The organism is Prevotella sp. P6B4 (assembly GCF_000619985.1).
In the GTDB taxonomy this organism is placed as follows: domain Bacteria; phylum Bacteroidota; class Bacteroidia; order Bacteroidales; family Bacteroidaceae; genus Prevotella.
On sequence record NZ_JHVE01000005.1, the window covers coordinates 115344 to 173014 of the forward strand.

At 46.8% G+C, this 57671-nt stretch carries 35 protein-coding genes and 1 pseudogene (2 of these 36 cut by a window edge); 21 read left to right on the forward strand and 15 right to left on the reverse strand.

Annotation, left to right across the window (positions count from 1 at the left end):
- On the forward strand, nt 1–458 hold the 3' portion of the coding sequence (locus T491_RS0104945) for a chromate transporter (RefSeq protein ID WP_028902904.1). The gene continues 118 nt to the left of window position 1, outside the view; only the last 458 of its 576 coding nucleotides appear in the window; its start codon lies beyond the left edge, outside the window; it ends in the stop codon at nt 456–458.
- Here the strand turns inward: T491_RS0104945 and T491_RS0104950 are convergent.
- On the reverse strand, nt 455–1243 hold the full coding sequence (locus T491_RS0104950) for a hypothetical protein (protein WP_028902905.1): 789 nt from the start codon (nt 1241–1243) through the stop codon (nt 455–457). The genes T491_RS0104945 and T491_RS0104950 overlap by 4 nt on opposite strands.
- Nucleotides 1244–1492: 249 nt before the next feature.
- On the opposite strand from T491_RS0104950, the gene T491_RS0104955 reads away from it, so the two are divergent.
- Nucleotides 1493–2518: a glycosyl hydrolase 53 family protein gene (locus T491_RS0104955; protein ID WP_231480180.1), complete on the forward strand. Its 1026-nt coding sequence runs from the start codon at nt 1493–1495 to the stop codon at nt 2516–2518.
- A gap of 9 nt (nt 2519–2527) precedes the next feature.
- Here the strand turns inward: T491_RS0104955 and T491_RS0104960 are convergent, their stop codons facing one another.
- From T491_RS0104960 to T491_RS0104980, 5 genes are read right to left on the reverse strand one after another with little or no spacing between them, the layout of a single operon-like run.
- Nucleotides 2528–4048, reverse strand: a complete 1521-nt coding sequence (locus T491_RS0104960) for a glycoside hydrolase family 30 protein (protein ID WP_028902907.1) — start codon at nt 4046–4048, stop codon at nt 2528–2530.
- The gene (locus T491_RS15715) at nt 4045–6249 is read right to left on the reverse strand and encodes a glycoside hydrolase (protein ID WP_081773244.1); all 2205 of its coding nucleotides are present in this window, start codon (nt 6247–6249) and stop codon (nt 4045–4047) included. The genes T491_RS0104960 and T491_RS15715 overlap by 4 nt, the downstream gene beginning before the upstream one ends.
- A gap of 29 nt (nt 6250–6278) precedes the next feature.
- Complete coding sequence (locus T491_RS0104970; RefSeq protein ID WP_028902908.1) at nt 6279–7868, reverse strand: RagB/SusD family nutrient uptake outer membrane protein; 1590 nt, start codon at nt 7866–7868, stop codon at nt 6279–6281.
- 21 nt (nt 7869–7889) lie between these two features.
- On the reverse strand, nt 7890–10892 hold the full coding sequence (locus tag T491_RS0104975; RefSeq protein WP_028902909.1) for a TonB-dependent receptor: 3003 nt from the start codon (nt 10890–10892) through the stop codon (nt 7890–7892).
- 31 nt (nt 10893–10923) lie between these two features.
- Nucleotides 10924–12396, reverse strand: coding sequence for a hypothetical protein (locus T491_RS0104980; RefSeq protein ID WP_231480181.1), 1473 nt, complete (start codon nt 12394–12396; stop codon nt 10924–10926).
- 202 nt (nt 12397–12598) lie between these two features.
- On the opposite strand from T491_RS0104980, the gene T491_RS0104985 reads away from it, so the two are divergent.
- A complete protein-coding gene (locus T491_RS0104985; RefSeq protein WP_028902911.1) occupies nt 12599–16603 on the forward strand; it encodes a hybrid sensor histidine kinase/response regulator transcription factor in 4005 nt (1334 codons plus the stop codon).
- On the opposite strand, the gene T491_RS18015 is transcribed toward T491_RS0104985, so the two are convergent.
- From T491_RS18015 to T491_RS0105015, 7 genes are all read right to left on the reverse strand, one after another.
- Entirely contained in the window at nt 16600–17226 is a 627-nt protein-coding gene (locus tag T491_RS18015) for a hypothetical protein (protein ID WP_231480182.1), read from the reverse strand. The genes T491_RS0104985 and T491_RS18015 overlap by 4 nt on opposite strands.
- Entirely contained in the window at nt 17157–19244 is a 2088-nt protein-coding gene (locus T491_RS15720; protein WP_231480183.1) for a glycoside hydrolase family 2 TIM barrel-domain containing protein, read from the reverse strand. The genes T491_RS18015 and T491_RS15720 overlap by 70 nt, the downstream gene beginning before the upstream one ends.
- Nucleotides 19241–22543 carry a DUF5107 domain-containing protein gene (locus T491_RS0104995; protein WP_028902912.1) on the reverse strand — a complete coding sequence of 1101 codons (3303 nt, stop codon included), beginning with the start codon at nt 22541–22543 and terminating at the stop codon, nt 19241–19243. The genes T491_RS15720 and T491_RS0104995 overlap by 4 nt, the downstream gene beginning before the upstream one ends.
- A gap of 62 nt (nt 22544–22605) precedes the next feature.
- Nucleotides 22606–23943 (reverse strand): sugar porter family MFS transporter, encoded by a 1338-nt coding sequence (locus T491_RS0105000; RefSeq protein ID WP_028902913.1) that lies wholly within the window; start codon nt 23941–23943, stop codon nt 22606–22608.
- A gap of 92 nt (nt 23944–24035) precedes the next feature.
- Nucleotides 24036–24908: an AraC family transcriptional regulator gene (locus tag T491_RS0105005; RefSeq protein WP_028902914.1), complete on the reverse strand. Its 873-nt coding sequence runs from the start codon at nt 24906–24908 to the stop codon at nt 24036–24038.
- A gap of 46 nt (nt 24909–24954) precedes the next feature.
- Entirely contained in the window at nt 24955–26256 is a 1302-nt protein-coding gene (locus T491_RS0105010) for an MFS transporter (protein ID WP_028902915.1), read from the reverse strand.
- A 25-nt stretch (nt 26257–26281) separates the two neighbouring features.
- The gene (locus tag T491_RS0105015) at nt 26282–27307 is read right to left on the reverse strand and encodes a LacI family DNA-binding transcriptional regulator (protein ID WP_028902916.1); all 1026 of its coding nucleotides are present in this window, start codon (nt 27305–27307) and stop codon (nt 26282–26284) included.
- A gap of 303 nt (nt 27308–27610) precedes the next feature.
- Between T491_RS0105015 and T491_RS0105020 the strand changes: the two genes are divergently transcribed.
- From T491_RS0105020 to T491_RS0105110, 18 genes and pseudogenes are all read left to right on the forward strand, one after another.
- The gene (locus T491_RS0105020; protein ID WP_028902917.1) at nt 27611–29005 is read left to right on the forward strand and encodes an ammonium transporter; all 1395 of its coding nucleotides are present in this window, start codon (nt 27611–27613) and stop codon (nt 29003–29005) included.
- 18 nt (nt 29006–29023) lie between these two features.
- Nucleotides 29024–30352: a circularly permuted type 2 ATP-grasp protein gene (locus tag T491_RS0105025; RefSeq protein WP_036915307.1), complete on the forward strand. Its 1329-nt coding sequence runs from the start codon at nt 29024–29026 to the stop codon at nt 30350–30352.
- A gap of 19 nt (nt 30353–30371) precedes the next feature.
- Complete coding sequence (locus T491_RS0105030; RefSeq protein ID WP_028902919.1) at nt 30372–31070, forward strand: alpha-E domain-containing protein; 699 nt, start codon at nt 30372–30374, stop codon at nt 31068–31070.
- A 9-nt stretch (nt 31071–31079) separates the two neighbouring features.
- Nucleotides 31080–31853 carry a transglutaminase family protein gene (locus T491_RS15725; protein WP_051522975.1) on the forward strand — a complete coding sequence of 258 codons (774 nt, stop codon included), beginning with the start codon at nt 31080–31082 and terminating at the stop codon, nt 31851–31853.
- Nucleotides 31850–32785, forward strand: a complete 936-nt coding sequence (locus T491_RS0105040; RefSeq protein ID WP_028902920.1) for a M14 family metallopeptidase — start codon at nt 31850–31852, stop codon at nt 32783–32785. The genes T491_RS15725 and T491_RS0105040 overlap by 4 nt, the downstream gene beginning before the upstream one ends.
- The gene (locus T491_RS0105045; RefSeq protein WP_028902921.1) at nt 32782–33714 is read left to right on the forward strand and encodes a M14 family metallopeptidase; all 933 of its coding nucleotides are present in this window, start codon (nt 32782–32784) and stop codon (nt 33712–33714) included. The genes T491_RS0105040 and T491_RS0105045 overlap by 4 nt, the downstream gene beginning before the upstream one ends.
- An 88-nt stretch (nt 33715–33802) precedes the next feature.
- Nucleotides 33803–34960: a sialidase family protein gene (locus T491_RS0105050; protein WP_036915309.1), complete on the forward strand. Its 1158-nt coding sequence runs from the start codon at nt 33803–33805 to the stop codon at nt 34958–34960.
- 49 nt (nt 34961–35009) lie between these two features.
- On the forward strand, nt 35010–37547 hold the full coding sequence (locus T491_RS0105055) for a helix-turn-helix domain-containing protein (RefSeq protein ID WP_028902923.1): 2538 nt from the start codon (nt 35010–35012) through the stop codon (nt 37545–37547).
- 153 nt (nt 37548–37700) lie between these two features.
- The gene (locus T491_RS0105060; protein ID WP_036915312.1) at nt 37701–40997 is read left to right on the forward strand and encodes a TonB-dependent receptor; all 3297 of its coding nucleotides are present in this window, start codon (nt 37701–37703) and stop codon (nt 40995–40997) included.
- A gap of 35 nt (nt 40998–41032) precedes the next feature.
- Nucleotides 41033–43165 carry a RagB/SusD family nutrient uptake outer membrane protein gene (locus T491_RS0105065; RefSeq protein ID WP_028902925.1) on the forward strand — a complete coding sequence of 711 codons (2133 nt, stop codon included), beginning with the start codon at nt 41033–41035 and terminating at the stop codon, nt 43163–43165.
- A gap of 162 nt (nt 43166–43327) precedes the next feature.
- Nucleotides 43328–44236 (forward strand): annotated as a pseudogene (locus tag T491_RS15730) (pectinesterase family protein); the annotation flags it as partial.
- Nucleotides 44237–44297: 61 nt separating this feature from the next.
- Nucleotides 44298–45446: a S9 family peptidase gene (locus T491_RS0105075; RefSeq protein ID WP_028902926.1), complete on the forward strand. Its 1149-nt coding sequence runs from the start codon at nt 44298–44300 to the stop codon at nt 45444–45446.
- A gap of 18 nt (nt 45447–45464) precedes the next feature.
- Nucleotides 45465–47108, forward strand: coding sequence for a glycoside hydrolase 43 family protein (locus T491_RS0105080; RefSeq protein WP_028902927.1), 1644 nt, complete (start codon nt 45465–45467; stop codon nt 47106–47108).
- 217 nt (nt 47109–47325) lie between these two features.
- Nucleotides 47326–50331 (forward strand): TonB-dependent receptor, encoded by a 3006-nt coding sequence (locus tag T491_RS0105085; protein WP_028902928.1) that lies wholly within the window; start codon nt 47326–47328, stop codon nt 50329–50331.
- Between the two features lie 37 nt (nt 50332–50368).
- A complete protein-coding gene (gene susD, locus T491_RS0105090) occupies nt 50369–52117 on the forward strand; it encodes a starch-binding outer membrane lipoprotein SusD (RefSeq protein ID WP_028902929.1) in 1749 nt (582 codons plus the stop codon).
- Nucleotides 52118–52148: 31 nt separating this feature from the next.
- Nucleotides 52149–53354, forward strand: a complete 1206-nt coding sequence (locus T491_RS0105095) for a SusF/SusE family outer membrane protein (RefSeq protein WP_051522984.1) — start codon at nt 52149–52151, stop codon at nt 53352–53354.
- A gap of 19 nt (nt 53355–53373) precedes the next feature.
- Nucleotides 53374–55164, forward strand: coding sequence for a DUF5115 domain-containing protein (locus T491_RS16950; protein WP_197018800.1), 1791 nt, complete (start codon nt 53374–53376; stop codon nt 55162–55164).
- Nucleotides 55165–55295: 131 nt separating this feature from the next.
- Nucleotides 55296–56411: a glycosyl hydrolase 53 family protein gene (locus tag T491_RS0105110; protein WP_036915353.1), complete on the forward strand. Its 1116-nt coding sequence runs from the start codon at nt 55296–55298 to the stop codon at nt 56409–56411.
- A 106-nt stretch (nt 56412–56517) separates the two neighbouring features.
- On the opposite strand, the gene T491_RS15745 is transcribed toward T491_RS0105110, so the two are convergent.
- A complete protein-coding gene (locus T491_RS15745; protein ID WP_155950042.1) occupies nt 56518–56949 on the reverse strand; it encodes a DUF6078 family protein in 432 nt (143 codons plus the stop codon).
- Between the two features lie 140 nt (nt 56950–57089).
- On the reverse strand, nt 57090–57671 hold the end of the coding sequence (locus tag T491_RS0105120) for a VapE domain-containing protein (protein ID WP_028902932.1). Its footprint extends 630 nt past the window's final position; only the last 582 of its 1212 coding nucleotides appear in the window; its start codon lies beyond the right edge, outside the window; the stop codon is at nt 57090–57092.

Below are 57671 nucleotides of genomic sequence, written 5' to 3' on the forward strand. Positions count from 1 at the left end.
CAACGTCGGAGTTCACAGATATAGTGGCTATCTCACAGATGACACCTGGACCTATCGGTATCAACTCTGCCACGTATTGCGGCTATACCGCTATTCATAATGCTGGTTATGGGCACCTGATGTCCATTCTTGGTTCGGCAACGGCAACCTTTGCTCTTGTGTTGCCATCGTTGGTATTGATGATCTTGATTAGTAAGATGTTCATGAAGTACATGAATACCCCATTGGTACAGTCGATATTCACTGGTCTGCGTCCTGCTGTCGTAGGTTTGTTGGCTGCTGCCACCCTGCTGCTCTGTAACAAGGAGAACTTCTCTTCACCTTATGAGAATCCTTGGCAATTCGGTATCAGTTGTGCGCTCCTTGTTGCCACTGCATTTGGCACCGGCTATCTCAAGATCAACCCTATCCGTATGATTTGCTACGCTGGTTTTGCCGGATTATTGCTTCTTTATTAACGGGCAGTCAGGGCTTGGACTTGTGCGGGCGTCAACTGACCAGAGTTGATGAACTGCTGCATGATATCATAGAGTGTGTGTTCCATCTGTTCTGTGATGGTATAGTCCCATGTCATTGCCTCTTCTATGCTGACACGTACGCCACCTTTGTTTTGACTGTTGTCCAAGCAATAGAGTGTAACGTCGGGATGTTCCTCCAGCAAATAGGCAATGCGCCCTTTGAACCGAGGATAGCAATACACGTAATAGTAGTAGCTCATGGCGCGGTTCGACCTGATGAGGCGGTTTATCATGTTCGTAAAGCCTGTCTTCGGATCATTGTGCACAAAGATGATGCTGGCTTTAAAACCGCGGTCTTGCACCATCTTTAGACGTGTCTCAAATGATGGGATACTGATGAAAGCACCATCGTACACCAATCCGGCGCTACTTGCCAACGCCTTTAGGTTTGGATTATTCCGTAAAGCAGTCGATTTGCCTGCAGCTGTCGACCCCATCATAAAAAAGATGGTCTTATTGTTTTCAGCTTCGGCACGATCTATCAGCTTGATGAGTACCAGACTGTCTATCTGCCTGCTTGCCATAATATAATCGGTAACGTTCAATCCGTTGTAGCCTATGCATTTCAATTCCTCACGTACAATGTCTGGGTCAAGAATGTTGTCACTCTTTAATAGATACGAATCTGCTAACGAGTCCAGATGCTCGCCTACCCATTGATAGGCAGCATTACCAGTGATGATATGATGGACAGAATCGGCATTCTCATAAGTATTGGTACTCATGTTTCCTGCCACAGCCCAAACCTGGCAAAAAAGCAGTTGTGCTATAAGGATTTTTCTAAAGATAGATTGCATAGGCATTTGATATTTATTGTCTTTCGTCTGCAAATATACAACTTATTTTGATATAAACGAAGAATAATTGTTTTTTTTCGCATATCACCTTAATTGTTTAATAAAACCTAATATAAACAGATGTGGTAATGCAATTATAGAAAAAAGTTCTATTTTTGCATCATATAAACAGACTGAATGATGAAATTACTACTTGTATCAATGGTTTTGGCCCTCTTTTCTCAGAGTGTTCATGCACAGGAGGACTTTGTGAAAGGGGCTGATGTGGGATTCCTCACTGGTCAGGAAAAACATGGTGTGAAGTTTCATGACCGTAATGGTAAGGAACGTGACTGTTTAGAACTGCTGAAGAACGATTACCAGATGAAGGCCATCCGCATGCGTGTGTGGGTAAACCCACGTGGCGGTATGAACGATAAGCATGAGTTACTGGCTATGGCTAAGCGTGCCAATGCGTTGGGGATGGATCTGATGGTGGATTTCCATTACAGCGATTCGTGGGCCGATCCTGCCAAGCAGCCCATCCCCGAGGCTTGGAAAGATCATAGTTTCAAGCAGATGAAGAAGGATCTGCGCGAACATACCATTGATGTGCTTTCGCTACTCAAGGCTAATGGCATAGAGCCACGATGGGTACAGGTTGGTAACGAGACGGCTAACGGTTTACTCTGGCCCATGGGGCATATTGAACAGAATCCCAAACAGTATGCCGGCTTTATCCGTGCTGGTTACGATGCTGTGAAGCAGGTGTTCCCTCACGCGATAGTCATCGTACATCTGGACCGCGGCCACCTGCAGAGTCTTTATGATTATAATCTGGATATCGTGAAAAAGTATGGTGGTAAGTTTGATATGATAGGTATGTCGCTCTATCCTTACTGGGCTATGCAGGATCATCCAGAATTAAATCCTGATGGGATTATTAGTGATTGTATAGCGAATATCCGTCATTGCAGCGAGAAATACGGTTGCGATGTAATGATTGTAGAAACGGGTTTTGAGGTCGATGAACAACATCCTGAAAAGATGGAAGAGGGGCGTAGACAGCTAACGCGTGTGATTCGCGAGGCTCGTCGTGATACCAAGGGGCATTGTCGTGGGGTGTTCTATTGGGAACCACAATGCCTACCTGGTGGCTACAAGCTTGGCGCCTTTAACAGCAACGCCGCACCTACAGCCATCATGGAAGCCTTTGTTGAATAGAATGTAACGTTATTGTGCTACAAAAGTGGTGATACTACGGGGAGGCAATAATTGCTTTCCCGTTGTTTGTCCTATGGGTTTCAGTGTTTCGCCTGATACATCCGAAGTGCGATACATCTGCCATTGGACAGTTTGCTGATTTGACAGGTTGAGGCTGAAATCCTGCATCTGGTTGCTATAGTTGATGACTACAGCCACCCATTTGCCATCGACATTCTGATAGGCAGAACACATCACGCCATATGGATTGAATTCTGCCGATGAGGATACCTCGTAGCGGGTGGCACCAGGACGGATAAAACGACTGTAGTTGCCCAAAGCCCACATCAGACGAGAGTCAACGGCATAGCCGCTCTTCATATGGTCTGAGGTGTAGACTCGTATGAGTCCATCCTTGTAATCCTCGCCCACAGAACGCCACCACGACCAGCTTTCGGCATCGGCAAATACCAAGTCGTGATGAATCACACGTGCTACGTAAAGGGCTGTTTTCATCGAGAAGTCGTAGCCACCGCCGCCACCTATCTCCTCATCATTGCCCATAATACATAGTTCTGTCTGCCAGAACTTCAGACCGTATTTAGCGATGGTATCGCGTAGCTGTTCGCGAATTTCTCTCATATAAGGTACTGGGGTGTTGGTCCAATAGCTGTGCCCAACCATCAGCCGAGGCACATTGGGTACATTGCCCAGATAGGTCTTTGTACTGTCTTTCGAGAAGAAAGTGCGTATCTGATAGCCACGCTCCCAGTTCGTCTCGTGAGTTGCTAAGAGACAGCGTAGATCGCTCGACTCATCGACAATAATCTGGGTAGTAAGACCTTGCTTTTTAAATGCCTTTCCGGTTTCACGTATCAGTCGGGCAATCTCTCGGTTGGTGGCAGGCGAACCTTCCTGTTTAGGACCAAGCCAGTTCCAGTGACCATCAGGCTCGTTGACAGGGCAGAGATAATCAAAATGGATGCCATCGTGTTCCTCTATGCCTTTAACGGCTGTTGCCATAAATTTGGCAAAGTCGTCATAACAGTCATCCTTCAGATTGATGGTACCACCTCGTCCGGTATTTGTTGCCAGACCATTCTGCGTGAAATATACGGGGGCAGAATTCATGAAGGCCAGGAAATGGGGTACTCCACGCTGTTGTGCCATCTTCAGGAACTTACGTTGTCCTGGTTGCTTAGTCCAATCGTATGACCCCTCCTTTGTTAAGAAGCACTCCGTACGTGTTCCGGGTTGTATCTGTGAGTCTTTACCCTGTTCGGCACTGCCTGTTCCTAAATTGAAACGCCATACCGAAAGACCGATACCTTTGGGCTTACCCTGGGCATCGTTTTCGAGTGAGAAAAGCCAATCGGCAATCTTCTCTTGCTCTGTTTGATCATCCCAAAGACCGATAAACTGCATCGACCATGCATCAGAAGCACCAAAGTGCAGAATTTTCTGACGTGGCTGACTGACTTCAATCTTAAAGTCTGTTGCGTGACATACAGAGGCCACTGTAGCCAGAGCTAATAACCATTGATATCTCATTTTACAATGTATTTCTTACCATTCTTAATATAAATACCCTTTTGTGGACGGCTTATCAACTGACCATTAAGAGAATAGATTCTATCGTCGTTTCTATTGTTGACTCTTACTTCACTTATGCCAGTTGAGTTGCCAAGGGTTGCAACTACAGTGACCACCGAACGAGCTGGTATTTCCAGATTGGTGGCATCGTTAAGCGATGAAACCAATTGTAAGTCGTGCTCCTTGTCAGTGACATAGGTCTTGATACCATCAATAGACTTGTCTGTCAGAGTAAGTCCAATCTTACGACTGGTGCGATTCATGTTAACCATGACTGTTACTAAAGTCTTTCCATTGGGCGACAACCACGATGAGCCCATTAGTGCGTTCATCTCATCGGCGCCGCTCACGTCAACACGCTGATAGCCGGGACGGATGAAACGACTGTAGTTTCCAAGTACCCAGAGGTTTTTGTCGGCTGTCAAAGTACCTCCTTCTTTTATATCACCATAACTCTCCTCACCAGTGTCGCCCTTGGCATTCATGCGAATCAGGTAGAAACGGTTTTTCTGACTGTATTTCTCTTGTGCGAATGATGTCCAGTACGACCATCCTGACATGTTGCCATAGTTCAGGTCGCAATAGATCAGTTTGCCCATATAGAGGGCGATATCCATCTTGGTTGCAGCTTCGTAGCTGGCGGGAAAACCTGCAGAGGTAGATGGCGCTGTATCAAGCATCGACCACTCTGTCTGTATTACTTCAAGTCCGTACTCGTTGGCGGCATCACGCACTTCTTCACGGATGTTCTTTAAATCTGTGTTGTTAGTGAATGTCCAGTAGCTATGACCTGCTACTACCTTTGCTAACGAGGGTAAGTCACCGATATAAGTCGAACTGCCACTCTTGAAGAAGGCATTAATCTGATTCGAAGCCCTGCCTGTGCCGCTATAGAGCAGATCCCATGAGCTGGCTTCAGGAATTAGGATCTTGGTAGTGAGCTCGCGATCCACAATGCTCTTATTGAGTTCTTTAGCTAACTTGGCGATGTTTGCATTTTCCCATGGTGAACCCTCCTGACCGTCTTTCCATTCAAATCGAGGTTCATTGACTGGGTCAATATAGGTCACGTTGTAACCCTCATCCACGAAATGCTTGGTGGTTGTTGCTAAGAATTCAGCAAAGTCGTCGTAACAGTCATCTTTCAGATTGCACGATAAATCCTGTCCGTTTGTGTTTGCTTTTCCGGTTTTTGTTTGATAAACAGGGGCAGAGTTTGAGAATAGCAGGAAGTGGTCGACACCATAGTCCTTAGCTTGTTTCATGAACCACTGCTGACCATTGCATTTGGTCCAGTCATAGGTGCCGTCCGACTTTAGGTAACACTCTGCTCGTCGTGTCTCGTCGTCGATATTGCTATTGGAACCCTGTTCTGCGGAACCTGCTCCGATGTTGACACGCCAACATGACAGACCGATACCTTCTGGATTGCCATCGCCGTCCATCTGCTGACTGAATAGCCATCGAGCAGCTTTCTCTTTCTCTGTAGTGCTGAAATAGTCACTGATGTACTTTGCTGTCCAACAATCGCTGGCACCAAAGTCTTGGACGGTCTGATAGGTCTTGCTCAGGTCAATCTTGACCTCAGCAGGAGGTAGGGCTTCACCTGCGCCTAATGAGATGTCATCAAAACAATAGGTAGCTTCGCCCCAACCAGAACGTGGGTCACTCCAGTTGCAGCTTAAAACAATATAGATGGTTTTCAGGGTCTTTCCGACAAAGTCTGCCAGATCAATGCTGATACGCTCCCACGTCGCATCGGCAGATAGCTTGCCGATATAGAGTTGATGGGCTTCTTCATAGCCGTTAAAGCCTATACGCATATCCTTGGGTTGAATAGAACGGTAGGCCAGCATTGTGAGAATGCGATTTTCATCACTGATGACTACTGGTTCTTTCAGATCAAGAATGATAAAGTTTTTCTGCCAGTCGGCATCTGCCTTGTTGGTTGCTCCGACACATTTGTCCGAGGTGTTGAGTCCCGTCTTCGACGGGTTGTCCATCACGGATGGCTTCACAGAGAAGAGACTCCCCTGATAGTCCTTGTTGATTTTCAGATTGCCCGCAGTGCCGTCTTCAAAATCGGCAAGGAGCGTTGTTTGTGCACTGGCGATGACCGACATCATCAGCCCAACCAGAAATATCAGGGAACGTCTCATCTCTTATAAAGCTTTTGTTATATTAGTTATTATTTGTATCCAGGGTTTTGTTTAATGCTACCATTCGACATGGTAATCTCTGAGTTTGGAATGGGGAACAACAGGTCGCGTGTCTCATCGAAGCTAATACCTTTGTCCGAAGCCTCATTCTGGTTCGAGATTTCCCACTCGTCGGTACTCTCAACAGTATTATAACGTACGAAGCTACCATTGGCGCCCATGACGTTGCAGATAGCAGGCTTGCCGTTATCGTCCTTCCAACGACGGAGGTCGAACAGACGGTTGCCTTCCAGAGCCAACTCTAAACGGCGCTCCAAACGGATAGCATCGCGCAGTGACTTGCCAGTAGAAGTAACGGGATCGAGGTTTACACGATCACGTACCTGATTCAGTGCCTTCTGAGCTTCTGTATCATGACCAAGTGCATTCTCCACCTCGGCCTTCATCAGCAGAACATCAGCATAGCGCAGTACACGATAATTCAAAGGAATGTGAGCTGCATCGTATGGCGATGGACGACGGTCAACAGGGATATAGAGTTTCATGTTGGCACGAGCACTCTTATGTTTGCTTGGTGAAATGATATAAGGATTGTCCTCATTCCATGTAGGATCACCAGGCACTTCTGTCTGACCATGACGCATGATAGTGTACTTCAGGCGGATATCGTCGTCAGCATCTTTGAAGGCCTTCTCCAAATTACTGGTAGGACCGCCCCATGACCATCCTGAGTCATCGCGAGAACCGGTAACAACAGAGAAACGCTCACCAACACCGTAGCGAGTGTCGTCATTGGTCTGGAATTCGAAAAGTCCTTCCTTACTATTGTTATAGTCCATGCTCCATACCTTAGCAAAGTCGTCGAGTAGCTCATACTCACCGCTGCTGATAACGGCATCAAGCTGTGTCTTGGCCTCATCATACTTCTCTTGGTAGAGATAAACCTTGCCCAACAAACCCTGAGCTGCGCCTTTTGTAGCGCGGCCCATGTCGGCCGCAGCATATTGTGAACGGAGTGGTAGAGCGGCAATCGCATCCTTCAGATCCTGCTCAATAAAAGCATAGGTCTCTGTGTCTGTGGCACGTTCAATGCCCTGAATCTCGCTTGGCATTTTCAGACCATCAATGATGGGCATGCCACCAAAATTGCGGAGCAGATCAAAGTACATGAAGGCACGCAGGAACTTGGCCTCGCCAATCAGACGGTTCTTGTAGCTCTCGTCATTAAATGTTACCTCAGGAATCTTCAAGATGGCAATGTTGCACTGCAAGATGCCTTTCCAACGATACTGGTAGAAATTCTGAACGGCGTTTCCACCCTCGATGGTGTTACCTGTGTAATGCGACAGAGGCTTGTAGTCGCCAGGCTCCTGTGTGGTGTTACCCATCCACTCGTCATCAGTACACATGTCAACCAGTCCATAGTGCTTATAGATCTGCCACCAGTCGTCGCAAGCCAGATAGGCGTAGCAGCCTACCACCTGGTTAGCACATTCATCCTCAGTGGCAAAGTAGTTGTTCATATCCTGCTGTCCCAAAATAGGCTCTTCAAGGAAACTCGAGCAGCTGGTCAGCGTAAGTCCTGCGGCTAATGTCAAGCCAAATAATATCTTTTTCATATCAGTATTCCTTTTAAATAATTAGAAATTGAGGTTTACGCCCAGCAGGAAGGTGCGTGGGTTTGGATAGCCTGTCCAGTCGATACCAGCCTCTGTGACACTACCCATGGCTGCTGTTTCTGGGTCCATGCCGCTGTATCCTGTGATGGTGAAGAGGTTCTGGGCCGACAGAGAAATGCGGGCAGTCATCTTCGGACCAAGGATGTTCTTGGGAAGTGTATAGCCAATCTGGAGTAGCTTCAGACGCATATAGCTACCGTCTTCAACAAAGAAAGTTGAAGGCTTGTTGTGGTTGCCGTTAGCGTCGTTTACAGAGAGGCGGGGAACATCTGTATTGGTGTTGTCTGTGCGCCAGGCCTTATCATATGTGCCGGCAATCACATTCATACCATCGGTACCGAAGTAGCGATCCTTATTCAGATTGTAGATATCGTTGCCGAAGGTTCCATAGAACTGAGCTAGTAAGTCGAAGTTCTTCCATGAAGCATTCAGGTTGATACCCAGCATCAGGTCGGGGAATGGGTTACCGATATATGATTTGTCATTCTCGTCAATCTTGCCGTCGTGGTTGATATCTTTGTAACGGAAATCACCAGGCTGAGCGTTAGGCTGCATCAGTTCACCATACTGACTGGTGTAAGAGCGAACCTCTGTCTCGTTCTGGAAGATGCCATCAACGGTGTAGCCATAGAACTGAGAAATCAGCTGACCGGCCTCGTTGCGGATGATGTTATCGCCATTGTGGCTACCTGTGTAGATATAGTCGCCGTTCAGGGTGATAGCCTTGTTCTTGACGCTTGAGAGGTTTACGCCTACGCCATAGCTGAAATCGCTCACTCTATCCTGCCAGTTGATACCAAGTTCCCAACCGGTAGCGCGCATCTCTCCTACATTCTCCCACATCTGACCGTTCCACATGGGGTAGCCCAGCAAGAGCAGGTTATCCTTCTTCATCAGCATGTCGTGGCTGGTTTTGCGGAACCAGTCGGCTGTAACACGCAGACGACTCTGCAGGAAGGCAGCATCGATACCGATGTTGTAATCCTCAACAGTCTCCCACTTCAGCTTCTGGTTTCCAATACCGCTCACCTGTGAACCAACTATAATCTGGTCGCCCAGTACATAGCGCATGGTGCCGATGCTGCTCAGATAGGCTGAATTGTCGATATTCTGGTTACCAACCTTACCCCATCCAAGACGGAGCTTCAGGTCGTCAACAATGTTCTGCTTTTTCATGAACTCCTCGCCGGTAATACGCCATGCAGCGCTGACTGCGGGGAAGGTGGCATACTTATTACCTGTAGAGAACTTAGAAGAACCATCGACACGGATCGAAGCTGTCAGATAGTACTTTTCAGCATAGTTATACATCACACGACCGAGATAAGATATCAGACTGGTGTATGAGTTGTAACCGCTGGCATCATCGTCGGCAGTACCTGCACTCACATAGCGCATGGTCTCTACATTCGAAGGAATATCATAGCTGGTTCCGTAGAGATTATAATACTGGAAACGCTCCATGGTATAACCTGCCATCAGATTCAGGTTGTGCTTCTGATTGAAGGTCTTCATGAAGGTCAGTGTATTGGTCCAGTTCCAATCTACATTGTTGGCATAGGTACGAGATGCCTGGTTCCGGTCAGCCTTCTCCAGATTGTCGATAAAGAAGTTGGGTGTGAACGAATCGGCCATATTGAATCGGGCATTCAGACCGAACTGTGTACGGAAAGTCAGTCCCTCAATCGGTGTGATAGCGATATACGGTGTAGCCAGAAGACCATATTCGTCGGCACCTGCATCCAGACGGTACATAGAGGCAACGGGGTTCCACTCCTGATTGTTGTTAGAACGGGCATAGTTGCTGTACTCATTGCTGGTCCACTGCTCTTTAGGCAGCATCACATTGGTAGTGGGGTCCATGCTCATCACTGCACCCATCAAACTTGGGGTGTTGTCCCAGTTCTCATAGCGTGGAGTCAGGTCGATACCGGCCTTTACCATCTTGTTGAAGTTGTACTCCATAGAGAAGCGGGCAGAGAGCTTCTGCCAGTAACCGGTCTTATACTGAGAGTTCTGGCGATAGTAACCAATGTTTGATGAGTAGATGAACTTATCGTTACCGCCAGAGAATCCAATGTTGTAATTCTGCTGGATAGCTGCTTTGTTGAATACCTCGTCCCACCAGTCGGTGCTGCCACCTCCCTTGAAAGGAGATACCTGACCGTCGTTGGTGTAACGGGCGTTGTAAACCTTTTCGTATTCTGCGGCATCAGCGATGTCGGGCTTAGAGAGCGTCTGAATACCAACGGTGGCAGAAGCTGTGAACTTTGTTACGCCAGCAGCTCCTTTTTTAGTTGTGATCAGAACCACACCGTTCGAAGCACGAGTACCATAGATGGCACTGGCTGAAGCATCCTTCAGAATCTGCATCGACTCGATGTCATTCTGGTTCAGGAAGTTGATGTTGGTGCCTACGGGCATTCCGTCAACAACGTAAAGAGGGTCAGAACCATTGATGGTCGATACACCGCGGATGATGACGCGTGGGGTGGCTCCTGGACTACCGGCACCAGTTACCTGTACACCGTTTACTTGTCCCTGGAGGGCGTTCATCACGTTACCTGTTGACAATTTCTCCAGTTTCTCGCCCTTAATAGCTGAAATACTGCTGGTCAGGTCGCCTTTCTTGGCTACACCATAACCGATAACTACAACCTCGTTCAGGTCGTTGGTCTCGTCTTTAAGTATCACGTTAATGGTTGTGCGACCATTAACGGCCTGCTCTACAGTCTTGTAGCCGATATATGAAAATACCAGTGTGGCATTCTTGTCGACAGACAGCTGGTAGTTACCGTCATAATCAGTAACTGTACCATTGCCAGCTCCTTTCACTTTTACCGTTGCACCAATAATAGGTTCATTGGTGGCTGTCTCGGTTACTGTACCTTTCACCGTGATGTTCTGTGCCTTCGCAGCCAGTGCAACAACGGCAATTAGCATGGTTAATAAATATCTTTTCATATCGAATAGTCTTTATATTAATAATTAGGTATTACTTCACTGGGATGATACGTGAACGCAACAGATGGTAGTCGAACTCAAAACGATACTTGCCTGTGGCGGGTACCTTTACCTTCTTCATGTTGTCACCACCATTGAGAACATTCTTCTCGTTGTAGTCTGAACCATCAAAACGCCAGAAGGGCTCAGGCCACCAGCCCCACCAGTGGGTCTGTGTGATTGTAAACTCGATGTCATTGCCCTCTTCCCATGTGCTTTCGCGGTAGAGCAGATAGGGGTTCTTTGTGTCCTGATTCAGGATATAAGCACCTGAGTTCTGATTGGTTGTCCAGTTGCCGGCATCATCGGGCAGACCACTACCGGCCAAGCAGATCTGTTCAGGCTGCTCACCACTTCCATCACCGAAGTCGCGATAGGTGGTTCCGTTAAGTGTCATCACATTTGTAGTGGGCACATAGGTGTTAACACTATAGACGCCTGTTACAATATTAAACTTGATTTCATAATATGCTACCTCGCTGAGTTCAATACCAGGAGCCTCTGAACTGTTTGTGAGTAAGGTGTTGTCATCAGGATCAACTCCGAAACAGATAGGTTCAAAGTCGGTCATCTGAGGAATGAAGCGTACCTTTGTACCAGCTTTCTGGTTGTAATAATGTGCTGTGTACTCATATTCGCCAGTATGATCGATGAGCATAGGTACACCGTAGATGTCGCTTGAAAGCTCACGAGCAGTCTCTACGTCTGCAAGATACATCTTCGCAAAATCAGGCATTTCACTGACAGTAATTGTACTGGTGGTCTCAACCATGTTGTTGAATGTGTCATAGGCTTCAACGGTTAGTTCGTAAGAAGTCTTAACAGCAGGGAGCTCATAGACTTTCTTAACCTGGAACTCACTCTGACCATTAGCCTCGATACGGTCGTCGATGTTGAGGTCTGCACATTTAACCTGTACATAAGAGAGTTTCTTGTTGTCAGTAACGGTGCAGTTAAGTTTCAACTTGGGGTTCTGAACAAGTACTGTCAACTCCTTAGAAGGAGCTACGGCAAAAACAGGACTGGTAAAGTCACCATCGCCTGTTACTGTAACGGTAGCAGTCTGCTTGTTGCCTACTACATCCTCTACAGTAATGGTAACTGGGAATGAACTGGCATCAGTCCAGCCGTTGGTGTACTTCTTCTGATAGGTGTACTTCAGCTCATACTCTGTCTGAAGCTGATCGTAGAGTTCGAGCAAATTGATGGTCTTATCGAGCATCATTCCCTCGCTCTTCAGATTGATCGACTTGATACCATCGGCATCTTTAATGGTTCCTTCGATGGTGAATTGTCTTCCTGCTTCGGTCTGAATGCGGTCAGAAGGCAATGAAATCGTTGGAACTTGGTTATCTACAGCAGAATAACCTTCGTCGCTGCTACATGACATCATGCTTCCTAATAGCATAGGTAGAGCAAACGCCATGAGCCAACTTTTCTTGAGATAGTTAGTCATCTTAAACATAATTTTTAGTTTGAATCTTTAAAATATATTGTTAGTTGCTATTGTAGCGATTGTAGTTCTGAATGGCAAAATTAGATAATTTTAATTAAATTAGTGGTCAATAATAGGGCAAATAAGGTAACAAATCGTGCATTGACCGATTTGTGGTGTATTATTTTGCAAATAATTATGTATCTTTGCACCATCACAAATAGAGAAGAAGATGAACAGACTTAGATACCTCATAGGGGTGTACTTGTGGATAGGAATGGCTACTATTTGTCAAAGCGCAGACGTGGTCAAAGTGCTTGGCTATCAGGAGGGCTTGTCGAGCAGCTACGTGGTAGGCATAACACAAGACAAGTTCGGTTTTCTTTGGTTCGCTACCGAAGAGGGACTGAATCGTTTTGATGGTTCTAATTTCCAGACGTTTTATAAATCAACCGGTCTGCCTGGCAATCAGTTGAATTGTGTAGCCGACGATCCAGAACACTCCGTGATGTGGATTGGCTCTCAACGTGACGGACTCTGTGCTTTCGACTACGAGAAGTATCACTTTTCTTATTATGCTCATGATGACAATAATCCTCAGAGTCTGATCACCAATGATATTACCAGCCTCTTTCCTGCTACCGACGGCCAAATGTGGATTTCGACCTATTGGGCAGGTATCGACAGGCTTGACCCTCGAAATGGTACATTTACTCACTTTAATCGTGAGACAGTAAAAGGGTTGGTTAGCGATAAGACGTGGTGCGTGATGGATGATGGTGACGGGCATTTATACATAGGACATGTGGTTGATGGCTTGAGTATTATTGACATCAAGACACGAACCACCTTGTCGCATTTCTATCACTCGAAGGAAAGTGGATCACTATCTGGAAATGATGTTCACTGTATCTTTAAGGATAAAATGGGAAACATATGGGTGGGTACAGACAATGGATTAGACTTGTATGATCCCTTGAACCGGATGTTTATCCATTTTACTGATAACGGGCGATTGAACCGTCGTATCTTCGATATCAAACAGTTTGGCAACCAGCTTTGGTTGGCTACAGAACAGGGCGGTATTGCTATCCTTGATCTCTCCAGACACTTCCTCTCACATGATGGACAGTCGCAGATAAGGTATATTTCCGAGGGTGATAATAGTGATAATTTAAGTGGAAATTCTGTACGTAGTCTCTTTCAGGACCGTTTTGGTAATATCTGGGCAGGCTTGTTTGGGGGTGGTGTCAACGTCATCATGCCCCGTCAGAATCTATTCAACTGTGTTACCCGTCCGCCTTATCTTAACGAGAAGAGTACCAATGGACGGTCAGTACTTAGTGTGGTACTTGATAACAACCAGAATATATGGGTAGGTACCGATGGAAAAGGCGTGGAAGTTTATGAACACGACGGACAGAAGATCGCCACTTATCAGCAGCATGAGTTGAGTACGGTGCAGGCTGCTGTTCTTGACTCCAAGGGACGGCTCTGGATGGGTAACTTCCGAAATAATGCATACGTGTGGATGCCTCGGGAAAAGACTTTCAAGAAAATATTCTCATCAGATGACATAGATGTACGTACATTCTTCGAGAATCAAAAGGCTGAGGTCATGTTGATTGGCACAGGCGATGGCCTTTATGAGGTAGATATGCATAGTCTTGAAATCAAAGCCAAACACGACTTCAAGTTTCTCAATGATGTACGTGCCATTCAGATGGATACAAACCAAAGACTCTGGATAGGATTCTTTGGTGGAGGCTTGGAGGTTTATGATGCCACCTTCCACCTGCAGAAGCGGTTTAATACTTCAAATAGCTTTCCTTCAAATACCGTCAGTCAGATTCTGAAGGACCGGAAAGGTGGTATGTGGGTTGCCACTGCCGAGGGGTTGGTACACTTCCCTGATGTCAGGAGTTGGCAATATGCCGTTTATTCCGAGGATAATGGGTTGAGGAATGCCAATATCCATGCTATTGTTGAGGATTTTAAAGGCAATATATGGATAAGCACTAATAAAGGTATCAGCTGTAAGCATTTTGCCAGTGAAACAATTTCGAACTATGGTCATAATGAGAGCTTCTTGGACGGTATATTTCTTGGTGGAGCAGTGGCAATCGATGCTGAACAGAATATCTATTTCGGTTCTTCATCCGGTCTCTATCGTTTCTCGCCAGAAGAACTCATGGCCCACATTGAGACACCAGATGTGTTTATCACGGGTATCACCATCTATCAGAATGACGAAGAAAGTACCGAGCATACGTTGACCTTGATAGGGCGGGAGCGTGTATCTATGAACTATCGTGAGAATTATTTCCGTATTCGTTTCAATATCCAGGATTTCTCGTTGGCCGATCGGGTAGAGTATGCCTATCGCATGGAGGGACTTGGTGAGGGCGCATGGCATACTACTGCCGAAAATGATATTACCTTCCGCGACTTGCCGCCGGGCAAATATCAATTGCAGGTACGCTGTCGTTTGCGAAATCAGGAATGGGGAACACGGTATGCCACCCTACAGATTGTGATAGCACCGCCTTTCTGGCTCTCATGGTGGGCATGGACATTCTATGTTTTGTGTGTCGTAGGTCTTGTGCTCTATCTGTTGAATGCCTATAAGCACCGTCTTCGTTTGGAATACCTGCTCCAGTCAGAGAAACGTGAACATGAACAACAGCAGACCTTGAATGAGGAACGATTGCGTTTTTATACCAACATCACGCACGAGTTGCGAACACCATTGACATTGATTATCGGTCCATTGGAGGATTTGGCGAAGAATAGCGATATCCCTCAGAAGGCCAAGTACCGCCTGGCGGTTATCCATCAGAGTGCGGTACGTTTGAATAATCTGATTTCGGAATTGTTGGAGTTCCGTAAGATGGAGACGCAGAACCGCAAGCTGTGTGTTGCTAAGGGTAACATTGTTGAAACGGTCAGAGAGGTGTGTTTGAAATATGAAGAACTGAATCGTAAGGATAGTTTGAACATCCGTTTCATGGCATCTCAGAACAGCATAGAGGTGTGGTTTGATAAGGAAGTGATAACCATCATTGTCGATAATTTGGTATCGAATGCCATTAAGTACACGGATCGGGGCGAAGTGACTATTTCCATTGAACAGCACGACAATGAGGTAAGGATAGCTGTTTCTGACACAGGGCACGGCATACCACCAGAGGCATTGCCTCACGTCTTCGAGCGTTACTACCAGGCAGGAGGCGAGCACCAGGTATCGGGTACTGGCATCGGTCTGTCGTTGGTTAAGAACTTGGTTGAGTTACACCATGCCCAAATCAATGTGGACAGTAAGACCGGTGAGGGAAGTAGGTTTATTGTCAGTCTGAAAGCCGACTACAACTATCCCGACAATCTGCATGCGGAAGCTGTACCGCAGGCATCTAAGGATAAACAGACCTACACTGCCGAGTCAGGTATCGCCAATGGCGAGTTGCCTACCATGCTTGTGGTTGAGGATAATAAGGATATTCGCGACTATATTGAGGAGTCGTTCAGCGATCAGTTTGCCATCCACACGGCACATGACGGTAAAGAGGGGCTCCGTATGGCACAGCAGATTGTGCCTGATATCATCATCAGTGATGTGATGATGCCTAATATGGATGGTAATCAGATGTGCCGTTTATTGAAGAACGACCTCTCCACCAGTCATATCCCTATTATCTTACTGACGGCCAAAGATTCGTTAGCGGCTAAAGAAGAAGGTTATGATTCAGGTGCCGACTCTTATATCACCAAGCCGTTCAGTCACTCCTTGTTGGCCAGTCGTATCAAGAATCTGCTCAAACAGCGACAGCAATTGTCGAAGGTTCTCCTTGCGCCCAATAGTCAGGATGGTCAGACCGAGAAGCAGACCATGCTCAAAGAGGCACTGAGTAAGATTGACCAGGACTTCTATAATACCCTGAACCAATTTATCGACGAGCGTATCTCCAGTGAGATCGACGTGAACTATCTCGCCGAGAAGCTATGTATGAGCACCAGCACACTCTATCGTAAGATGAAGTCGCTCACAGGTCTTTCTACAGTAGAGTACATCCGTAAGTATAAGATGCAGTATGCAGAACGGTTGATGCTGGAGGGCAAATATACCATTTCCGAGATAGCCTATATGTCGGGCTTCAATAGTATCAATTACTTCCGCCGTTGCTTCAAAGAGGAGTTCGGCGATGTGCCGTCCGACTATCTGAAGAAACTGAAGGGTTAGTCATAAATACTGGTTGCTGCCGTCTTCTGTTCTCTTGCTTCGGTAAGGAACAGACTACGAAGGTCCCCTTCTGTCATACTTGAAGTCGGATGGAACTCATCAGTGAGCATATAGCGTATCAGACTGTATCTTAACTGACGTAGTTCCGGTAGATGGCTGTCTGTAAGCAGATCAATGCTTGAAAAGATAAGTGAGCCTTTGCCAACCCTGGCTTCAAAGACTTGCGCCAAACGACGGTTGTTCACGAAGTTGTCCACACTCTCTACGATAGGAGTCACAGGTGATATCGAGTCGAGAATCATCACACGACTGCGTTTTACCAGGTTCCACCATTGCCAGTTGCTATGCATCTCGGTGGGGAAATCGGCTAATGCGGGATGATTGGGATGGCAGAGTAGCCCCATGGTGCCTGCTTGTTTCGGGAAGTGGACTGGACTCCAGAATACAGGTAGGAACTTGCCCTCCAATCCCTTGATAACCGATGTCTTTGGCGACAGCAACACCTTTTTACCCTTGGCTAATGCCTTTAGAGCCACGTTAACATCGGCTGTAATCACCAACTTGGAACTTGAAACTTGCAACTTATATCCGGATACACCCAGATGCTCCAGCGGTTTCGCCATGGTGTATCCTTGATAGATACCACCAGCTCTAAGCGTTGCGCCTTTTCCACCTTGCTTAAGGCTATCGATATATTCTCGCCATAACCTTCGGCATAGGTATTGCCATCCTCATCGTTCAGTTGCCAACAGATGGTTTTGTCGGTCATGCTTTCAAAGCTGTAGTTGGCAATATCTACCTTGGCCGTAAACGTCTCGTCGGCCTTCCACACAGCCTTATCAAACTGAGCCAAGGGCACCACTGGCGCACAAGCCTCGCGAAAACGCTGTGGCTCAACCAAGCCCTTGCTATCCCAAAAGGCATCCAGCAATCCTACCAACGCCGTTCCCTGACCAGGAAAATCGTGCAGGTCTAACAGTTGGAAACCACTCTGCTGCGGCGTTTTCAGGGCGCGCTCTATCTCCTCCTTATAAAGGATGGCAGCCAACTTGCCCGATGCTTGCAGATAGTCGTCGGCACGGTGTAACAAGCCCTTTTGCTGCAGATCGTTACGTATGGCCTTAAAATTCAGCGGATTAAGCACCCCCATATACTTATCAATCTCCTTGATGTTTGGATACACGCTGTACTGTCCTATTTCGTGACTTACCAATGGCACGGTAATGTTCTTGGCAGCCTCGCGATAGTCGCTCTTAAAGTCAGGCACACGTTCATCAAACACGCCCTGACCGCGTACCCAACCGTTATCCGTCCACTGGGTGATAAAAATCTCATCCTCGGGCTCCTGCTTCACGCCGTGCCCTTTCTCGAATGTGAAGGTAGAGGTGACATAGAGATGGCGTGGGTCCTGCTGTTTCATGTAATGTGTCAGCTTGTTCAGGAAATCAAAGTCGGGTTGCAACTCGTTACCACAACTGATGATGCACAGTGATGGATGGTTGCCGTAGTTGTGCACGATGTTGTCAAACTCCTGGTACAGGAATTTGGCCGTAGCCGAATCCTGATTAACTGTGAGCGACCAGTTGGGCAGTTCCACCTGACAGTAGAAGCCCATTTTATCTGCCACACGGAATGCAGCCTCTGGTGGGCACCACGAGTGGAAACGCAGGTGGTTCAAGCCATATTCGCGGGCGGTGGTAAACACTTTCATCCAACCACGCTCGTCAGTGGGTGGCGTGCCTGTCAGTGGGAAGATACAACATTCAAGTGTTCCTCTCAAGAATGTGGGATGCCCATTGATGAGCAGTTGATTGCCTTCTGCCTTAAAATTACGCATACCAAAGGTAACGGTTTGGGCTTGTCCACCCGCCATCACGCTCAAGGCGTATAGGTGCGGATTAAACTCGCTCCACAGCTGTGCACCGGCCATCGGCAGTACATACTCGCCAGCAGCCATCTTTACGGGTTTCACCGCCTGTCCGTCCAGCATAAACTGCGGTTCTTTCTTTGCATCCTGCAGGGCCAATTTGATGCGTACCTCTTGTTTGTCGACATCTGGATACACCTGCACATCGCTTATGGTGGGGACTACAGAAAGTTCCATGCGTCCCAGCACGCCATTCCACATGATTTGCGTGTCGTTGGTATAGGCATGAGCCAGATTATCTACGGTTATATCGTGTAGTTTGCTATTGTCGATCGTCAATGATAGCGTGTGCTTGCCTGCGCTCAACCCATTCTTCATATAAAATAGGTGTGGCGTGGTCAGACTCTCCTGCATCTGCCCTAAGTCCACGTCATCTATCATCAGACTACTGCGCCACATCACGCGCTCCAGCAGCAGCTGCAAGGGTTTGCCTGCCATCTCTTGGGGCACGGTTATTTCGCGCTGATAGGTAGCCGTGCCAATGTACGAGTGGTTACGTGTCAGTCGCGACAGCTGCGGCTTTTGTAGCGCAGGCTTCAGCGTGTTAGGTGTGCCTATGCCAGCCCCATCAAGTGTGCCAGGCAGGGCGATAGGTTGCACCTTGCTGACGCCAAGCCTAACCTGCCACTTACCACTTATATCTACTATTTGCTGTGCAGATGCAGTCAACACACACAAGCACGACAGAAAACATGCTATACCTTTTTTCATCATAAAATCTGAGATATCGTTGTTCGGAATTGACGGGCGCCGAGGTGATTGTTGTCGAGGGCCTCGACCTCAGCTAAGTACTTCTCTGCTTTCTGTATATCGCCCATGCCGTAATAGCCCAGGGCGAGCATGTACTTGCAGTGGATGAGGTTCATCTCATCGAGGTCGCCTTCCCATACCAGCAGGTCGGGCAGCGAAACGGCAAAGTAGTCCATCACCACATGGTCAAAAATGTGCTGCTTGCCGTAGTTGATGAGCTTGTTGAACAGCGAGCGGGCCTTGTCTTCCTGTCCCAGTTTGCGGTAGCACAGGGCAGCATAGAAGATTTTATCGGGCTTGGCATCGTTGTAATACATTGCGGCTGCGGGCTCGGTTGGGCCAACGGTGCCTTCCTCGTATCGGCCCAGGAAATAAAGGAAGTCGTTATCCTGCGAGCCATAGAGCTTGCCTTCGCCTAAGTGGTGTGGGAACACGAGGCATTCCTCTAAAAGCTGCTTGGCGCGGGCATCGTGTGGATCCTTCTGCAACAGCTGCTTGGCAATCTCTAAACGGCACATCTGATACTGACCGCTCACTTTGCCTTCGCCACCCTCCCATGGATGGAAGATGCGATTATCGATGAGTTGCTTAGCCTCCTCGTATCTACCTAACATGTTAAGCAGGGTGGCATGTTCGAGCACGAGGTCGTCGCGGCGCTCAATGAGCTCGGCATGTGCTTCGTAGAAGGCCAGGCGCTCGGCAAGTGGACGGTGTAGGCGCTTGTAAAGCTGATCAAGCTCCATGAATAGGCGCTCATCGTTCTTATCGAGATGAAAGGCTTTTTCCATATACTCCAAAGCCTCATCCTGACGCCCCTGCTTGTTAAAGCGTGCGAGAGCCAGATTGCGCCATACGGTTGGGAAGTTTGGATCGATACGGGCAGAGAGTTCCCAGTTCTCGATGGCTAAATCATACTGACGCTTATCGTAATACAGACATCCCAGATAGTAAGGTGCCTTGGCATCATTTGCGTCGGGCAGATTTTTCATTGACTCGAACATGCGGGCATCCTCCAGACGGTTGGGGAAACAATAATCTGGAGCCACCTTCATAGCCTTAATGATAAAGTCCTTCGCATCTTCGATACCAGTAATATACGCCAGATAATAATAGGTAAGTGGCGACTCCTCTATCCCATGCTTGATGGCGGTTTGCAGCACCAGCGTAGCCTCGTTGTTGAGCCCGGCCTGAACATAGTCAAGGACTGTTTCGTGGTAGTTATAGATGTTGCCGTGCATCAGGTCGACCATGCGGTCTAATGGTGCGTTATCACCTGAAAGCAGATGCTCCTCGACCATGCAGACATAGTTGAATGGATCGATAGTGTACGACTCCTTAATCCAAGCCAAAGCCTCGTCTTTTCTGCCCAGTTTACGTAGCACGGTAGCCTTCATGGCGCGTGCCTTGTGGTTATGACTGTTGTTAATCAGGGCGCGATTGAGTTCGTCGAGTGCATCCTCCCACCTCTCAGCAGCTATGCTGATGCAGGCGGCCTCGAAATAGCCTGCATCGGCCCAAGCCTTGTTCCAGGTAGATTTCCAGAAGTAATTGTAGGCCACACCGTGCAGCCCTTTCAGTTTATTAACCACACCCAGGTAGAATAGTGCCTCGCCATCGTAAGGATTTGGATTGCGTTTCTTTTGAACCTTTACGGCTGTTTCGAGATAAGTCTTAGCCTTATCGAAACGGGCGCGGCGCAGGTACCACAAGCCTATCTGCATGTTGCAGCGGTAATCCAATGGATCGCGGCGCAAGGCCTCCTCGTAGTAATCAAGTGCACTCCAAGTGGCATGGCGATACTGTTCCAGGTGCAGACCAGTCAAGTACAACTGATCGATGGTCTTGGTATCCTGTGGCGAGAGCGCAGCCTCGGCGGCATCAGGGATAGGACGGATTTCATCCGACTCGGCATGCCACTCTAACAGCGGGTACATGCGGGGATTCTCAGGGCGATCGATAGTAAGGAACATATCGTGCAACGGGGTGTTGGTTTCAACCGTTTCAACAAGCACCTCCTCTGGCGAGAGGGTTACTACCTTATCATAATATACGTTGCTATCAAGATCATCGAGTACGATACGTACCGTTTGCTTAGATGTAGCCAGGATCTTAAAGGTGGTATGGGTAGCATCGGGCTGCTCGATATTCATCACGAAATCCTTCGAGGCCTGTTTTACGATACCTACCTCGCGATAAGGCATAAAGTACTGCACAAACTGCTTCTCCTCGTAGGGCATCAGCCAGGTAAAGTCGGGCTGGTTCTCGGTATATACACCTGCCATCAGCTCGATATAGGGGCGGAAACCCTCACGATCAACCTGCCACTGCTGCATCTCCTCGGGTGTAGCCTCATCCGTCAGGTTGCGGTCCCAGGCACGACCAAAGTCGCCATTACCCCAAGTCCACTGTTTTTTGCCTGGCGAATAGTGGTGACTGGCCACATGCAGCATACCGCCCTTGGTATCGTTCTCGTAACCACCCTCGAAATCGAAGCGTGAGTTTACGCCCATATAGCTGGTGGGCACAAAGATATTTTTATAGTTAGAGATATCAACACCTGCCGAATAGTCCATCTTATAATAGGTGCCTGTGGCGATGGGGAACGACGAAACGGCACGCTTTCCATGATCGAATACGGCATTGATATCGGGTGGAAACACGCTCTGATAGGCATCGTTAACTTCGACGGCAGGGTTGGCCCACCACAGGAAGGTCTGGGGCAGATTAGTGCGATTGCTTACACGACCCTGAATTTCGAGATAAGCACAGCCTGGACGCAAGGTAAAGCCTGCCATACCCTTTTGGTGGAACATACGCTCCATCTCGTTTACCCATACGGTGATAGAGCCATCCTCGTTCTCAACAATGGTGCTATCAACAGGCATGTAGGTGGATGGACGATGGTGCTGTGGCCAGTTAAACTCGATGCCACCACTAATCCAAGGACCAGCCAGACCTACCAACGCGGGCTTGATAACATGGTTGTAATACACAAAGTGACGCTGCTTTATCTTGTCGTATGCCATCTGTACACGTCCGCCCAGCTCTGGCAGTATCATCACCTTGATATATTCATTTTCTATATAGATGGCTTTGTACTCCTTGTCTGTCTTTTCGTCGCTCATTGTCTCAATGACGGGGTAGGGATATACCACACCACTTGAGCCTTGATACACTCTCTTCTCTAAGAACATAGGGTTCTTCTCGGGCTTTCCCACCTCATAGGTTGGGATAGTCACCATCTCTCTCCAAGCTTTTACCATCTTTATATTTACAATTTTACGATTTACAATTTACAATTCATTTTTCATTTTTTCCAATTTGGTTATTTGACCAATTCTTTTTCTAACGCTTCAAGGCTCTTGCCTTTAGTCTCTGGACAGTTACGGAAAAGGAAAATAAAGGCACAGATACAGATACCGCTGTAAATCCAGAACGTACCGCTGCTGCCTAAGGCGGCATTCATAGGCGGAAACGAGAATGTCAGTGTACAACAGCCTACCCATAGGGCAAAAGTACAAGTCGCCATCGCAATACCACGGATGCGGTTTGGGAATATCTCTGCCAACAGAGTCCATGTAACAGGTCCTAATGTCATTGCATACACGGAGATGGCTGCTACTACGAGCGCCACCATCAACATGCCAGTCATGCCCATGAAATAGCAAGCGCCTAATGTCAGATATATCAGACCGAGTCCGCCAGCGCCAATGAGTATAAGTGTGCGACGGCCCCACTTCTCGATGGTGTAGAGTGCCACAAACGTAAACACCACATTGGCGATACCAGTGATGACGATATTGATAAACATACCGTCCACATCGAAACCTGCACCAACGAAAATCTCCTGCGCATAGTTGAAAATCACGTTAGTGCCGCACCACTGCTGGAATACAGCTACTACCAATCCAAGCAACAGCACCTTACCGTATTTATGCTGTAACAGCTCGCCCAGTCCAGCTTCCTGTTTAAAGTCATTAAACTTTGAACTTTCTTGCGTCCCTTCGGTAGCAAGCGAGCATAGCTCGAGCGGAGCTTTGAGCTGTTTATATACGGGACTCTCTGGGATAAAGAAACTCATGATGAGGAACAATGCTGCAGGAATGGTCTCTGCCCAGAACATCCAGCGCCACCCCCAGCCGATATTCCATTCCTGATTGTCGGCTATTGTTGTGTCCTTGGCTAATAACATGTTAACAATCTGGGCACAGAGGATACCGAGTACGATGGTCATCTGGTTCAGACTGACCATCCTGCCTCTGATCTCTGCCGGACTGACTTCTGCAATATACATGGGTGCTAAAGCAGAGGCAACACCGATGCCGATGCCTCCCACAAAGCGTGCTATATTAAATAAGGTGAAGTTGTTGAATAACCCTGTAGCGATAGCAGACACGGTAAATAGAACAGCTGATAACATCAGTAGTGGCTTACGACCATATTTGTCGGCAGCTGCACCTGCTACCATTGCGCCAAGCAGGCAGCCTATGAGGGCTGTTGTCATAGCTATGCCCTGCATCAGAGGCGAATCGCTGATACTGAAGTATAGCTCATAGAATGGTTTTGCGCCACCAATCACTACCCAGTCATAACCAAAGAGCAGGCCGCCCATGGCCGAAACTGCGCAGATGAAGTAGAGAAATCCTTTGTTGTAACCTTGCATATCTTAAACGTTTTTGTTTCTTGGGTGCAAAGTTACGACGATTTTTGTATTAGAAGTATAGATTATCTGATGATTTTATATGGACTATTCTACTATTGCTTGGATTCCCTATAGACTGATGGTGGCATACCAACAATTTTAGTGAAGAGTCTCGAGAAATAAAGGGCATCTTCGATACCAACTTTATAGCAAATCATATTGATTTTCATATCAGTGGTGCGCAACAACTTACAGGCATGTTCTATCTTCAGCTGGTTGAAATAGGCGATAGGGCTATGTCCTGTTTTCTTTTTGAATGTACTTGTGAAGTGGCTCTGTGAATAGCCAATGTATTGTAGCACATCTTCCATCATGATGTGGTTCTCTATGTTCTCCCGCATGTAGTGTATGGCTTGGTCTACAATGTCTGCTTCAGTCTCAGTCTTCGCTCTACGGAACTTCCCTAAATATCTCATCGATGCTAAAAAGTGATGTAGCAGACTACTGGCATAACGCATATCTTCCAGTTCCTTGCCCTGTTGTAAGGTGGTGAGTATCTCCTCGAAAATGTTCAATCGCTCACCAATACGTGAGTTGATAGCCACATTAATGCTTTGCGGGGTGGCCGCTCCTTGTGCATAGACATGTGCAGTGATACCCCCAAAATGCACCCAGTAGATGGTCCATCGTTGGTTGGTGCCGTATTCATGGGGCTTGCCTTTGGGAAGTATAAAGAATTGGTTCTTTCTTACCTCGTGTTGTTGGCCTTCAACGATGTACCAGCCATCGCCCTCTACGCAATAGATGAGAACATATTGTTCGATACCCTGTTGTCGGATGCGATGATGGTGCTCGGCTTTAGGATAATAGCCAATATCAGTAATAAACAGACTTTGGCATAGTTCGTCCTTTTCTGCCATTTCCTTCTGAGCAGGTGCCAGTACCACCATCTGTTCACCTTTGAATCCGTCCTTCTTCCTGATCATCACTGCAAAAAGCTTTTTCGGAGTTCTTGCTCGGATAGGCTGTGTGTCACTTTTTGGTCTTGATGCCGAAAACAGCGCAGGCGCCAGCAACCAGTAGGATACCTGAAACAATCATCATATAGGCCTGATTACTGCCTACGAGCGTCAGGATTGAACCTCCCAGAAGGGCGGCTACAATCTGGGGTACGCAGATGGTTCCGTTGAAGAGTCCCAGATATGCGCCCATGTGGCCATAGCCCTGCAGGGCATTGGTGACCAGAGTGAATGGACAGGCCAACTGTGCTGCCCAGGCGCAACCAATCAGCAGGAATGGGAGAATCTGCAGATACTGACCAGGACAGAAGGGAATGAGTGAAAAGCCCAAGCCTCCGAGGGCCATGCTGACAGCATAGGCCACCTTGATATTCTTGAATCGGGGGATGAGGGCCGCCCATACAACAGAGCCCATGGCCTGTATAGCATAGAGCACGCCTGTCCAGTTGCCGGCTACCTGATATGCCTCGCTGGTAGAGTCGGCGGTATCCCAGACGGTCAGCGATACGGCATCAACCACGTAGGTCCACATATAAAGGAAGGCAGCCCAACTGAAGAACTGTACCAGTCCGATGCGCCAAAAGGCCGATGGGGCGTTCTTGAGGAGAACGAACCAGTTGGCCGAGTCTTTCTTCTCTTCTGATACGGGATTGTACTCGGCATACTCCTCGGGTGTCCATTCCTTGACTTTGAGTGTGGTGTATATGACACAGAGAATGAGGATAGCAGCACCAATATAGAATGACCAGATTACCGTGTCGGGCACAACGCCTTCGGGAGCTACGTTCTTCAGGCCAATCCAGGCAAAGAAGAATGGGAATAGGAAACCTACCACGCTACCTGCATTACATAGGAACGATTGGATAGAGTAGGCCTTGCCTTTCTGTTTCTCGTTCACCATGTCGCCTACCATCATCTTGAAGGGTTGCATGGCCATGTTGATACTGGTGTCAAGAAGCATCAGCATTAGCAGACCGAAAATCATGACCATCGAGATGCTCAATCCTAATGAGCCGGCATTAGGCAGAAGACACATGACGGCCACTGCTGTCAGGGCTCCTATAAATAAATAAGGTATACGGCGCCCGAATCGCGTCCAGGTTCTATCGCTCAGTGTGCCAACAATCGGCTGTACCAGAATACCCATCAATGGGGGGAGTATCCAGAAAAAACTCAGCGAGTGCGGGTCAGCACCTAATGTGCGGAAAATACGCGAGATGTTAGCACTCTGCAGGGCGTATGCAATCTGTACGCCAAAGAATCCGAAACTCAGATTCCATAACTTCCAAAACGATAAATCCGGTTTTTGTCTCATATTATTGTTCTTTTTTTATTATTCACTATTTTGTTGTGCCGCGGACAACCAGTCTGGTTCTGATCACTCGTTTTTCTATCTTGTCAAGTGGCGACAATCCTTCCACCTTATCCATGAGGATGTTGGCCGCTTCTTCGCCCACACGATGTCCCCGCTGTTCAACGGTGGTCAGCATCGGGTCGCAGGCAACTGCACGCTGTCCGTTGGTGAAACCGCATATCTGTACGTCTTCAGGCACCCTGCGTCCAGCATGTTTTACTGTGTATAGCACACCGATAGCCGTGTCGTCGTTAACGGCGAAGTAACCGTCTGGCGGATTCTCCATAGCCATGAGTTTGGGTGTCAGCTCCTCAGCAGCAGCACGGTTGTCGCATAAGCCAACGATACTCTCATCTATCTGCATGCCGTGTTTTAAAAGGGCATCCTTGTAGCCGTTGAATCGGTTTTTTGATATCTCCAACTGCATGGGGCCGCCGTAAAAGGCGATGCGCTTGCATCCAGACTCTATCAGATGAGTTACCGCATTATATGCCCCCATATAGTCGTCGACCACCACGCGACTGGCGTTTACACCCGTACAGATTCTGTCATAGAACACCATGGGGATGCCAGCGTCAATCAGCTTCTGATAGTGGTCGTAGTTCTTCGTGTCCTTGGCCTGCGACACAATCACACCGCACACCTTGTAGCGGTGGAAGCTCTCGCAGATCTTGGCTTCACGCTCATACTGTTCTCCGCTCAGTGCCACCATAATCTGGTAGCCACGACTGATAGCGGCCTCTTCGATACCTGTCAGGATGGATGAGAAATAATAATGTGTGAACTCAGGTACAATGACACCAATTAGTCGTTGTGGCATCACACGACTGTGACGGAGTGCCTCGCCGATGGCGTTGGGGTAGAAGTTGTGCTCGCGAGCATACTGTTGGATGGCCTTGCGACGCTCTTCGCTGATGCGGGGCGAATCCTTTAATGCTCGCGATACTGTTGCCACGGAAATGCCGAACTCCCGTGCGATATCCTTCATTGTCATTGGCGCTTTATCCTCCATCGGTCCTAATTATTCTGCGTGCAAAGATAATGCAAATCGGGCGAAATACAAAATAAATAGCGATTTATTTTTATTCGGGTGGTAGTTTGATGTCAAGGGAGTCCTTTGTGATTATTCAACTAACGATCTGTAACAAAATGATGGTATTTTACCAATAATTTGTTTCAAACTAACACATTTATGGTCTATATTATTGCAAAATGATAGTTTGTGGTAGATTTCAGAATCAAAGTGAAAGAAATAAGCGTATTATCTTCCATTTTGTTCGTACCTTTGCCCCCAAGTATTAAAGGTAAGATAGTTATGAAGGTAAAAAGACGTTGGAAATTCCTGATGGCAGCGATAACATTGATAGCTGTTGCAGGTGTGTTTGTAGGTGAACCTACTTTCGAGTGTGATTGGTCCGTTATTTCAGCGGCCGATGTGGCGTGGCTCATTACGGCCACGATTTTTGTTTTAATGATGACGCCTGGCTTGTCGTTCTTCTATGGCGGAATGGTTGGAGCCAAGAACGTGATCTCTACCATGTTGCAGTCGTTCATTGCTATGGGATTGATATCTGTTCTATGGGTAGTGATTGGCTTCTCTTTATGCTTTGGCGACGACATCGGTGGCGTGATTGGTAATCCTTTGACATTCCTGATGTTCCATGGAGTGGGTGGTGCGGTCTATACTACGCCTGCAGGACATATCTTAGGTGGCGCTTCGATACCGTTGGCCTTGTTTGCACTGTTCCAGATGAAGTTCGCCATCATTACCCCCTCGTTGATAACAGGATCGTTTGCTGAGCGTGTACGTTTTTCGGCTTACATGTTCTTCATGATGTTCTTTTTCTTCGTCATCTATTGCCCGTTGGCGCACATGACATGGCATCCTGAAGGCTTGTTCATGAAGTGGGGTGTTATCGATTTCGCTGGCGGTATTGTGGTGCATGCTTCATCGGGTGTGGCAGCTCTGGCTGGTGCCATCTTCTTAGGGCGCCGTAAGGCAGAGACACGTAAGAGCGAGCCGGCCAATATCCCATTTGTGCTTCTTGGTGCAGCCATGCTATGGTTGGGATGGTTTGGTTTCAATGCCGGTTCGTCGCTCCATGCAGATGGTGTTGCCATCAAGGCTTTCCTGAATACCAATACGGCATCGGCCACTGCCATGATGACCTGGATATTCTTCGACTGCCTACGCGGTCGTAAACCATCGGCCATGGGTGCAGCTGTAGGTTGTGTGGTTGGTCTGGTGGCCATTACACCGTCGGCGGGCTATGTCACTGTTGGTCAGAGCATATTTATCGCTTTCGTCATCACGCTGATCTGTAACATCGCCGTTTACTGGCGCTCGCGTAGCAGCATCGACGATGCCCTTGACGTATTTCCAACCCATGGTACTGGTGGTATCTTCGGTACCGTGTTGACAGGTATCTTTATTCAGGAAGGATTGATAGCCGGCACATGGGATGGCGTTGTTGTCTTTCTTTATCATCTGCTGGCCATTGTCATTGTGTTCACCTATACATTCACTATGAGTTGGCTGGGTTACAAACTTATCGATCATCTCATCCCGATGCGTGTCTCGGCCTACAGTGAGAAGGTGGGTCTCGACTTCTCGCAACATGATGAACACTACGGACTGGCTCATATCGGTGAGCGCGAATTAGCAGAGTATGAAGAGCATATCAGAGAGAAATATAACATGAGTACATAATTTAATAAGGTGTTGCCTATGAGTATCAGGATAACGGAATTGACAGACAGTCGCGACACTGTTAACAGATGGATGGAGCGTTATGGCGTACGCTTCGGTGTGTATAAGAATGGTATTTTTAACGAGCAATTGTTTCCTTTCGATCCCATTCCCCGAATCATCGGAAAGGATGACTGGAGTTATCTGGAACAGGGACTTAAACAGCGGGTACAGGCACTGAACCTCTTTCTATGGGATGTTTATCACGAAAAGAAAATTATAAATGATGGTATCGTGCCCGAGGAGTTCGTCTATTCGTCGAAAGGCTATCTGCCAGAGTGCGAGCGTATTAACCCGACAGGTGGCGTGTATGCCCATATCGCGGGTATCGACTTGGTTGAAGGAAAAGACGGCCAATGGTATGTGTTAGAGGATAACCTGCGCATACCAAGTGGCGCCAGCTATCCCATGATTGCACGACAGATTACACGGCGGGTGTCACCTGCAACCTTTGCTTCGAACAGCATTGCTGATAACCGCAACTATGTGGAGTTGCTACGCGTGATGATGGACGAGATGAACAACGGACGAGGCATTTCTGTGATACTGACTCCCGGTCGCTACAACTCTGCTTACTTCGAGCACTCCTATCTGGCAGAGAAGACGGGCGCAACATTGGCTTACCCAGGCGACCTGTTTGTAGAAGACAACAAGGTGTATTACACAGGTATCTACAAAGAACGTACCCGTGTGGGGTGTATCTATCGTCGTGTCAGTGATGAATATATGGATCCGATGGTATTCGAAGCCTCATCGTTGCTGGGCGTTCCCAATGTGATGCAAGCTTACAAAGCCGGCAATGTGGCATTGGTAAATGCAATAGGAAATGGTGTGGCTGATGATAAAGGTATCTACTATTTCGTACCGAAGATGATAGAATATTATTTGGGTGAGAAGCCCATCCTGCAGAATGCACCCACCTACTTGCCTTATTATAAGGCGGACCACGACTTTGTGCTGGAAAACATACAGCGCCTGGTGATTAAGGATGTGTCAGAGGCTGGCGGTTATGGTGTGGTGTTCGGTAAGGATCTGACGGAAAAGCAACTCAACGAACTGCGGGGCCTAATCGTTGATCAGCCGCGACGCTGGATAGCTCAGGAGGTAATCGACTTCAAAGACCTGGAGGTGCTCGATGAACAAGGGCTTGTTGAGCGTAAAGCTGACCTGCGTGCTTTTGTAGTCAGTGGTAAAGAGACTAAGGTGTGGTGTAGCGGTCTGACCCGCTTCTCCCGAAATCCTGACTCCTTTGTGGTTAACTCCTCACAGGGAGGTGGCTTTAAGGATACGTGGATAATGGAACAATAACACATTAATAGACAACGGAATGGAAAAGAACACAATTATATCGGCCAACAAGGCTAACTGCCTGTTTTGGTTAGGACGTTATGAGGAACGCGTGTATATAACCCTTCATCTGCTTCGAAAGTGCTATGACATGATGATTGATGGCGAGATTGATGACTATCTGCCTATCTGGACAAAACTCGATGTCTTGGGGGTATATGGTACGAACGATGAGTTCACACAGGGTATGATGTATGACGATGCGAATCCGGGTTCTATCATGGCAGCACAGACAAAGGCAATGGATAACGCCATCTTGCTGCGTGAGGAAATCATGTCGGAGACATTAAGTTATCTGGAAATGAGCGTAGCCCTGATAAAGAAATGTCGTGAAGAGAAGAACACAAATGTGATGCAGTTGCAGCCTGTTATCGACTGGTCGTTGGCCTTCTGGGGAACAGCCGAACAGCGTCTGCATAATCATAAAGCCCTTTATATCATGATGATGGGGCGCAATATTGAGAACCTCGATATGCTCCTTCGTTTCGAATATGATTATTCGCGTATTGCACAGGCCTATGATTCGGTGAAGCACTATTCACGCTTACTGCCTGGTCTGCTCGATGAAAATATGGAGAGTCAACTGGATCAGCTGATTATCAGTCAGAAATTTCATCTCAGCGATGTAGAGTACAAGAACAAACTGTTGGCATTCGTCAATCAGTTGACAAGGGTTTAGGCTGTTAGGATGAGACGCTATCTTTATAATTATCAGACCATTGTAACCTTCAGTGAGCCGGTGTCGGGACATTCGGTGATGCTGCGTTGTCAGCCTGCAGCCAACGCCTTTCAAACTATCGAGCAGGAACACGTAGTAGCATCGCCCGACTACTGGCTGACTGCCGGTACCGATGCTTTTGGTAACCGTATCCTCTTCGGAGGAGCCAACGAGCCACACTCGGTGTTTGCCTACGTCAGCACAGGGATTGTAGCTGTGGACACCTATTTCCTGAAACAGCGTGGTGAAAACATGATGCTGTATAATCAATCCTCGCAACTGACAAGCGTCAACGACGCGATGAAAGAAGCTGCTATGGTTGAGACAGGAATGTCAACGGTTGAGAAGGCCCAACTACTGTGTCACAGGGTTTACGAAATGCTGTCCTATGTACCAGAGACCACTACGGTCGAAACGCCTGCTTGCGATGTGTTCAGCAAACAGTGTGGCGTATGTCAGGACTATGCCCACCTGATGATAGCTTTTTGTCGGGCTAATGGGCTGCCAGCCCGTTATGTGAATGGTTTCCTGGAAGGTACTGGACAGACGCATGCGTGGGTAGAGGTGTTCGATGGCTATAGTTGGCAAGGCTATGATCCCACTCACGACCGTGCCCAGTTGCTGCAGGGCTATGTCAAGATTGCGCATGGACGCGACTCAGCCGACTGCCCCGTCAGTCGTGGAATCTTCTGCGGACATGCAGTACAACAAACACAAATCAGTGTAACACTACAAGAATTATGATAAAGACGATTGTATCAACAGAACTGCCTGTAGATGAGCAGTTCCGCATTCGCAAGAATGTGATTCAGCATGGCAGGGAGGGCCTGCGATTCTGTGTGGTAACAGGAACTCACGGCGATGAGCTCGAAGGCCAGATGGTGTGCTACGAACTGTCGCGCATGGTGGGAGAGCATCCGGAATTACTGAATGGTACGTTGGAAATATATCCAGCACTGAACCCGCTTGGTATCGATACCATCCAGCGTGGCATACCTAACTTCGATCTGGATATGAACCGTATTTTTCCTGGCGACCCTCAGGGGACGATGGCCGAACAAACGGCACATGCTATCATCGAGGATATCAAAGGGGCTGATATGGTGATTGATATCCATTCCAGCAATCTCTATCTGCGGGAGACGCCACAGGTGCGTATCAACGTACAGGACGCTGAGTGGTTGGTGCCCTTTGCCGAACATCTTGGAATGGACTTTGTTTGGGTGCACGATGCTGCCACCGTCCTTGAGGCTACGTTAGCCCACTCACTAAACAGTACGGGTACACCGTGCCTGGTGGTAGAGATGGGTGTCGGTCAGCGTATCAATCATAAGATGTGTCAGCGGTTGGTGTCTGGCATCCTGCACTTGATGCAACGGATGGGGATGTGGAAAGGCGAGGTGGCAGCCAGCATGCCAAGGACCATCATTTGTCAAGGTGACAGTGTGACATTCCTTAATGCGGAGACGTCTGGGGTGTTTTTGACAGAGATGAAGTGTGGTGTTCATATTTCGAAAGGACAGGTTCTTGGGCAAATCGTTGATCCACTGCGCGGAAAGGTGCTGAGTACAGTCAAATCGCCTGTTGATGGCTATCTGTTCACAATACGTGCCTATCCTATTGTGTATGAAGGATCGCTCATGGCACGAATCTTTAATTCTGAAGCAAAACAATGAGAGAAGAGACTATTTTTGATATGACGTCGCCCAGCCGCGACAGCTTCCGCATTACAGGCTACCGCTTTGGTGAAGGCGCTAAAACACTGGCTATTGTTGGAGCGATGAGGGGCGACGAGGTGCAGCAACAGTACATCTGTGCGCAGTTGGTGAATCGATTGGCCTTGATTGAACAGCATAATGGGATTTCTGAGGGTAAGAGCATCCTGGTGATACCTTCCTGTAATCCGTTCTCAATGAATGTGAGTAGCCGTTTCTGGGCCATGGATAATACAGATATCAACCGTATGTTTCCTGGCTATAGCGCAGGTGAGACAACACAACGTATAGCAGCTGCTGTTTTTGAGACCTTGACAGGTTTTCAGTATGGAATCCAGTTGGCCAGCTATTATGTGCCAGGTAACTTTATTCCCCATGTCAGGATGTTGAAGACTGGCTATGAGGATGTGGATACAGCCCGTCTGTTTGGTATGCGCTATGTAACGGTTTATAAACCTCGTCCTTTCGATACTACACTGCTGAATTACAACTGGCAGCTGTGGGGCACGAAAGCGTTTTCGATTTATGCTGGGAAAACCAGTCGCATCGATCAGACGGCTGGGGGCGAAACGGTTGATGCCATTCTGCGTATGATGAGCCGAACAGACATCATCACCACGGGCTCGGCGGGGGCCGCCTATGAGTCGGTTGTTGTCGATGAGGCTGTGTTCCATCATGTAAAAGCACGTCGTGCGGGCATCTTTATCCGCTTGGTAGATGTTGGCGATCGTGTGCATCCTGGTCAGTCATTAGCTCATATTATACATCCATATAACGGACAGATCCTTAACGATATCAAAGCCACGACAGAGGGAACGGTCTTTTTTGCTCATAACCGACCGGTGGTGTTGCAGAATGCTTTGTTGTTTAAATTGCATATCAGAGACTGAATCAGGTGCGGATGGTCAAAAAACTGGCAGATTATTTGGTAGATACGGCAGAATAGTGTAACTTTGCATCCGTAAAAACTACTTAAGGATGAAAACGTTACTACTGATATTGTTGGCTTTTTATGGTGTGCAGTTCACGACTTCTGCTCAGCAACAGACTCCCTATATCCCAGTCGGTGTGATTGATACTACAAAATCCGAAACTGTGGGGCTGAAACCTACAGTAGGTGTGAAGACGGTGACGGTATTTAAAGCCTCCGAAGCGTCCGACCATTATGCCAATGGTGTTGTGCTGGCTGCGTTTAAAGGAGCATTGTACTGTATGTGGCAAAGTTCTCCAAAAGATGAGGACAGCGACGATACCCGTGTGCTTTATAGCATCAGCACCGATGAAGGCAACTCATGGAGCAAGCCCATGGTGTTAGCTGCACCTAATCAGGATTGCTATTGTACTTCGGGTGGTTGGCTGGTAAACGGCGATACACTACTTGCTTTTATTGATATTTGGCAGAAAGGACTATCGCCACGAGGCGGCAAGACCTGCTACATGACAAGTGCCGACGGACTCTCGTGGAGCAAAATGCAACCAGTAAGAATGGCCGATGGCAGCGAGATGAATGGCGTGTTGGAACAAGACCCCTACCGTCTGCCCGACGGGCGTATCATAGGTGCTACTCATTTTATGCCAGGATTGCATCTCTGTCCTGTATATACTGATGATCCGCGAGGCGTCAGTGGCTGGCACAAAGGAGAGTTTGAATACAAGGATTTGGGCAAGACATCGCGCGAGATAGAGCCCAGTCAGTATGTGCGCCCCGACGGCACTATCGTGATGCTGTTCCGCGACCAGAGTAGTAGCTTCCGCAAGTTGGCGTCTAAAAGCAAGGATAGGGGATTGACCTGGACTCAACCAATGTTAACCTCTTTCCCGGATGCACGCACCAAACAGTGTGCAGGCAATCTGCCTGATGGCACGTCGTTTATCGTCAGCTGTCCGGTTCCTGCCAAACGTCGCTGGCCCCTCGTACTGCATTTGAGTAGCGATGGCAAGAACTTTGATAAAGCAGTTTTACTACGTAGTGGTGCAGCAGACGACTTGCCACCACGGCGCTATGATGGCCGGTACAAGACTCCTGGCTATAGCTACCCCAAGGCCTTGGTCTATCAAAATCGGCTCTATGTTGGCTATTCTACAAACAAGGAAGACGTGGAATGCACAATTTTCCCCTTTTCTTTGTTGTTTTAACAAAAAAAGTAGTATCTTTGCCACCCGAAAAGACTAATAAACGGAACCGATGCGGAATTATCTTGCAATGCTCTTGTTGGTGTTGATGAACTGGTGTGGCTCCATGCTTGCCCAGCCTCAGTGTACGGTGACTCATTACGATGAGTTCAGCGGCTTGGCGCAGTGGTGGGTTACACAGATCCTTCAGGATAAACAGGGGATGATCTGGATTTCCACATGGAATGGCTTGAACCGTTTTGATGGTTATGAGTTTGAATGTTTTAAGTCTCAAGCTGGCGATGGTGTTGACGTGCCTTCAGACCGCATTATGGATATGATGCTGATGGACGATGGTAGTCTGCGGTGTTATGTAGAAGGCCGTATCCTGGGCTTTTCAACAAAGACGTGCAAGTATTTTGAAATAAGTGAAACAGAGGAACGTCAACTGAAAAAGAAATTTGCTACAGCGCATCAGCGTGAGATGGCTTTTGAGTCGAAAGGATTGCCTAATTATTATAAAGATGTATATGGTACCGAATGGACAATCGGTCAGCAGGGCGGACTAAAGTATAAGGATCAGGCAACTGGGCAATATAAGGACTACCCTGCTGATTGGCATGGCGCTGATCGTATCCGGTTCTGCTTGGCCGACAAAGAAGGTAATGCTTGGTTTACCAGTAGCTATGGTGCGTTCAAACTGAGTTTCCACAAACAACCCTATCAGAAATTAGAACAGGTTAAGCCTGTGCAGGTGCGTTATTCTTTTTTGGATAAGAAACAGCGTTATTGGATTACAACTCGTGATGATGCTACCATTAGACTCTTTGACCGAAAGAATCGTGAACTGGGTTATTTAGGTGCGGATGGCCGACTGCATGCGGGATATACCTCGTTTGGATCGCCCGTATATCATATCTTTCAGGATTCAAAAGGTACTATCTGGCTATGCAGCAAACCTTATGGTTTGTTCAGATTGCGTGAAACTGCCGATGGGGTATTTAATGTGGAACACTTCGTACACCAAGATGGTAACTCGCATTCGTTGAGCAATAACGAGTTGTATTATGCCACAGAGGATAATCAGGGACGTTTGTGGATAGCAAACTTCAGAACAGGAATTGACTGCGTGGTCAATCCGCAGGCAGCGCATCCTGAATTCATACATGTGAACAAAATAGATCGTCCGACAACTGATGGGCAGACGCGTTCACGACAGCTTCATATCACTCGTCAGAATATCCTGTTGGCAGCCACTACAACAGGACTACTCGTGGCCGATATCTCGCCAAAAGATCCACGGCAGATAGTCTTTAAGCGCCATACGAAGGATATCCATAGAGGAAACAGTCTGAGTAATAATGCTACGATGTTCATCACGGAAGACAGTAAACAGCGTATATTCGTCTGCACAGAAAGTGGTGGCGTAAACCAGATACTATCTGATAATCTGCTGGCTCCTCAGCTTGAATTCCGGCATTTCAACACTTCTACCGGACTGCCTTCCGACGTGGCACTATCTGCTGTATCTTATCATAACCAGTTGTTGGTGGTGAGTAATAACCAATTGATCCTGTTAAATCCCGACGTCACCGAGAAAACTGACTATAAGTCGTTCTTCCTGAATGAAAAGCTGCGTTTTTCGGATGCTGTCCCTTTGATGTTGCCCGATGGTAGGGGCTTATTCGGACTGCAGAACGGCGCTTTTACTATCCGTAAGGAAGATGTAGGTGGCAACAGATACATTCCCCCTATGGCATTGACGGCGTTGATTATTGAGAATAAGCATAAAATGCGTGGGGTGAATACGATCGATACCTTAACGTTGGAACCGTCGCAGCGCAGTTTTCAGTTACGTTTTGCGGCACTTGAGTATTCTGATGCGAGCCAGATTTCTTATGCCTTCCGAATGGGAGAGCATGCCTCGTGGAATCATATAGGTAAGGACCGTTCAGCTACATTCCTTGATTTAAAACCAGGTACCTATCAGCTCCAGATACGGTCTACCAATTGTAACGGGCTGTGGGTGGATAATATACGTACACTGACAGTTATTGTAAAGCCAACTTTCTGGGAGACCCGTTGGGCGCAGCTACTCTATGCCTTGTTGCTGGTCATGTTTGTATGGGGTGTTTTGTATTTGCGTCATTATATTATCAGGATGAATCGTCGACAAAAGGAATTGCACGAGGCTTACTTGGCATTGTTGAACAACAAAGCCGAAAAAACTGTTTCTACTCCGTCGGACGCTTCCGTGCCTTCAAAACCTCAGATAAAACCTGAGGATGAGGCTTTTATGCAGCGGGCTATACAATTCATCGAGGAACACCTTGGCGATGCAGATATCAATATCGGTGACATGGCTGATGCAACAGCTACCAGCCGCTCTGGTTTAAACCGTAAAATGAAGTCGTTGCTGGGTGTCACGCCACTCGACTTTATTCGTGAGGCCCGTATCCGTAAGGCTTGCCAGATGTTGAAAGATGGTGCATCGGTTAATGATGTGGCTTACAGCTGTGGATTCTCCGACCCGAAATACTTTGGAAAATGCTTTAAAGCCGACATGGGGATGACCCCGAAGGAATATAAGGTGGAATATTCTGTCAAGTAAGGTGGAATTTTGTTTCAAAATAGCATTTTTGGCACAAAATTGCACCCAGTTGAGATAATCTTGCCCTAAAATTAGAACTTAGGATAGTACCTTTGCGTCGTCAATTATCGACGAACAACTAAATTCTAATTTATTCAATAACGTAAAAACAAAATGAAAAAGTTCAAGCAAATTGCAATGAGAGCTTTGTTCTTTGCAGTCATGACATTGATGGCTCAAATAGCTATCGCCCAGTCAAAGACTGTCAGGGGAACTGTGACCGATGGTAGCCATGAGCCGCTCATCGGCGTCAGCGTAACTGTTAAGGGTACGCACAACACGGGTGTTATTACTGATATGAATGGCACCTATTCCATTACGGTACCTAACGATAAGGCAGTACTCGTATTCAACTACATCGGGTTCAGCGAGACAGAACAAAGTGTGTCGGGTAAAACAACCGTAAACGTGGAACTGAAGGAAGACAACATCGGTTTGGATGAGGTTGTTGTCATTGGCTACGGATCGGTGAAGCGTAAGGATCTGACAGGTGCTGTGGCTTCTGTTCGTGGCGATGACCTGGCTGCTGTACCTGTGAACAACGTAGCTCAGGCGCTGCAGGGTAAACTGGCTGGTGTGAATGTAACCTCGGGTGATGGTCGTCCAGATGCTGATGTTTCTATCCGTGTACGTGGTGGTGGCTCAATCACACAAAATAACTCACCTTTATTTATTGTCGATGGCTTCCCTGTTTCAAGTATCAGCGATATTCCAGCCTCAGAGATTGAGAGTATCGATGTTCTGAAGGATGCTTCTTCTACAGCGATCTATGGTGCGCGTGGTGCCAATGGTGTTATCCTGGTGACAACAAAGAAGGCTGAAGGAGGCAAAGTAAAGGTTAGCTACGATGGTTATGTACAGGCTAAGAGTGTGGCCAAGACCTTGGAGACGCTAAGCGCACAGGATTATGTGCTCTTCCATTGGGGGTATGGAACTTCGCGTGGACAGGGCGTTGGTGATGCTGTAGCCAAGTATTTCGGTCTGGGAAGTAAGTATGGCAACCACTATGCTCAGTATGCCAATGTGGATACGCACGACTATACCGACGACTTGCTGCGTACAGCATGGACGCATAGCCATAACGTGGCCATTAGTGGTGGTACCGATAAGACCCATTTTGTGACTAATGTCAACTATATCAATGATCAGGGTATTAAAATTCGTTCAGGTTTGGAGAAGTTCTCGGCTTCGATGAAGCTGCAGCAGCAATTGCTGAGCAATCTGACTTTCGATGTTGATCTGCGTTATACAGAGTCAACCATCAATGGCCAGGAAGGTCTGCAGAGTGGTCGTGGTTCAGAGGTTTCTGGCGCCTACAAGTATCGTCCAATCGATAATCCTCTCGGTGGTGTTTCTGTGTCCGAAATCTCTGGTCTGAGTTTTGGTGTGAAGAATATTGATGATAGCTATCATGCTAACCCTCTGATGTTGGTTGAGAGCGTAACCAACTGGCATAATACACGTAATCTGCGTGGAAGTGGTGCGTTGGCTTGGGAGATAATTAAAGGTCTGACGGCTCGCTCAGAGGTGTCTGTTACACGTGCCAGTGGTACAGCTAAATACTATGACGATGGCTATAATGATGCTGCTGAGAAGCGTGCCACTCTGACTCGCAGCACTGGTACAGGCCTGCGTTGGTTGAATACCTTGAACTATAGTGTTGAGTTGAATAAGATTCACTCACTGAATTTCTTGCTGGGTCATGAGTTTATCAAGAGCGACTCAGAGTCTTCGCAGTTGGCGGGCTACGGTTTTCCTGATAATTTTGACTACGATACCGCTATCGGTATGATCAATACGGCAACCCGCTCTTTCTCTGCTATTAACTCGATTGCAGTGCCTACACGTACCATATCTTACTTCGGACGTGCAAACTACTCACTGTTGAATCGTTATCTCTTCACGGTAACCATGCGTGCTGACGGTAGCTCTAAGTTTGCACCAAACAACCGCTGGGGTTACTTCCCTGCTGCCGCTTTCGGATGGCGTATCAGTGAAGAGCCGTTTATGACAGGTACAAAAGAGTGGCTTTCGAACCTGAAACTGCGCCTGTCGTATGGTATGTCGGGAGCTGATAATATCAACTCAAACCTGTGGCGCGAGACATGGAAGACTACCAGTGCTGATAATAATAAGGTGACTATTAATGGCGAGAAGACTCCGTTCTATCAGCCTGATGGACTGTTGGCTAATAACGATTTGAAGTGGGAGACAACCATCTCTCGTAACCTTGGTATTGACTATGGATTCCTCGATGGACGTATTAATGGTAGTGTTGAGCTCTACTGGAACACAACTAAGGACCTGTTGATGCTTGTGCCCATCGATAATACTACTGGTTACACCTATCAGTATCAGAACTTCGGTAAGACTTCAAACCGTGGTTTTGAAATCTCTGCCAATGTTGATGTGATCCGTACCAAGAATCTGCGTTTCAACGTAGGTGTCATCTATAACTATAATAAGAATAAGGTTGACGAACTGACAAATGCCGATAACTATCTCTATTCTTCATACTGGGCTTCATCGGCTACAATGCCTGTAAACGATTATATGTTGGTTGAAGGTAAGGCTGTAGGTATTGTTCGTGGTTTCAAGTCGGCTGGTTTCTATACTGTTGATGACTTTGACTACATTAATGGACAGTATGTATTGAAAGCCGGTGTGCCTGATTTCGACCGTTCTATTTCGGGAAACTACATGCATCCGTTTGATCTGCCTGCAGGTCAGAGCGCCTTCCCTGGAGCTGCAAAGTTTGAGGATACCGACAAGAGTGGTCGTGTGACCCTCGACGATGCTACTGAGCTGGGCGAGGTGATGCCTCATCATACAGGTGGTTTCTCGCTCAACCTTCAGTATAAGAACTGGGATGCCAGTGCCAACTTCAACTATGTGCTCGATGGCAAGATCTATAATGCCAATGCCATGATGAACCTCTCTGGTGGTGAGTATAATGACCTGACTGCACAGAAGTTAGCCTTCGTTGCCGATGCTTATAAAGTATATAATGTAAATGCTTCGGGCGAGCTGTATGCTGTAACTGATCCTTCAGAACTGCGTACACTGAATGCCGGTGCCAAGTATGCCGTGCCTTATCATCAGAATGGTATCGTGACCGATCAGTTCCTGGAGAGTGGTGCTTACCTGCGTCTGCAGACACTCACCATTGGCTACACCCTGCCAAAGGCTTTGGTTAAGAAGGTAGGTGTCAGCAACCTGCGTCTTTACCTGACAGGTAGCAACCTCTTTACCATTACAGGCTATTCTGGTGTTGATCCGGAAGTAAATGCCAGCACCACAGGACGTACCGGCTTCCTGGAGAGCGTAAAGGTATTGCCAACGCTGAACATGGACTGGGGCGCTTATCCTCGTGCCCGTACATTCACCTTTGGTGCTAATATCAGTTTCTAAAACCTAAATTTCGACAATAATAACAAGATACAGATATGAAAAAGATAATAACAACCGCAATGACAGTAGCCACACTGTTTATGGCTACAGGATGCAGCGACTCTCTGGATGTAACATCACCCAGTGTGGTTGATAAGGATTTTGTCTTCAGCGATGTGCAGTCTGCTCGTTCGGCTCTCTATTATGGTTATCAGACATTACAGAATGCGCGTAGTCTTCATTCTGTGGGATTCTACTGGTGTCCTGTATGGGGATCTGATATAGAAGATGCCCAGGATACCTACAGCGATGGCAGCGCAGGTTGTCAGGAGAAGACCTTTTATCCTGGTGGTACAGAGAATTATAATATCAACTCAGGAGAAGGCACTGAGGTATTTGGTCAGATGTATAATACCATCGCTGTGTGCAACTCATTGATTAATGCCTTCGAAGAGAAAAGTGATTTCCAACAGATCATGACAGGCGAGCCTAATGAGATGTCGGATATCTATGGACAGGCTGTTGCTTTGCGTGCTACCTGCTACTGGGAACTGTTCAAGTGGTATGGTGATGTGCCTCATGCACTGAAGACCGGCGAGAAGGCTGAAGGCCTGACCTCTCGTTTCGCCATTGCCGACTATCACATCCAGAAACTCCGCGAGGTGGAGCCTCACATGTTCCGTGTGGGGGAGAGCGGTCATCGTGCTGATGTCATGAACCGTACTTATGTGCAGGGACTGATAGGTCGTCTGTGTCTCTATAATGCTGGTTATACCACTCGTCGTACCGACCTTGGTGCCGATTTCTATGTGGATGGTGATGGCAACCAACTTACTTTCGACGACTGGAGTGTAGAGAAGAACAAGGCCATCTATGGTCGTCGTTCTGATTGGCGCAATATCTATCAGATTGCCAAGGAGTACTTGCAGGCAGCAGTACAGAACCATGGTTCGATTGAACTCCATCTCACTGACCCACGTACCAACGACGCTAATGGGCGTGAGTACGGCAACCCCTTCCAGTATTGTTTCCAGCAGATGCACTGTGGTGTTACCGATGGTCTGGCCGACGAGTCTGTCTATGAGATTCCTATGGAGTATAATAATGGCGCAGACCGTCCTGCCTATATCGGTCGCCCTTCGCGTGGTGGTAACGGCGATGCACCGTGTGTAGGCTGTGGTCAGGATCGTGTTCAGGCGTGGTTCTATTATGGTGCTTTCAATCCTCAGGATTTACGTCGCGATGCCTCTATTACCGTGACTGGTAGCGATGGTCAAGGACATGAGGATATCCAGTCGTTCAACCGTTCTAACTGGGGATGTGGCGCAGGTCCTGCAACAAACAAGTGGGACTGGAACCGACTGCCAGCACCTAATACCAACAGCTATGGTACATCAGGTATCAACGTTAGCTATATGCGCATCTCTGATATCTATCTGATGTTAGCTGAGGTTGAGGCTGCTTTGGGCGATGATGGTGCTGCCAAGAGTACACTGGCCATCGTTCATAATCGTAATTATGTTGGTGGCGTAGATTCGAACTTCGATCAGTTTATTGCTGACTGTGGTTCTGTATGGGATGCAGTTATCCAGGAGCGTGCCTTTGAGTTTGTTGGTGAGGGCGTTCGTCGTTTCGACTTGATTCGTACCGGTAAACTGCCACAGGCTGCTGTTGAGAACCGTAAGGAGATGACACGTATTATCGACGAGGTTGTAGCTAATGGCTATGCTAAGTTTGCTAATGGTAACGAGCTGCCAGCTTATATTTGGACTAAGATGGTAGATGCCCGTACACAATATGGTTATCGTCTGACAGGTCAGTGCCCTGTTGGCAAAGAGGATGATCCTGTGCTTTATCCGAGCTGGCGTGGACAGCATGACGACTGGGGCTCACTCTATCCAAAGGTGATGGGAGCTACAGCTACTAATGTGGCCATCAAGGGATTGTTCAAGCATATTGTACCTGGTAGTGCAGAGGCCATAGCACTTGAGGCTGATGGCTATGAACAGAAACCATGGGCTGTTGATATGGATAGTTATCGTGATTCTTATGCAACCAAGTTGTTGGCAGGCTATAGTGATGCTGATTATGCAGCTAAGAATCCCCCTATCTATCTGCTGCCGTTCACTTATAACACGTTGACAACCTCCAAGATAACCAATGGCTATGGCTTCCGTCAGGAACAGTAATGTAAGAGTTTAATATAGTTAGTTAAGAGTTAGTTTTAGTTTTCGTAAAGGGGGAATGCGTGAGTATTCCCCCCTTCTAAAAGAAAGAAGATGAAGAGTAGATTAGTATTACTCCTTTTGGGTATGTGCGTAGTCTGTGTGTCATGGGCAAAGGTTGATGGCTACGATTTTGTAGTCGCTGCCGATGGTAGTGGTGATTTTGTCACTGTCCAGGCTGCCATTAATGCTGTGCCGGATTATCGGAAAGCCGGTCCCACCCGGATACTCATCAAGAAAGGAGTCTATAAGGAAAAAATAGTCATAGCGGCAAGTAAGGAACGTGTGTGGATAACTGGCGAAGATGGCACTGTACTGACTTATGATGACTACGCCCAGAAACCGAACGTGTTCGGCGAGGAGAAAGGTACCAGTGGCTCAGGAAGTGTTTACATATTCGGTCCTGACTTCATGGCAGAGAATATCACGTTCGAGAATGCCTCTGGGCCGGTAGGACAGGCGGTTGCCTGTCATGTGGCTGGCGACAGGGCCGTATTCCGTCGCTGCCGTTTCTTGGGTTTTCAGGATACACTCTATACCTTTGGCGAGAATACCCGTGAGTATTTTGAGGATTGTTATATCGAGGGGACCGTTGATTTTATCTTCGGTAAGGCAACTGCTGTGTTTAATCGTTGTGAGATACGAAGCAAAACATCTGGTGGCTTCTTGACAGCTCCTGCCACACCGCAAAACTGCCAGTATGGTTATGTGTTCTATGATTGTAAGTTGACGGCAGATAACGGTGTTGAGGCTGGTAGCGTCTGGTTGTCGCGCCCTTGGCGTCCCTTTGGCAAGGTTGTGTTTATTCGTTGTGAAATGGGGCGCCATATCCGCCCAGAAGGTTGGAATAACTGGGGAAAGGCAGAGAATGAACGTACTGCTTATTACGCAGAATATCAGTGCTCTGGAAAAGGTGCTGATACCAGTCGACGTGCTGCCTGGGGGCATCTGCTGAGCGATATAACGGCCTATGAGATGACTCATGTGTTGAAGGGAACTGACGGATGGAATCCACTTCAACCAAAAGAAAAGTAGTGTTTTTCTTGAAATAATGGAAATAATTGTATATCTTTGCACCCGAATAAACTACTTGAAGATGAAAAAGTTACTGCTGATATTGTTGGCTCTTTACGGTATGCAGTTCACGGCTACGGCCCAGAAACGTGCCAAGTATGAGTTTATGCGCAATCTGCCTGTCTATGCCGACTCGCTGATTGCTCACTTCGACTATCCTCTGGCTTGGGAGAATAGTGGCATTAAGAAGTTCGCTAAATGGAAGAAGGTGGCCCGTCAGAAGGTATTCGACTGTATGTTGATGCCACCACCACCACCTGCTGATGGGTATCAGACGAAGGTTCTCTTTGAAGAACAACGCGATGGCTACAAGGCTCGTAAGTTAGAGGTCCGCCTGTCGCAGTACTATACCGTGCCTGCCTATGTACTCATCCCCGATGGTAAAGGCCCATTCCCAGCTGTCAACCTGCTGCACGACCATGGTGCTCATCTATATATAGGTAAGGAGAAGATGATCCGGCCTTTGGCTTGCGAAGAGGCTGCAGTTATCAAGGATGCAGAGGAGTGGCTGAAGGGTTACGAGGGGCAGTTCTTCGGCGATTATCTGGCTAAGAACGGCTATGTGGTCTTCTCGGCTGATGCACCGATGTGGGGTGAGCGTGGGCAGAAAGAGGGTGCTCAGCGTGATCGATATGATATGATAGCCGGCAACATGATGATGTATGGCATCGATCTCTCGGCCTGGATGACTTACGACGATATCGCTGGAACTGAAGTCCTGGCCCAGATGCCTGAGGTGGATGCCTCAAGGATTGGCTGTACAGGTTGGTCTATGGGGGCCTACCGTGCCTGGATGCTCGCTGCGCTCAGCGACCGCATCAAGGTAGGTGCCTCTGTCTGTTGGATGGTAACGGCTGATGAGCAGATGGGATTTAAGTACGATCGTACGGAGAATGGTGGCTTTGCCAACTGTTTCCCAGGGCTTCGTCGCTGGATGGACTATCCCCATGTGGCCAGTCTGGCTTGCCCTAAACCTATGCTCTTCATCAATGGTGCGCAGGATGTCCTCTTTCCTGTGCCTGGTGTCCAGAAGGCGTTTGCTACCATGCATGCAACATGGGAAAGTCAGGGCGCCGGTGATAAAATCGAAACCGAACTCTGGGATATGCCCCATAGCTGTTGGAAGAATTCCCAGCAGCGTGTACTCGATTTCTTCAAGAAACACTTATAAAATGAAAACTACTAAGATATGAAAAGAACGATTCTGATGGCAGTTGTCTGCCTACCTCTATGGGCTTCTGCACAGTATGTGTCAAAGGTGTGGAGCCCCGATCATAGCGATGGTACCTACACCAATCCCGTGATTAATGCCGACTATAGCGACCCCGATGTATGCGTGGGTGCCAGCGGTGAGGATTATTATATGACCGCTTCGTCGTTCCAATGTGTGCCAGGCCTGCCTATCCTGCATTCCAAGGATCTGGTAAACTGGGAAATCATCAACTATGCGCTGACCAATCTCTATGAGGGCGATGAGGCGTTGCTGCGTCATTTCAGCACTCCTCAACATGGTGCTGGCGTGTGGGCGCCCAGCATCCGTTATCATGCAGGTTGGTATTATATCTATTGGGGCGATCCCGATTTTGGTGTGTATATGGTTAAAACCCGGAATCCTGCTGGCAAATGGGAGGCGCCTGTCTGTGTCATCAAGGGTCAGGGCTATATTGATACCACGCCGCTTTGGGATGAGGATGGTCGTTGCTATCTGGTGAACGGATGGGCCAACAGCCGTTCTAAGTTTGCCTCAGTGCTGACGGTTCGTGAGATGTCGGCCGACGGTACACGTGCCATCGGCGAGCCTGTCATCGTGTTCGATGGCAACGGCACCGAGAACCGTACTTGTGAGGGCCCGAAATTCTATAAGCGTGATGGCTGGTATTGGATTATGTGTCCTGCTGGCGGTGTGCCTACAGGTTTCCAGTTAGCTATGCGTAGTCGTTCCCCCTACGGTCCCTACGAGCATAAGATTGTATTAGCACAGGGCAAGACTGATATCAACGGTCCTCATCAGGGTGGTTGGGTACATACCAAATACGGCGAGGACTGGTTCCTGCATTTCCAGGATAAGGAAGCCTATGGTCGTGTGGTTCACTTGAATCCCGTTGATTGGAGCACAGGTTGGCCCATCATGGGTAAAAAGGGCGAGCCTGTTACCACTTATAAAAAGCCCAAGAGCAGTTCAACGCAGGTGGTTAATCCAGTTGAAAGCGATGAATTTAATAGTAACAAGTTAGGCCTGCAATGGCAATGGCACGCCAACTACGACGAAAAATTCGGTATGCCCACCGCCTTTGGCACCTACCGTATCTATAATTATAAACTCTCTGATCACTTTGTCAACTTCTGGGAAGTGCCTAATCTGCTGCTCCAGAAGACGCCTGCCGATCAGTTTACAGCCATCACCAAGATACGTTTCACCTCGAAGGCTGATGGCCAGATGGGTGGCCTCATCATGATGGGTCTCGACTATTCGGCATTGGTGGTGAAACGCGTAGGTAAGCAGTTTCAACTGCTGCAGCTCACCTGTAAGGCTGCCGATAAAGGACAGCCGCAGACAGAGCAACTGATAGCAACTCTGAAGCCTACCGCTGAGGATAAGATCGATTACAAACCAGCTATTCACATGGATATCTATCTCCGTCTCAGTGTCGATAACTCCAAGCTCAACTTTGCCTATAGTTTGGATGGCAAGAAGTTCAAGCCCTGTGGTACTGAGTTCCAGATGCGTGAAGGCAAATGGATAGGCGCCAAGTTCGGCTATGTGTCGGTAGACCCTAATCCCAAATCCGACCGTGGCAATCTGGATGCCGATTGGATAAGAGTGACACCATAGTACATCAATTAGTATAAGGTAAGGGTCTGTATCGTGAGATGCAGGCCCTTTTCTGTTATGCAAACGTTTGCACCGATAAAATAACAATTTTAAACAAAAAAAAGGATAACGTAACGAAATCTGATTTATCTTTGCACCGATAAAACTGTAAATTCAAGCTTCCCAAAAGCTTAAAACGATATAACAATAACAAATTAACTCTAATTTAAATGTAATGATGAAGCAGGTAAACATTCAATTTCCGCTTAGGATGCTTGGCCTTATTTTGGGGCTTATCCTATCGGTCAGTGCCTTTGCTCAGATTGAAGTAAAAGGTCATGTGAAAGATTCTGCAGGCGAACCCATTATCGGCGCAACAGTACGTGTAGACGGCACTCAGGCTGCTACTGTTACTGATTTCGACGGTAACTTCGTGCTGAAGGCTAATCAAGGTGCAAACATTACCGTTAGCTACGTTGGTTTCCAGAGCCAGACGGTAAAGGCTGCACCCAGTGTTGTCGTAACATTGAAAGATGATTCTCAAGTACTTGAGAATGTCGTTGTAATCGGTTACGGTCGCGCTAAGAAAAACGACCTGACTGGATCGGTGACAGCTATTAAACCTGATGAACTCAGTAAGGGTATTACTAACAATGCTACTGATATGCTTGTAGGTAAGGTGGCTGGTGTTGATGTAATCACAAGTGGTGGTACGCCTGGTGCAGGAGCTCAGATTCGTATTCGTGGTGGTTCTTCGTTGAACGCTTCAAACGATCCTCTTTATGTAATCGATGGCTTGACAATTGATGGCAACACTGCTACTGGTATGTCGAATATCTTGGCGATGATCAATCCTAATGATATTGAAACATTCACCGTGTTGAAAGATGCTTCAGCTACTGCAATTTATGGTAGCCGCGCTTCTAATGGTGTTATCATTATCACTACAAAGAAAGGAAAAAAGGGAACAGCACCTCGTATTTCTTATAATGGTGACGTAACAATCTCAACTATTGCAAAGAAATATGATGCACTGAACGCTACTGAGTACAGAAATCTTGTGAACAGCATCGACGGTCTTGATGCTTCGAAGTTAGGTGACGCTGATACCAATTGGCAGGACCAGATTTTCCGTTCAGCCATCAGTACTAGCCATAATGTTTCTGTATCAGGTGGTATAGGAGGCGTTCCTTATCGAGTAAGTGCAGGATATAATTCAGCACAGGGTATCGTTAAGACTTCTTGGATGCGCCGAGCAAATGCTGGCTTGAACCTTGCTCCCAGTTTCTTTAATGATCATCTGAATTTGAATATTTCCGCCAAGTACATGTATGAGAAGAATCGTTATGCTGATGCTGGTGGCGCCATTGGAGCTGCTCTTTCTATCGATCCAACTCGTCCCGTTTATACTACTGATGATACTTCGAAGTTCTTTGGTGGTTACTATCAGCCATATGTAAATGCAACAGAAAATATTACGGATCCGAATTGGACTTATACTAATAATAGCAATGCTCCACAGAATCCACTTGCTCTCCTTGAACTGAAAGAGACATTGGCAAGTGCAAACGATTTTACAGGTAACTTTGAGGTGGACTATAAGATTCATGGTTTCGAGGATCTGCACATTCACGCAAGTTATGGTGGACAATATACAGAATCGAAACAGACCGACGAGATTTCTCCTTATTCGTTCTCAAACAACTATTTTGGTTGGAGTGGACTGACACGTTATTATAAGTATAGTATTACCGCTAATGCTTATGCTCAGTATCAGAAAGAAATAGGTGCTCATTACATTGACGTTATGGCTGGTGCTGAGGATAGTCATTACCACCGTCATGGATTCAATGAAGGACAAGGTACTGATCCATATACAGGTGAAGCACATAACCCAAGTATCCGTAGTGAACAGGAGTGGGCAACCCATAATTCTTTGGTTTCTTATTTCGGTCGTTTGAATTATACATTGCTTGACCGCTATATGTTGACTGCTACATTCCGTGCAGATGGTTCTTCAAAGTTCTCTGAGGAAAATCATTGGGGATATTTCCCTTCTGTGGCTCTTGCCTGGAAGATTAATGAGGAGGGCTTCATGAAGAATGTTAACTGGTGGAATGAGTTTAAACTCCGTTTGGGTTGGGGTAAGACTGGTCAACAGGATATTGGTAGCGATTTCGGATATGCTCCTCTATATGTTATCAGTAACTCATATGCGATGTATAGTTTCGGTGATAAGGATTACTATACAAAACGCCCTACAGCTTATAACCCAGACTTAAAGTGGGAAACCACAACAACTTGGAATGCCGGTTTAGATTTTGGTTGGCTTAATAACCGTATTACAGCAAGCTTGGATGGTTACTATCGTAAGACCACCGACCTTTTGAATACAGTTACAATTCCTGTTGGCACAAACTTCGGTTCTGTATTAACAAAGAATATTGGCTCTATGAAGAACTATGGTGTTGAGTTCTCTATCAATGCAAAGCCAATTGTTACTAAGGACTTTACATGGGATGTAAGCTATAACATTTCATGGAACCACAATGAGATTACTTCTCTGACAGAAGATGCTGATGATGATTATTACATCAAGGTAGGTTCTACCATCTCTCGTGGTAATGCTACATTAATTCAGGCAAATACCGTAGGTAAACCACGCAACTCGTTCTTCGTTTACCAGCAGGTTTATGATGAGGCTGGCAAGCCTATCGAAGGTATGTATGTAGATCGTAATGCCGACGGACAGATAAACGAAAGCGATAAGTACTATTATAAGAGTCCTGCTGCAGATGTTATAATGGGCTTCACAACCAAGTTCCTTTATAAGAACTTCGATTTGAGTGCTGCTTTCCATGCCTCATTTGGTAACTATGTATACTACAATTATTTGTCAGATAAGGGCTCAATCAGTGCTTCTGGCCTCTATTCTAATAGCGCATTTACAAATACATTCCCTGAGGCAGTACAATTGGGCTTTACCGGTGTTGGTACTGAGTATTATCTTTCAGATTATTATGTTCGCAACGCTTCTTATTTGAAGTGTTCAAACATTACACTTGGTTACACATTCCCCAATCTGCTAAAGAATCATCTTAACGGTCGTGTTTTTGCTACCGTTCAGAACCCATTCATTATTACTAAGTACAAGGGACTTGATCCTGAGGTTGCTGATGGTGTGGATAAGAACCCATATCCACGTCCACGTAGTTTCCAGGTTGGTTTGAGCTTGAACTTCTAAGAGAATGAATATAAATAACTAATAAAGAATAAAGATTATGAGACATATAATTTCAAAATCGGTTGTGGCAGGCTTGCTTGTTATTGGCATGACCTCTTGTGCCAACGACCTGAATATCTCATCTATCGATCCGCAGACTTCTACTTCTTATGAAGATATGGAGTTGTTGGCTAAGGTATATGGTACATTGGGTATGACAGGACAAAAGGGTCCTGCAGGTTCTGGTGATATCAGTAGTGATGAGGGTGAGTCTGGTTTTTATCGTACAACGTTTAACCTTGAAACATTGCCTACTGATGAGTGTAACTGGGCTTGGCAGACAGACCCAGATATTCCTCAAATAACGGGTATTAGGTGGAACGCGAATAGCGGTCGTACACAGTGGGCATACCAGCGCTTGGGCTTTAATGTACTGCTTTGTAACTTCTATTTGCAGAACACTTTAGATAAGGCTGAGCAGGCAGATTATAAGTATTATCGTGCTGAGGTCCGTTTCTTACGTGCTTTGTACTATTGGTACTTCCTCGATCTTTGGCATAAAGCTCCATTTAAGGACGAAAACAATTCTATGAATGATTTGCCAGTGGAGAAGGTTGGTAAGGATCTCTATGATTGGCTTGATACAGAACTTACTGCTATCGAGAGTGAGATGGCTCCTATGGGCCAGTTTAATTCTACCTCCGACTTTGGTCGTGCTGATGCAGGTGCAGCCTATATGCTCCATGCTCGTTTGGCCTTGAATGCTAAAGTTTATACTGATGGTGCAGTTACCGCTTATGACAAGGCTATCAGCTATTGCGATAAGATTATTGCTGGCCCATATGCGTTGAGTAGCACAGCCAAGGTACATCCAACAAATGGTTTGACTTATAGTGGATATGCCCAATTGTTTATGGCTGATAACGATCGTAATGCTGATGCAATGAAGGAAATCATATTCCCGATTCGTCAGGATGGCATAAAGACTCAGGGATATTCTTGCGCTAGTTATTTGGTATGTTCTACGCGTATAGCAGGAATGCCTTACGCTGCGACAAAGAACTGTTGGAGTTGTAATTATGCTCGTCCGAACCTTATTGAGAAATTCTTCCCCAATGATGACGTGCCAATGTATACAGATGATAAGGATGGTTCAAAGTTGAAGGCCTATAAGATTGAGCATAATATTGTTAACGATGAAGGAAAACCTCGTGAATTTAAAGAGGATGAGCTTATTGTTGCTGATAAGGAACTTGGAGGCTCTACAACAGAAATACTTTTAGCAGCCAATGATGACCGTGCTTTATTCTATGCAGGAGCTGGTGGCGGAGCCCGTAAACTGCGCACAGATAAGCTTAACAACTTCCTTGATGGAATCTCTATCGTGAAGTGGCAGAATATTTGTGTTGATGGCGGTACAAATAGTGATGCAGAGTTCTCAGACACAGATATTCCATTGTTCCGTTTGGCAGAAGCTTACATGACTCGTGCAGAGGCCAAATGGCGTAGTGGTGATGCCACTGGTATTAATGATGTAAATGTACTTCGTGCTCGTGCAAATGCCACACCATTAACACAGCTTACAGAACAGGATCTTATTGACGAGTGGTGTCGTGAATTCTATATGGAAGGACGCCGTCGTTCTGATTTGATTCGCTTTGATATGTTCACTGGCAAGAAGTACAACTGGGCCTGGAAGGGCGGCGTTGCTGACGGACAGGCTGTGGATGGTCATTTTAAGTATTATCCTATTCCAATGGATGATATTAATAATAATAAGAATATGACCCAGAATGCCGGTTATTAATTCAGACAGTATCGTAAAAATGAAAAGTGTTATGAACAAAAAAATATTCAATATAGGACGTTGGTTTTCTATTCTCGCTATTGTAGGACTCACTCTTACTGCCTGCGAGAAGGATGATAATAGCAATCCAACATTTAAGGCTACCAGTCCATCTTTTACACTCAATGTGCCTGCTAATGCACAGAATAACGTGTATGATTTGGTTTCGGCTAATAGCCTGGAATTGACTTGTACACAGCCAGACTATAATGGTGTACCTTACGTGGTGCAGTATCATGTACAAGTGGCTCTTTCAGAGAATTTCTCTGCCTTTAAGGAGTTAGAGACTTCGTATACAACAGCTAAGATGGCTGTAGATGCATACGAATTGAATACAGCAGTGATTGACTTGTTCCATGAGGTTGAAGGCGATATTGATTATCCTGATGAGCCTCGTCCTCTGTATATTCGTCTGCGTGCAAATGTTGTCAATATGGCAAATACAGTTCTTGACGAGTCATTCTCAAATAGTATTACTCTACCTAATGTGCTCGCAACCTTTAAGGCTCCTGAGTTGACATTCCCAACATCTTGTTACATTGTTGGTTCTTCAATTGGTAATGGTTCTTCTGACGATGGCGCTACAAAGCCGTACTGGGGATGGTGGAAGCCTATGGCTCCTGTTTATGGCGCCGAAGGCGAGTTCTACACCATTATTTATGTTCCTGATGGTGGTACGTTCAAGTGGGGTGAAGAGAAGAATGACTGGCGTGGTTTTGATCGCGTAGCAAAATTCGACGATCAGGCAAATGCTGGAGTACACGAGGCTGCAAGTGACGGTAATATCCAGTTCGATAATGGTGGTTGGTACACAATCCATGTTGAGACAGCTCTTGGTGCTACAGAAGTGGCTTGGACATTCCACGTCTATCCTGCTGCAGCTTATGTAATTGGTGCAGTTGAAGGTGCTAATTGGACAGATAGTGATGCTAACTGGCAGATGACTGCTCCTGAAGGTGACGGTACATGGGAGTCTCCTGAATTCGTTGGCGGAGGTGAGCTTCGTGCCTACATCAAGGTACCTGGACGCGACTGGTGGAAGACCGAGTTTACACTATATCAGGGTGAGTTGTACTTCCGTACTGTAAATATTCCAGCAAACTGGGCTGAGAATGTTGGTGAGGAATACTCTGTATCATGCTCTGCAGGCCAGAAACTCTATGTGAACTTTAGCACAAATACAGGTGAAGTAAAATAACTAATAAACGTATATGAATATGAAAAAGATATTTCAATATAGCTTTGCAGCATTGGCGGGTCTAGTACTCGCCAGCTGCAACGGCGATTACGAAGACTGGCTTAAGCCTCAGGGCTACGACCAGGAGAATCCTGCTGCTGCTTATGGCGTGACAGCTACACCTGGATCGATTACTATGCCAGTTAGTGATGACGATGTAACATTGTTTTCTTTCTCAGCAACCAGTGAGGAAGTTACAGGTTATGCGCTTCGTAATCTGACGGTAAGTGGATTCGATGTTGATTATAATGTTGTAGGTAACAATGTCGTTGTGTCTGCTAATGAGGTGGAAACCATTGCAATGAGCATTGCAGAATCACGTGCTAAGAAAACTCATACACTTGATGTAGATGTGGATTTTGGTGCCATCCTGAATAATGGTGATGCCGTGGCAGGAAAACTGACTGTTAATCCAACAATTACCACATCCCCAACACCAGCTATTGACGAGAAGGGATATTTCTTGTTGGGAAACTTTGCCGAAAATGGAAACGGTTGGGATTTGGCAGCTCCGGTATGGATGACAGATAATGGTGACGGCACTTATTCGGCTATCGTAAATACCACTGGTGAGGGCGATAACTGGTTCAAGTTCTATGAGGGCTCTCATTATAGCGCTGATAGCTGGGATGAGGTAAATGCCGGTCAGATGGGATGTTCAGAAAATGGTTGCCCTGATAAGTTCGGCTTCATTATATGGTCAGGTGATAAGACCAATGTAGAGACTCCAGTTATTCAGGGTAAGGGCCAGTTTAAGGTTACCATAGATATGGTTAATTTCACCTATAAGGTAGTCCGTCAGGCTGTCAATTACTACATTGTTGGTGGTCCTAATGACTGGGGAGAGTCTGCCAGAGAGAAGATGTTGAAGTTCAATCAGGCTGATATCGAGGTCCCTGTTTATACGATTGTATTCCCAGCAGCAGCTGAGGGCGATACATGGTTCGCTATTGGTGATGACAAGGCTTGCGATGCTATCGCAAACGATAATGACTGGACACAGCTTTTCGGTACAACCAGTGGTAACGGTGAGCAGGGCGAGAGCGGAACTTTGTCACGTCGTACAGGTCTTAATGATGATGGCTCGTTCAAGGTTCCTGCAGGAGCTAAGTTTATCAAGATAACACTTGATATGGATGCCATGACCTATCAGGTTAAGACACTTGACTTTGGTGAGTATATTTATGAAGCAGGTGTGAATAACAACTGGGGTGAGGTTGAACAGCCGCTTTACTGCTCAGACGGTCAGGGTACATATAAGGGATTCTTCTATGCTGAAGGTGCTGATTGGGCAGATGGAAAGGGCGCATTCAAGTTCCGTGGCGCAGCAGATAATTGGGATAACGGAAACTATGGTGCTGCCACTATGAGTGACGATGGCCTTACTGGTACACTGATTGATGATGGTGGATCTGGTAATATATTGGTTAAACCAGGATTCTATATGGCTACAGTTGATTTGGCAGCAATGTCTTATCAGATGACTCCAATTGCGGTTGGCATCATAGGACCTGCTCAGGCTGGTGGCTGGGATACTGATACCGACATGACATACAATCCCGAGACCCGTGCATGGGAGGCAACTATTGAGTTAGCTGCAGACGAATTCAAGTTCCGTGCAAATGATGGTTGGGATATCAATTGGGGTGGCTCTGCCGACAATCTGATTCAGGATGGTGGCAACCTTAAGATTGATGAGGCTGGTACATACTTCATCCAGTTCTTCCTAATTTGTGAGACTAAGTCATATTGCAGGATTACTAAAAAGTAGTTTATAGTCTTTGCTTCTTATAACAGGCGAGCCGTTTAACCATAACGGCTCGCTTGTCATAAATAGACAAAAATATTTGGAAGTAAAAAAATTAATGTCTATCTTTGCCAAAACAATTAGTTTTAATGCTTATGAATAGTATTAAGAAGATATTGAGAGGAATTCTATCACTAATACTGCTGCTGGTGGTAAATGCTGTTGGTTTTGCGCAGCCGAAGAAATATCTGGGGGGCGATGTGTCGTTGTTACCATCTTATGAACAGATGGGTACAGTCTATAGGGATTTTGATGGAAAGCCGGTGGAGCCATTAGCCTTCTTTAAAAGAATGGGATGGAATGCTATTCGAGTCCGTCTTTTTGTTAATCCTGAATTTGCGCCTCAAGAACATAAAGAAGAAGGCGTATGTCAAGATTTGAAATATGCATTAGAACTGAGTAGACGTGTAAAAGAGGCAGGATTCGATCTTCTTTTAGATATCCATTATAGTGATTACTGGGCCGATCCAAGTAAGCAGACGATACCTCATCTATGGAAAGATGCCAAACCAGAATCATTGGCGGATAGTGTGTATGCTTATACAACAAGAGTACTTGGCGCATTTAAAGCAAAAGGTGTAGTCCCGAATATGATACAGGTTGGCAATGAAATAACCTATGGAATGCTTTGGCCTGTCGGACGTATCCATCCGATGAAAGATGATAATTGGGACACATTGTGCCAACTGTTAAGCAAAGGTTGTAAAGCCTGCCGTGAGGTGTGTCCTGATGCCAAGATTGTAATCCATACAGAGCGGGCTGGAGAGTGGAATATGACAAAATCCTTTTATTCGCACTTGCAAAAGTATGGTATAGACTATGACATTATTGGATTAAGTTACTATCCTATGTGGCATAATACTATTAAAAATCTTGGTTTGACTCTTAAAAATTTAGAGACTACTTTCCCTGAAAAGGAAGTCATGATAGTAGAAACCGCTGCGTATTATTCTCATGAAAATGATAAGTGGGCTGCTGGACCTGATCAGTATGCTGAGTTCTATCCTATTTCACCTGATGGACAGGCATCTTTTGTGAGAGAGTTGATGAAGGAACTATCGGCCCATCGTAATGTTACTGGCGTCTTTTGGTGGTTCCCTGAAGAGAATGCGTGCGGAAATGATTTGTTGCCCTGCTGGATAAATCGTGGTCTGTTTGATAACCATACAGGCAAGGCTCTTCCTGCGTTAAAAGACTTTCGAAATAGTTAATCTCAGGCTCAGTCCTCCTACTGAAGGACTGCAGTCCTGATACGAAAGGACTCGAGTCTTCCTTAGGGAGGACTCGAGTCTCTGTTAATAAGGACTGGAGCGGGGATTAATCGTTCCAGTTCAGCTTCTCTATATACGCATCAAACTTTAGTTCTGGATGGCTGATGGCTTTAAGGGCAGCTTCAACTTGTTTGATATCGCTGGGCGAACAGAGTTGGGCACCCTTGCGACGTTCGAAGTAAGGATTGCGTCCAAACTTGCCCTGCAGTCGATACATAAACGTACTGTACTCATCGGGCAGCATCTTCTTCTGCATGTTCTTAAACCCTTTTCCATAAATCTGAGGCTTGTCATCGCGATAGTACTCGCACCCTTCGCCAGTTTGGATTAGTTGTGGATTCAGAATTGTTACTGCCGTCAGCTTGCTCGGCAAATTCTGCATAGCCAACTGTCGCAGACAGTGGTTGGCCATCTTGCAATCCGCATTACTGCAATGCAGATAGCAGCCAGGAACTTCATCGTAATTAATCTTGCTCATTTTTATCAGTTTTTCGTTAAACATCTCCACCTCTCACTTACATGCGCCAAAAGCCGCATCTGTGCAGAGGTTTCGGGCGTGTGAGAGGTTTGCTGAACCTCTCACTACACCTCTCACTCAACCTCTCACTTTTTCCGTCGTCAGGCAGCATCAACAGGCACCACATTGTAGTATTTTACATGTCCGCGCTCAGTATGCTCAAAGCCCAGGTCCTTCATGGCAAAGCCCAGATGAACCTTGGTGCTAATGGTCTTTTTGAGCGAAGGATACTCCTTGCTAATCAGCTCCAGCATCTGTGTGCAGTTCATCGCCTTTACCTTCTCGCCCTCGTTAGGTTTGCGGAAACAGGCCTCAACAATCTCGGCAATGTCTTTCTCATCGGTATAGTCCAGGTTCAACTGCTGGATACGCGCCACCTGTTCGTTGGTAAACCAGTAGGGCGCCTTCAGCTCGTTCACCTCGTACACAAGCTGGGCATATAGCTGTTCGTAATCAATCTCGCCTGTATTGTCGATATACTGCCCCTGAGGGATTTCAATGCAGATATATCGTCGACTACCCGTTACATCCGACAGCGGATGAGGATTGTTGGTAGTGGCTACAAACGATGCATAGCGGGGGCGATCCTGTTGCGAACTGCCATAGATGGTACGTCCGTTAACCTTGATTTTCGAGAGCGTCTGTTTCAAGGAAGCCTGCTGACTGGGGCGGATGGCATCCAG

Excerpts from the sequence above, each read along its gene's own strand:
- T491_RS0105010 (WP_028902915.1), bottom strand. The coding sequence starts at position 26,256 with ATGAGACAAAAACCGGATTTATCGTTTTGGAAGTTATGGAATCTGAGT.
- T491_RS0104960 (WP_028902907.1), bottom strand. The coding sequence starts at position 4,048 with ATGAGATATCAATGGTTATTAGCTCTGGCTACAGTGGCCTCTGTATGT.
- T491_RS0105050 (WP_036915309.1), top strand. The coding sequence starts at position 33,803 with ATGAAAACGTTACTACTGATATTGTTGGCTTTTTATGGTGTGCAGTTC.
- T491_RS15715 (WP_081773244.1), bottom strand. The coding sequence starts at position 6,249 with ATGAGACGTTCCCTGATATTTCTGGTTGGGCTGATGATGTCGGTCATC.
- T491_RS15725 (WP_051522975.1), top strand. The coding sequence starts at position 31,080 with ATGAGACGCTATCTTTATAATTATCAGACCATTGTAACCTTCAGTGAG.
- T491_RS0104980 (WP_231480181.1), bottom strand. The coding sequence starts at position 12,396 with ATGTTTAAGATGACTAACTATCTCAAGAAAAGTTGGCTCATGGCGTTT.
- T491_RS18015 (WP_231480182.1), bottom strand. The coding sequence starts at position 17,226 with ATGGCGAAACCGCTGGAGCATCTGGGTGTATCCGGATATAAGTTGCAA.
- T491_RS0104975 (WP_028902909.1), bottom strand. The coding sequence starts at position 10,892 with ATGAAAAGATATTTATTAACCATGCTAATTGCCGTTGTTGCACTGGCT.
- T491_RS0105015 (WP_028902916.1), bottom strand. The coding sequence starts at position 27,307 with ATGGAGGATAAAGCGCCAATGACAATGAAGGATATCGCACGGGAGTTC.
- T491_RS0105025 (WP_036915307.1), top strand. The coding sequence starts at position 29,024 with ATGAGTATCAGGATAACGGAATTGACAGACAGTCGCGACACTGTTAAC.
- T491_RS0105005 (WP_028902914.1), bottom strand. The coding sequence starts at position 24,908 with ATGATCAGGAAGAAGGACGGATTCAAAGGTGAACAGATGGTGGTACTG.
- T491_RS0104970 (WP_028902908.1), bottom strand. The coding sequence starts at position 7,868 with ATGAAAAAGATATTATTTGGCTTGACATTAGCCGCAGGACTTACGCTG.
- T491_RS0104950 (WP_028902905.1), bottom strand. The coding sequence starts at position 1,243 with ATGAGTACCAATACTTATGAGAATGCCGATTCTGTCCATCATATCATC.
- T491_RS0105045 (WP_028902921.1), top strand. The coding sequence starts at position 32,782 with ATGAGAGAAGAGACTATTTTTGATATGACGTCGCCCAGCCGCGACAGC.
- T491_RS0104995 (WP_028902912.1), bottom strand. The coding sequence starts at position 22,543 with ATGGTAAAAGCTTGGAGAGAGATGGTGACTATCCCAACCTATGAGGTG.
- T491_RS0105075 (WP_028902926.1), top strand. The coding sequence starts at position 44,298 with ATGAAAAAGTTACTGCTGATATTGTTGGCTCTTTACGGTATGCAGTTC.
- T491_RS0105110 (WP_036915353.1), top strand. The coding sequence starts at position 55,296 with ATGAATAGTATTAAGAAGATATTGAGAGGAATTCTATCACTAATACTG.
- T491_RS0105055 (WP_028902923.1), top strand. The coding sequence starts at position 35,010 with ATGCGGAATTATCTTGCAATGCTCTTGTTGGTGTTGATGAACTGGTGT.
- T491_RS0105040 (WP_028902920.1), top strand. The coding sequence starts at position 31,850 with ATGATAAAGACGATTGTATCAACAGAACTGCCTGTAGATGAGCAGTTC.
- T491_RS0105020 (WP_028902917.1), top strand. The coding sequence starts at position 27,611 with ATGAAGGTAAAAAGACGTTGGAAATTCCTGATGGCAGCGATAACATTG.
- T491_RS0105095 (WP_051522984.1), top strand. The coding sequence starts at position 52,149 with ATGAACAAAAAAATATTCAATATAGGACGTTGGTTTTCTATTCTCGCT.
- T491_RS0105065 (WP_028902925.1), top strand. The coding sequence starts at position 41,033 with ATGAAAAAGATAATAACAACCGCAATGACAGTAGCCACACTGTTTATG.
- T491_RS0104955 (WP_231480180.1), top strand. The coding sequence starts at position 1,493 with ATGATGAAATTACTACTTGTATCAATGGTTTTGGCCCTCTTTTCTCAG.
- T491_RS0105060 (WP_036915312.1), top strand. The coding sequence starts at position 37,701 with ATGAAAAAGTTCAAGCAAATTGCAATGAGAGCTTTGTTCTTTGCAGTC.
- T491_RS0105080 (WP_028902927.1), top strand. The coding sequence starts at position 45,465 with ATGAAAAGAACGATTCTGATGGCAGTTGTCTGCCTACCTCTATGGGCT.
- T491_RS0105000 (WP_028902913.1), bottom strand. The coding sequence starts at position 23,943 with ATGCAAGGTTACAACAAAGGATTTCTCTACTTCATCTGCGCAGTTTCG.
- T491_RS0105085 (WP_028902928.1), top strand. The coding sequence starts at position 47,326 with ATGAAGCAGGTAAACATTCAATTTCCGCTTAGGATGCTTGGCCTTATT.
- T491_RS15745 (WP_155950042.1), bottom strand. The coding sequence starts at position 56,949 with ATGAGCAAGATTAATTACGATGAAGTTCCTGGCTGCTATCTGCATTGC.
- T491_RS16950 (WP_197018800.1), top strand. The coding sequence starts at position 53,374 with ATGAAAAAGATATTTCAATATAGCTTTGCAGCATTGGCGGGTCTAGTA.
- T491_RS0105030 (WP_028902919.1), top strand. The coding sequence starts at position 30,372 with ATGGAAAAGAACACAATTATATCGGCCAACAAGGCTAACTGCCTGTTT.
- T491_RS0104985 (WP_028902911.1), top strand. The coding sequence starts at position 12,599 with ATGAACAGACTTAGATACCTCATAGGGGTGTACTTGTGGATAGGAATG.
- susD (WP_028902929.1), top strand. The coding sequence starts at position 50,369 with ATGAGACATATAATTTCAAAATCGGTTGTGGCAGGCTTGCTTGTTATT.
- T491_RS15720 (WP_231480183.1), bottom strand. The coding sequence starts at position 19,244 with ATGATGAAAAAAGGTATAGCATGTTTTCTGTCGTGCTTGTGTGTGTTG.